The following is a 52,765-nucleotide window of genomic DNA, read 5'->3' as shown; positions in this document are numbered from 1 at the left end:
TGCGATGGCGGCGTGCCAGCCAACCTTTTCTGAGCTGACCCACCGCCTTCGCGAGCAAGCCCGCTCCCACAGGGTAGTGGTGTGAGCAAGTCGCCCGGCCGATGAAGATCAAAATGTGGGAGCTGGCTTGCCTGCGATGGCGGCGTGCCAGCCAACCTTTTCTGAGCTGACCCACCGCCTTCGCGAGCAAGCCCGCTCCCACAGGGTAGTGGTGTGAGCAAGTCGCCCAGACGATGAAAATCAAAATGTGGGAGCTGGCTTGCCTGCGAAGGCGGCGTGCCAGTCAACACATTCATCAACTGATACACCGCCATCGTGGGCAAGCCCGCTCCCACAGGGAAACGCCTGGAGCAAGTCGCCCGGCCGATGAAAATCAAATGTGGGAGCGGGCTTGCTCGCGAAAGCGGTGGGTCAGTCAACACATTCATCAACTGATACACCGCCTTCGCGAGCAAGCCCGCTCCCACAGGGTAGTGGTGTGAGCAAGTCGCCCGGCCGGTGAAGATCAAAATGTGGGAGCTGGCTTGCCTGCGATGGCGGCGTGTCAGTCAACACATTCATCAGCTGACCCACCGCCTTCGCGGGCAAGCCCGCTCCCACAGGTGTTGAGAGGGGTCAGCGAGAGGCCAGGGCGCCTTGGTACAGCACGGGGCCGGTGGGTTGTCCGGTGGGTGAGCCGCCTTGTGGCTCCAGGCTGACGGCCAGGGTCGCGGGTGCAGTCAACAGCGCTTGCTGTTCCTTGCTCAGCTGGATTCGGCCTTTACCCGAAGTCGGCACCAAGCCCAGGGAGACAGGTTTGCCACCGGCCGCAATGACCCATAGTTCCAGGGCCCGTGTCGGCTCTACCGCCGCCAACGTTAGCGGCTCGACTTGCAGATGATCGCCAAACGCCTGGATCTGCAGCGCCGGTTGCTGGTTCGCCGCGACCAGCGTGGCGTTGTACTCGGCGCCGATATCACGCTGATAAAGCACGCCGACCAACACGGCGACGACAACCGCGCAGGCGGCCATCAGTACGCGCAGGTTCATCCAGAACGGTTTCTTCGCCGGCACGTGCAGCACTTGCGGCTCGATCCGCGCCTTGATGCCCGCCCACACGTGGTCCGGCACCGGCCGCTCGGGCAAAGAACCGGTGAGGCTGGCGAGTGCATCCTGCCAATGGCCCAGTTCGACGCGCAGTGCAGCGTCTTCCAATAACAGGGCGTCGAAACGCCGACGGGCGGTGGCGGGCATCAGCCCGATGGCGTAGTCGGCAGCCAGGGCGCGGCGCAGCGCGGTCGTTTGGTAGTTCATGATTCAAGGCACCTGCGCAGGCGTTCCATGCCGCGGCGAATCCAGGATTTGACCGAGCCCAGGGGCGCGGCCAAGTGGTCGGCCAATTCCGAGCACGACAGGCCCTGGAAGTAAGCCACAGTGATCGATTGACGCTGCATGCCGTCCAGCGTGTCGAGGCAGCGATTCAGCGCACGGGCTTCGCGTTCGTTATCCAGTTGCTCGTGGGCGCTGGGGCCGTCGTCGAGCAGGGCGTCCTGCTGGCCGTCGGCCAAGGGTTGTTCGCGGTGTTTGCGTAGTTGGTCGATGGCCAGGTTACGCGTGATATTCACCATCCAGGTCATCGGCGCCGCCAGGTGCGCTTCGTAGCGTGAGGCGTTGTACCAGATGCGCACAAACGCCTCCTGCAACACCTCTTCGGCCAGGTCGGAGCGCCCCATGAACCGCAACGCCACACCGTGCAGCCGTGGCGAAACGCTGCGGTAGAGGGTTTCGAACGCCTGGCGGTTGCCCAGGGCGCATTGGGCCAGCAAAGGCCGCAACGGGTCAGCATCATTGATCGAAATAGGGCTTCTCCAGGCTCTCGGACGAGGGCGACGGGACTGCGCACGGTAGGCAGAGGGTAGTCCAGCTTGAGCATTCATTCCATCCGACTCCGGGCGGTGCATGGGGGATATACGCGCGCGGGGAACATTTGGATGCAGCTTTTTCTGAACTAATCTTTAGGTGGGAACATTCCTTCGGGACTGTCAGTCAAACGCGTGCTTTTAGCTCCTACATTCAGAGGTTGTCTTGATGAAGATTTCACGCGGTTTTGCCCTGTCATGCCTGTTGACCGTGGCCGCCAGCCCGGTGTTTGCCGCAGGTTTCAGCCTCGGTGACGTGGCCAATGCCGTCTCCGGTGCCCAGGGCAACAATAAGGCGGCTGCCGCAGCGCCGAGCTCCCAGACCGCTGGCCTGTTGCAGGCCCTGACTTCGCAATTGAACATTACCCCGGAACAAGCCGTCGGCGGCACCGGCGCCATGCTCGGCCTGGCCAAAAACAAGCTGAGCGGCACTGACTATTCGCAACTGGGCAAGAGCGTGCCGGGCCTGGATCAACTGTCCGGGAGCAACTCGCTGGGTAGCCTCGGCGCCTTGAGCGGGATGCTCGGTCAGAGCGGCGGCAGCAAAACCAGCGGCCTGGACGGCCTGCTGGGTAACGTGAAGGACACCAGCGACCTCAACACCGCGTTCAGCGCGCTGGGCATGGATAACAGCATGATCGGCAAGTTTGCGCCGGTGATCCTGCAGTACCTGGGTGGCCAGGGCGCCAACCAGTCAGTGCTGGGCAAATTGGCTTCGGCCTGGGGCACCGGCAGCTAAATACCGGTGAGTGTGTATGTCGCATACGGTGCGAGGCCTTCATTGATGCAAACAATCAAAAAGCACACGTAATGAGGCGTATAAAATCGTAGGGAACCGCTGAACAGGGCACGCCACAGAGGGAGACCTTTCAAGCTTCGCGCATAACGGGCTTGGAAGGTTTCATTCATTGGACTTTAAGTGGTGGCACGATGAAAACATTGCATTTGCCTGTCAGCGTCTCGTATTGGGTCAATCCTCCTGCCATCCCGTATGAGCCACAAGGGACCGGTTTGATCGGTCGCCCGCGGCACACTAATGCCCGGAACGAAGTGGCCGATGCCTCGAAGGCACAAGAACCCCAAGCGCCTTATGAGCCGGTACTCAACATTTGGGGAGAATGTGTTCCCCGTTAGTTCGCACTCAATGTGCTTCATTTGCGGTGTGTGAACAGGCTGTGCACACCGTTGGCAGGCCTATTTGAGTAGCGTCTCAATTCTCTGGTCTTTTTCCTGCCAGAGCTGGTTCACCCAGTTCTGGACGGTCTGGCGAAAGGCCGGATCGTTCTCGTAGTCCCCTTGCCACAACGCCGGGTCCAGCTCATGGGTGCGGATATCAATGATCACTTTCGGCACCGCGCCGCTGATCAAGTCCCAGAACCCTGGAATCGTGTGCTGCGGATAGACCACGGTCACGTCGAGTACCGCGTCCAGCTGTTCACCCATCGCCGCCAGCACAAACGCCACGCCGCCCGCCTTGGGCTTGAGCAGCCGCGAAAACGGCGAATCCTGTTGGGTGCGCTTGGCCTCGCTGAACCGCGTGCCTTCCAGGTAATTGACCACCGTCACCGGCTGGCGCTTGAACAGCTCGCAGGCCTGTTTGGTGATTTTCAGGTCCTGGCCCGCCAGTTCCGGGTGCTTGGCCAGGAACGCCTTGGTGTAGCGCTTCATGAACGGGTAATCCAGCGCCCACCAGGCCAGGCCAAGGAAGGGCACCCAGATCAGCTCTTTTTTCAGGAAGAATTTGAAGAACGGCGTACGGCGGTTAAGCGCCTGGATCAAGGCCGGAATGTCGACCCAGGACTGATGGTTGCTGATCACCAGGTAGGAGGTATCGCTTCGCAGGTCGTCGCCGCCGCGAATGTCCCATTGAGTGGGCGTGCACCGCGAGAATATAAGCTTGTCGATTTCCGCCCAGGTTTCGGCGATCCACATCACCGCCCAGGACGCATAGTCGCGAAAGCGCCCGGGGGCCACCAGCTTGATCAGGGCAAACACCATCAAGGGGCCGAACAGCACCAGGGTGTTGAGCAATAGCAGGAGTGTGACGAAACAGCCGGTGAGCAGGCGGCGCATAAGTAACTCTTGGAATCGACGTGGGCGAGCCATGATAAGCAAGCTGAGTCGAGAGGCCAAATCGCAAATCACCGCACGAATGTTTCACACTGCGCCCGGTATGGTTGAGAACTAACTTAGTCCGGCTTTTGCGGTCTAGAATCCGCCTACTTCTTTCGAGGAAATCACTTCGTGAAATTGCTCCTTGCTGCGTTCGCCCTGGTTCTTCCCGTTATGGCCGCTGTGCCTGTCATGGCCGCCGAACCGACCCTCTACGGTCGCTACGAATACATCCAGTTGCCCGAGATCGGGGAAACCTTCAAGGCCAAGATGGACACCGGCGCGCTGACTGCCTCGCTGTCGGCCCGTAACATCGAAACCTTCACCCGCGACGGTGACGACTGGGTGCGCTTCCGTCTCGGCGGCAAGGATGCGAGCGACAAGGTCTACGAACATAAAGTCTCGCGTATCAGCAAGATCAAGAGCCGCGCCGACGAAGACGAGGACAAGGACGAAGCCACGGTGGCCAAGCGTCCGGTGATTGACCTGGAAATGTGCCTGGGTAACGTCAAGCGCACCGTCGAGGTCAACCTCACCGACCGCAGCAGCTTCAACTACCCGCTGCTGATCGGCGCCAAGGCCTTGCGTGAATTCGGCGCGGCGGTAAACCCGGCCCGTCGGTATACCGCTGACAAACCGGACTGCTGATTGAACCCATGCCGCATATCCTGATTGTCGAAGACGAAGCGGCGATAGCCGACACGTTGGTTTTCGCCCTGCACGGCGAGGGCTTCACCACCACCTGGTTGAGCCTCGGCCAGGAGGCGTTGGCCCATCAGCGCCAGACGCCAGCCGACCTGATCATCCTCGACATTGGCTTGCCGGATATCACCGGCTTTGAAACCTGCAAGCAATTGCGCCGTTTCAGCGAAGTGCCGGTGATGTTCCTCAGTGCTCGCGATGCCGAGATTGACCGCGTGGTGGGCCTGGAGATCGGTGCCGACGATTATGTGGTCAAGCCGTTCAGCCCACGGGAAGTGGCGGCGCGCGTGCGGGCGATCCTCAAGCGCGTCGGCCCAGGTGTGGCGCCCGCCGTGTTCCAGGTGGACCTGGAACGCATGCAAATCAGTTATCGCGGGCAGCCATTGAGCCTGACCCGGCATGAATTCCGTTTGCTGCAAAGCCTGCTTGAGCAACCCGAACGCGTGTTCAGTCGCGAGCAATTACTCGACGCGGTGGGCGTGGCGGCGGATGCCGGCTACGAGCGCAATATCGACAGCCACATCAAGAGCCTGCGCAGCAAACTGCGGGCTATTGCGGCCGATGCCGAGCCGATCCAGACCCATCGTGGCCTGGGCTACAGTTACAGCCCGAGCCACAGCTGATGCGCCTGGGGCTGCGGATTTTCCTGGTGTATGCGCTGTTTATCGGCCTGACCGGTTACTTTGTGCTCAACACGGTGATGAAGGAAATCCGCCCGGGCGTGCGCCAGTCCACTGAAGAAACCCTGGTGGACACCGCCAATCTACTGGCCGAGATTCTGCGCGATGATGTGAAAAACCATACCCTCGGCCAAAGCCATTGGGCCGAACTGCTCAAGGCCTACGGCAATCGCCAGCCCGGCGCGACCATCTGGGGCCTGCCGAAAAACCAGGTTAACCACCGCATTTACGTGACCGACGCCAAGGGCATCGTGCTGCTCGACTCCAGGGGCGAAGCGGTGGGCCAGGACTATTCCAAATGGAACGACGTGTACCTGACCCTGCGCGGCGAGTACGGCGCGCGCTCCACGCGCAGCGCAGCGGATGATCCGGCCTCGTCGGTGATGCATGTCGGTGCGCCGATCCGCGATAACGGGCAAATCATCGGCGTGGTCACCGTGGCCAAGCCCAACAGTTCGTTGCAGCCTTATGTCGACCGCACCGAGCGCCGCCTGCTGTGGTACGGCGCGGGGCTGGTGGTGATGGGCCTGCTGCTGGGCGCGCTGTTGTCGTGGTGGTTGAGTGTTGCGCTGCACCGGCTGACGGCTTATGCACAGGCAGTCAGCGAAGGGCGGCGTGCCGAGCTGCCGCATTACCGTGGCGGCGAACTCAAGCAACTGTCCACCGCCGTGGAGCACATGCGCACGCAGTTGGAGGGCAAGGCCTACGTCGAGCATTACGTGCACACCCTGACCCACGAACTGAAGAGCCCGCTGGCCGCCATTCGCGGCGCGGCGGAACTGTTGCAGGGCGACATGACCCGCGAGCAGCAGCAGCGTTTTGTGAGCAATATCGACAGTGAAAGCGCGCGCCTGCAACAGTTGATCGAACGCCTGCTGAACCTGGCGCAAGTGGAGCAGCGTCAGGGCCTTGAAGCGCAAACCAGTGTGCCGCTGGCCGCCCTGGTTGATGAGGTACTCAAGGCCCAATGCGCACGAATCGAAGGCGCCGGTTTGCAGGTCGAGCAAGCCATTGCCGCAGACGTGAAGGTGTTCGGCGAGCCTTTCCTGTTGCGCCAGGCCTTGGGCAATCTGCTGGAAAACGCCCTGGACTTCACGCCACCTTGCGGCGCGTTGAAATTCAGCGCGCAAACCCAGCATAACGACGTGTACGTCAGCCTGTTCAACCAGGCGGCGCCGATTCCCGACTACGCACTGCCGCGCCTGAGCGAGCGCTTCTACTCGTTGCCACGCCCGGCCAGCGGGCGCAAAAGCACCGGCCTGGGCCTGAACTTCGTTGAAGAAGTGATGAAGCTGCATGGCGGCGCTTTGCAGATCGGCAATGTGCAAGGCGGTGTGCAAGTGGTGCTGCATCTCCACACAGTCTCCACATTGCCCACATAAATCGCCCATACGCGCGGCTCACGCTCTGCCTATCAAAACAGGGAGAGCCCCATGAACCGCAGCCTGCTTTTCAAACTTGGCGCCATTGCGCTGCTGATTCTGTTGTTACTGATTCCGTTGCTGATGATCAACGGCATCATCAGCGACCGCCAGCAACTGCGCGATGGCGTGTTGATGGACATCGCCCGCAGCTCCAGCTACAGCCAGCGCCTCACCGGGCCGGTGATGGTGGTGCCGTACCGCAAGACCGTGCGCGAGTGGAAACTCAATGAAAAGCTCAACAAACGCTACGAGCAAACCCGTGAAGAGCGCGGTCGTCTGTATTTCCTGCCGGACCGCTTTGAGCTCGACGGCAAGGTGCAAACCGAACTGCGCGCACGGGGCATCTACCAGGCGCGACTGTTCCATGCCGATAACCGTATCAGCGGGCATTTTGAGCTGCCTGCGCAGTTGGGCATCACCGAGGACTTTGCCGATTACCGCTTTGAACCGGCGTTTCTGGCGGTGGGTATCAGCGATATTCGCGGGATCGAAAACGCGCTGAAGCTGGAGCTGGGCAGCCAGCGTCTGGCGTTCTCGCCGGGCACTCAAGTGGATTGGCTGGGGGAGGGCGTGCACGTAATGCTGCCCGAGCAGGACAGCAAAAAACCGGCCGTGGTGGACTTCGCGTTCGACCTGCGCCTGCAGGGCACCGAACAGCTGCAAGTCGTCCCGGTGGGCAAGACCAGCCAGGTCACACTCGCCTCTAACTGGCCGCACCCGAGCTTTATCGGCAACTTCCTCCCGGCCCAACGAGACGTCACCGATAAAGGCTTCACCGCCAACTGGCAGACCTCGTTTTTTTCCACCAACCTCGAGCAAGCCCTGCAAACCTGCCTGGACCGGCAGGGCTGTGAAGACTTCACCAACCGCAGCTTCGGCGTAAACTTCATCGACCCGGTCGACCAATACCTCAAGAGCGACCGCGCGATCAAATACGCGCTGCTGTTTATCGCCCTGACGTTTGCCGGCTTCTTCCTCTTCGAAGTGCTCAAGAACCTGGCTGTGCACCCGATTCAATACGCATTGGTGGGTGTTGCCCTGGCGTTCTTCTACCTGCTGCTGTTGTCGTTGTCCGAGCACCTGGGGTTTGCGCTGGCGTATGTGATATCCGCCAGTGCCTGTGTGCTGTTGATTGGTTTCTACGTGTGCCATGTGCTGCGCAGCGTCACCCACGGCCTGGGGTTTTCGGCGGGGCTGGCGGCGTTGTATGGCTTGTTGTACGGGTTGCTGAGTGCCGAGGATTACGCGCTGCTGATGGGCTCGCTGTTGCTGTTCGGCCTGCTCGGCACGGTGATGGTGCTGACGCGCAAACTCGACTGGTATGGCGTGGGCAAGCGCAAAGCGAGCGAGCCTCTGCAGTTTGATCTGGAGGCCGTGCAATGATCGGGTTGCGTGAGGATCAGCGGGTGGGCGCGCAGCTGGCGGCAAGAATCGTCATATTCCTCAACGCCACCACCTTCCAATGTGGGAGCGGGTTTGCCTGCGAAAGCGCTGGGTCACCAACAGGTGCACTGAATGACACGCCGCAATCGCAGGCCAGCCTGCTCCTACAATGGAGGGGCATGAATGTCACACCGGTGGCTGGGTCTGCAGCATCGAAGGCCGCTGGCTGACCTCGGCGTACCAGGCGGCAAGCTTGGGGTTAGCGTCGCGCCATTGCAGGTCGGGGTGGCGGAAGTCGAGGTAACCCAGGGCGCACGCCACACTGATGGACGCGATGTCGAAGTGGCTGGCCAGCTCGGCAATTGCATCGGACTCAAGCTCGACGAGGGTGCGGCGGATCTTGTTGCGCTGTTCTTCCAGCCACTGGTCCCAGTGTTTTTCCGGCGGGCGCAAGGCCGTCTCGTAACGCACCAGCACGGCGGCATCCATCATGCCGTCGGCCATCGAGGCCAGGGTCAGGCGCCGCCAGCGTGCCGAACCGTCGCGGGGTATCAGCGGGTTGCCGACATGCTGATAGTCAAGGTAGTCGAGGATCACCCGGCTGTCGTGCAACACCGTGCCGTCGGCGAGGCGCAGGGCCGGGATTTTGCCCACGGGGTTGTCGTGCACCAATTGCGCATCCGGCTGGACCGGTGTCGGCATGCAACCTTGCAGGGCCACACGGTCCTGCTGACCGGTCTCGGCCAGCAGCACGCGGACTTTGCGAACGAACGGTGACGCGGGGTTGTGGAACAAGGTCATGCTGGGCACGGACATGGGCATTCCTCTGAATGGGCAGTGGCTAGCCTAGAGGGTTGCGCCGTGGCTGGCGAGGGGGTTTTGGGGTGTTTTTGAGGGCCTCATCGCCGGCAAGCCCGCTTCCACATTTTGAATTGTGAACGCAGCCCAAGGTGGGCGCTGGCTTGCCGGCGATGGCGCCCTCAGCCGCGCCGCTTACACAAGGCCCAAACACCCATGACAGCGGGAATCCCCAAGCCGACCCAACTGAGCGAATCCCACAGCCCATCGCCCAGCAACGCGGCAAACAACCCGGCTGCGCTGAGCACGCCAATCCCCAGCGGAATAGCAAACACCTTCCAGAAATTCGACTGACGCGGCTTCATGCCCTGGCCGCCTTGCGCCGCACGATCCACAGGTAAACGCCGCTGCCCAGCACGATGATGGTCAACACATCCAGCACCGCCCACAGGGTCTTCATCGGCAGGCCGCCATAGTCACCAAAGTGCAAGGGCTGGGACATGCCCATGGCGTCCATGTACCACGGCCGTTCGGCAATGGCGGTGACGGCCAGGGTGCTCGCGTCGATCAACACCGGCGTGAGCAAGTGCGAGGTCAGATGGGTGCTGCCTTTCATGAACACGGCGTAATGATGCTCACTGGAAAAGCGCGTACCGGGGAAGGCGATAAAGTCCGGCTGCATGCCGGGCGCGGCCTTGGCCGCAATGCTCAGCAGCTCGGTGGCCGGTGCGCGTTGTGTCAGCGGCGGCGCGTTTTTGTAGGGCTCGATCATCGCGCTGAGGCTGTCCTGGCGCCAGGCGGCGATGATCAGGTCGGCGCAGGCGCTGATCACGCCGGTCACGCCCACCACCAGCGCCCAGGTCAGCGTGACCACGCCAATCAGGTTATGCAGGTCGAGCCAGCGCAGGCGGGTGGATTTGTCCTGGCGAACGGTGGCGAACTTCAAGCGGCGCATAAACGGCAGGTACAGCACCGTGCCCGAGACAATCGCCAGCACAAACAGAATACCCATGAACGCCAGCAGCAACTTGCCCGGCAGGCCGGCAAACATATCCACATGCAGGCGCAGCAGGAACAGCGTCAGCCCGCCGTTGGCCGCCGGGGTTTCCACGGCGTCGCCAGTGCGCGCATCGAGCATGAAGGTGTGAGACGAGTTGGGTTCGGTGCCGGCCGTGGCGGCCATGATCGCAATCACGCCGTTCTGGTCGTCGGCGTCCCACGCCAGGTATTGCATGGCCTCACCCGGTCGATGAGCCTGGGCCTTGGCCACCAGTTGCTCAAGGTTCAGGTGTGGCGTGTCGGCGGGCATCTGCGCCAGTTCAGGCTCGTTGCCCAGCAGGTGGTCGATCTCGTGGTGAAACACCAGCGGCAGGCCGGTGAGGGCGAGCAGCAGCAGGAAGACGGTGCAGATCAGGCTCGTCCAGGTGTGGATGAAGGACCAGCGGCGGATGGTTTTGCTTTTCATTTTTTTGCCTTCAGACACACCCAAGCCGCCCCGGAGGACGGCCTGATTATTAACTCAGCTGATTACCACTGGTAGGTGGCGCTGGCGACTACGCTGCGCTGGTCGCCGAAGTAGCAGTAGTTGCCATCGCAGGTGGACAGGTAATCTTTGTTGAACAGGTTGGTGGCGTTCAATTTAACCGACGCGCCTTTGAGGCTGTTATCCAGACGGCCCAAGTCGTAGTGCACCGAACCATCGAACACGGTGTAGGCGTTGGCCTTACCCAACCAGGTGTTGGCCTGATCGCCATAGGTGTTGCCGGTGTAGCGGGCACCCAAGCCAATCCCGAAACCGTCAAGTACGCCGCTGTGCCAGGTGTAGTCAGTCCACAGCGAGGCTTGCTGGTTTGGCATCAATGTCAGGCGGTTACCTGTGTAAAGGCCTTTTTGTACTTCGGATTTTGCCAAGGTGTAGGCGGCGATGACCTTGAGGTTCTCGGTCACGTCAGACACTGCTTCCAGCTCCAGGCCCTTGACCTTCACTTCGCCGGTCTGGCTGTTGATTTGCTGGCCCCCTGCGCCGAGGGTGGTCACCTGCACATTTTTTTGGGTGAGGTCGTAAACCGCCGCACTCAGCAGCGTGTTGGAACCTGGCGGCTGATATTTGACCCCCATTTCCCATTGCTTGCCTTCGGTCGGTTTAAACGTCTTGAGCGCGGTTGTATCGGCGTTGCTCGCGGGTTGGAAGGACTCGGCGTAGGACAGGTACGGTACGAAGCCCGAGTCGAACACATAGCTCAGCGCCGCATTGCCACTGAAGTGTTTGATGCGGTCGGTGTTGGTCGCATCGTTGTCGTTGAAATAGGTGGTGCCCTGGTGCACCCAGTCTTCACGCCCACCCAAGGTCAGGCGCCACTTGTCCAGGGCCATCTGGTCCTGCACGTAGAGACCGGTTTGTACGGTTTTCTGGTTGTAGTCGTAGAACGGTCGGACATCCGTCGGGCGTACAGTCGGCTGAGTGTTGATCGGGTTGAAGATGTTGATACTCGATGCCGTGCCGTATAGGGCGCGGTACGAGGTGTCGGTACGCTGGTGATCGAGGCCGAGCAGTACTGTATGGCGGATGTCGCCGCTGGCGAAGTCGGCTTGGAAATGGTTGTCCACCGCGAACTGGCCAATGCTTTCGTCAACGTTGGTGGTAGACCGGCTGATATTGCCCGCCGCATCAGCCGGGGAAAACGCATAGGAGCCTACGGTCAGTTGCTGGAAGTCCAGCTCCGATTTGGTGTAACGCAGGTTCTGTTTGAACTGCCAGGTATCGTTGAAACGGTGTTCGAACGCATAGCCCAACGCGTAGTAAGTACGGTCGTAGAACTCGTAATCCGGATCGCCGAGGTTCTTGTGGTGGGAAACCTTGCCCAGTGGTGATTTGATCTTGGTGCCCTGAATGGGCATGAACTGGCTGGTAGTGCCGGTATCGTCACGGGTGAACTGCGAGAGCAGTGTCAGCTTGGTATCCGGGTCGATGTTCCAGGTCAGGCTGGGCGCGATGTTGTAGCGCTTGTTGTCGATATGGTCGACCTGAGTGCCGGCATCGCGTACCACGCCACTGATGCCATACAGGAACTGCCCTTCATCATCGACCTTGCCGGTACTGGCGAAGTTGATCTGGCGGTAGTTGTCACTGCCGTACTGCACTTGGATGGCGTTGCTCGATTCAGCGCTGGGACGGCGGCTGACCATGTCCAGCAGGCCGCCCGGTGGTGTCTGGCCGTAGATCGACGAGGCAGGGCCGCGCAGCAGGGCGAGGCGGTCCAGGTTCCAGGTTTCGGCTTTCGGGTTGGCGTACACACCGCGTGGCAGTGGCAGGCCGTCGAGGAATTGCGTGGGCTCGAAGCCGCGCACGCGCATCCAGTCGTAGCGGGTGTCGCTGCCGTAACTGGACGATACGATGCCGGGCATGTATTTGACGGCGTCATCGAGGTTCTGGACGTTGCGATCCTGCATCTGTTCGCGGGTGGCAATGGAGATCGAGCGCGGTGCTTCGACCAGTGCCGTGTCGGTCTTGGTGCCGGCAGCGGTGCGCGTTGCCAGATAGCCTGTCACCGGGCCCCAGGCACTTTCAGTGTCGCCTTGCCCAATGATGCTGGTCTCCGGCAACGCCACAACGCCTTCCGGAATTACCACCAGCGTAAACGTCCCGGCGCTGCTCTGTTCCAACTGCAGCCCTGTCCCACGCAAGGCCTCACGCAGCGCGCCTTGCGCATCGTACTGGCCCTTCACCGGTGCCGAGGTTTTGCCCGACGCCAGCGCCGGGTTAAGGGTCAGCGCCAGGCCCGCCTGGCTGGCGATCTGGTTCAGGGTGCTGGCCAGCGGCGCGGCGGGCAGGTTGTAGGCGTGCACGTTCGAGGCCTGTTCAGCGGCGATCAGCGAGGTGCTAGTCAGCGGCGTGCTGAGGGCAATGGCCACGGCTAACAGGCTGGGGCGCAACAGGGTGTCTAGCGTGCGGGACATGGGGCGGCTCCTGAATGGAAATATTTCTCAATTGCCTATGTGCCGAGCGAGATTCGAAAAGTGATAGGGCTGAGCGAAGATATTTTTTGAGTCGGGTATTTGAAGCGTTTTTCAGGGCCGCGCAAGCTACAGCCCATGCACCGCATAACCTAAGGCTTGGCGGTAACGGTCACCCACCACGGCGTGCGCTGCTCGATCTGCACCGGCAAGGTCGGCAGCAGGGCGTTCAGCGCCAGGGTGGTGTCATGCAGCGGGAAGCTGCCGGTGATGCGCAGGTCGGCCACGGTGTTATTCACGCCCAGGTAGCCGGTGCGATAGCGGCTGAGCTCCTCGACCACGTCGCCCAGGCGGGCGTTGTCGACCACCAGCATGCCGCGTGTCCAGGCGTCGGTGGCGGGCGTGACGGCCAGCACGGGGCCGAGACTGTCGCTGCGCATCAGCACTTGCTGGCCTTCGCTGAAAATCTGTTCGTGATGCAGTGCCTGTGGCTGAGCAGCCACCGCTGACTGCAGCACGCTCAGGCGCGTGGCGTCGTCTTCGCGCTTGACGATAAACCGCGTGCCCAGCGCCCGCAGGCTGCCATCGCGGGTTTGTACATAGAAGGGGCGCGCATCGTTGTGGCCGGTTTCGACCAGCATCTCGCCTTCCTGCAACACGATCAGCCGGCGTTTTTCATCGAAGCGCACGTCGATGGCGCTGTGGGTGTTGAGGTTGATCAGCGTGCCATCCGCGAGTTTCAGCGTGCGCTGCTCGCCGGTGGCCGTGCGCTGGTCGGCCAGCCAATAGTGGATCGGCACGTAGCGCTCACCGGCAAACACCACCAGGCCGCACACCAGCGCGATACTTGCCAGGCCGCGGCCAAGTTTGCGCACGCGCTGGCGCAGGCTCTCGCGAGACTGCACCAACGCCGCCCGCGCCGGGCCCGACGCCCTGCTGAAACGCTGGTCGAGCATGCCCAACTGGCGCCAGGCGCGCGCATGTTCTTCATCGCCGGCCAGCCATTTGGCGAACTCTTCCTGCGCCACCAGGCTGCCGTCGCCCGAGTCGAGGGACAGTTGCCAGGCAATTGCCGCGTCCAGCACGCGGGCCGAGACCGGTTTGGAGCTGATCACGGGCACGCCGGCTCGCCATACAGCGCGACGTAGCACTGGCGAATGCCCTGGGCCAGGTACTGACGCACGCGAGGCACCGACACACCGAGACGCCGGGCGATTTCGGCGTGGCCCAGGCCGTCGAGGCGGTTATAGAGGAAGGCGGCGCGGGCCTTGCTCGACAGTTTGGCGAGCAGGTGGTCGATGGCCTTGAGGTCTTCGAGGATCAATTGCTGTTCTTCGGGCGACGGCTGTTCGCTTTCCGGGAGCAGCATCAGCTCGCTGAGGTAAGCCTGTTCCAGGGCTGCGCGGCGAAAGTAGTCGAACAGCAGCCCTTTGGCGATCGACACCAGGAACGCCCGTGGCTCGCGCGGTTCGCGCAACTCTTCACGGCCCAGCAGGCGCATGAACGTGTCCTGGCTCAAGTCTTCGGCGCGGCTCGGGCAGGCCACGTTGCGGCGCAGCCACGCCAACAGCCAGCCACGATGGTCGCGGTATAACGCGCCAACAAGCTCACTGTGTGGGGTCTGGACCGACGACAAGGCATCACCGAATAAACAAGAGGTTTAAACTAACGAGAATTATTCGCGATTGTGTCAGAGGCAGGGAGTGGGCGCAATTGGCGTCTGTCGGGCGGTGCCACTAAAACGCTGGCGCTTGTTTGCGGCGTTTCCATTGGCTCAGGCGCTCTTGCAGCGCTTGAGGGCTGGCGATTGCTTGCTGCTGTGCGCGGTTAAACAGGATGAGCATCAGCTCAGCCGTGGCCAGTGCATCGGCGCTGGCGTGATGGCGTTCGCCCACTTGCAGCTTGAAGTGGTTGATCCAGTCGTCGAGGCCGGCTTCGCGGATATTCGCTTCGGGGCACAGCAGTGGGGCGATGTCTGCAACATCGAGAAACGGATGGCTCAGCCGATAGCCCAAGCTGTCCTTGAGTGCACGGCACAGCATGTGTTGATCGAACGGTGCATGAAACGCCAGCATCGGGCTGTCGCCGACAAACGCCATGAAATCCAGCAGGGCTTCGACCGGGTCGCTGCCGGCAGCGATGGCACTGGGGCCGAGGCCGTGGATCAATACACTGGGGCTGAGTTTTGTTTCGGCACGTTGCAGGGTGCGCTCGAACATTTGCGAGAAGTCCACCGCGCCGTCCTCGATGACCACGGCACCGATGGACAGTACCTGGTCTCGGTTGAGGTTCAGGCCGCTGGTTTCCAGGTCGACCACTACCCAGCGCTGGCTGCGCAGAGAGCCAGTCCCCAACCCCACAGGTTTGGGCAGTTGCGCCAGGCGCAGTTGCTGGGTTGCGTCCAGCCCGGGCTTTTTTGTCCGTAGCCAACTGAACAGGCTCACAGCTGGTACCGAAAGGTCAGGCTGCTTTGCAGGCGCTGGGCCTGACGCAGGGATTCACGCAAGATGCGCCGATCCAGGTGGTTGAGACTGTCAGGGTCGACACGGTTGGAATAGGCCTGGTTCTCGCGGCTTTGCAACTGGTGCTGCTGCATGCGGGTTTGCTGGATAAAGTGATAGGCCTCTTCGTATGCCGCGCCGTCGAGTGGCTCAATGACTTCCTTGTCCACCAACTGGCGCAGGCGCTCCAGGGTATTGATGGCGTGGACGCCGTTGGCCAGGGCGAGTAGGCGAGCACCGTCCACAAACGGCGTTAGGCCCTGCACCTTAAGATCGAGTGTGGCTTTTTCGCCACCTTTGCGCGTCAGCACAAAATCGCGGAAACGCCCTACCGGCGGGCGTTGGCGCAAGGCGTTCTCGGCCAGCATGCGTTGGAACAGCCGGTTATCCGCGACTTGATCCAGAATGCCCTGGCGCAATTGCTCACAGCCCTGTTCGTCGCCCCACACCACGCGCAAGTCAAAATAGATGCTTGAGCCCAGCAGGTTCTCCGGCGTCGCCTCGCGAATAAACGCACCGAAGCGCCGCGCCCACTCGGCCCGCGACAGGCACAGTTCGGGGTTACCGGCCATGATATTGCCCTTGCACAAACTGAAGCCGCACAGCGCCAGGCTCTGGTTGATCTGCTGCGCCAGGGGCAACAAGCGGCCGCGAATCGCTGCGGCTTCGGCGGCGTCCTTGGCATCGAACAGAATGCCGTTGTCCTGATCGGTAAACAGTGTCTGCTCGCGACGGCCTTCGCTGCCGAAACACAGCCAACTGAACGGCACGCCGGGGTCGCCTTTGTCGGCCAGCGTCAGCTCGATCACCCGGCACACGGTGTGGTCGTTGAGCAAGGTAATGATGTGCGTGATCTGGGTGGACGACGCGCCGTGGGCGAGCATGCGTTCCACCAGTTGGCCGATTTCACCGCGTATCGCCACCAGGTTTTCGACCCGGGGCGCATTGCGGATGGTGCGGGCCAAGTGCACCAGGTCAACCCGTTGCAGGGAAAACAGGTCGCGTTCGGACACCACGCCACACAGGCGCTGGTCTTTCACCAGGCACACATGGGCGATATGCCGCTCGGTCATGGCGATGGCGGCGTCGAAGGCGCTGTGGTCCGGGCTGAGGAAGAACGGCGCCTGGGTCATATGGCCGTCAATCGCCTGATTGAAATCACTGGTGCCGTCGGCAACCACCTGGCGCAGGTCGCGCAGGGTGAATATCCCCAAGGGCGCCTTGTGCTCGTCGACGATCACGATGCTGCCCACTTGTTGCTCGTGCATCAGCGTCACCGCCTCGCGCAGCGGCGTGTCCGGGCTGCAGGTGACCGGATGGCGCATGGCCAATTCGCCAAGACGAGTGTTCAGCGAGTACTGGGTGCCGAGGGTCTCTACGGCTTTTTGCTGCACCTGCTGGTTGACCTGGTCCAGCAAGCTGCTGACACCGCGCAGGGCGAAATCGCGAAACGCACTGGAGAGGGCGAACAGCTTGATAAACGCCGGCTTGTTCAGTTGCAGGCAAAACGTATCTTCGGCGGCCTTGTGCTCGGTGCGCGTCGCCCGTTCGCCCAGCAGTGCGGCAAGAGGGAAGCACTCACCGGTGGTGATTTCGAAGGTGGTTTCGGCCGCTTCCTGATTTAACTGCGGGCGTTCGCCGACGACGCGGCCTTGCTTGACGATATAAAAATGCTCCACCGGCCCGCCCGATGGCTTGAGGATGCTCTCGCCAGGGCCATAGAAACGCAGTTGGCACTGTTCCACCAGAAACGCCAAGTGGGCGTTTTCCATCTGGTTGAACGGGGGAAAGCGTTGCAGGAATTGCAGGGTGCCGTGGATGTTCTGCAACACGGCGGTTTTTCCCGCCTGGGTGAAAGCATCAGCTTTACTCATAAGAGTGACCGCAGTTTCTTGTCGTTATCGTCCTTTATGGTCAGCCCCCGTGCTCCGGGTGCCCATTGGACGTAAGTCTAGTTCGCGGGAAAACGATTCACGACTAGGGAAAAACCTTAGATGGCTAGTGTTAAAACCCGGTAGAACGCCCACTAGGCAAACTTTCCGACGAAGTGCACATTGTTCGCCCTTCCGCAGATGTCTGACGAGTGTGCTGGGAGATTGAATAGAACTGCTGAGAAACGTATGTCCGACCACGATATTTTGAGTGATGCCGAGCGCGAGGCGCTGAGCGCCGTGATGCTGGAGCCTGATTTACCGCCACAACGGGTGTTGATTGTCGATGACGACAAAGACGCGCGTGAATTGCTGGCGGAGATCTTGGGGCTGGACGGCATTCGCTGCATGACCGCTGACAATGGTGAGACGGCATGGGATTTGTTGGAGTCCAGCAGCTCCATCGGTTTACTGATCACCGACCTGCGCATGGCACCGAGCAATGGCCTGGAACTGATCCAGCAAGTGCGCAGCTCTGCCCGAGCAGCGCTGCCGATCATCATCATGTCGGGGGACGCAGACGCGCGCGACGTCATCGATGCCATGCACATGAGTGTGGTGGACTTCATGCTCAAGCCGATCGACAGCGTCAAGCTGGCGAAGATGGTGAAGCGTGAGTTGGGGATGGCTTCTTGAGTATCTGTTGACCGTGCAGGTGTCTTCGCGAGCAAGCCCGCTCCCACATTTGAGCGCATGCCTCCTGTAGAAATGCCGTCGAGTGTGGGAGCGGGTTTGCTCGCCAAAGCGTCACAACCACCACACTACCCAATGAAAAGGCCCTGATCTCGCGATCAGGGCCTTTTCATTTACAAGCCGTTCTTGGCCTTGAACTCCCGACGCCGACGGTGCAACACCGGCTCGGTATAACCATTGGGTTGCTGGGCCCCTTCAATCACCAATTCCACCGCTGCCTGGAACGCGATGTTGCTGTCGAAGTCCGGGGCCAGAGGGCGATACAGCGCGTCACCGGCATTCTGACGGTCGACCACCGGCGCCATGCGCTTGAGGCTTTCCATCACTTGGGCTTCGTTGACAACGCCGTGGCGCAGCCAGTTGGCGATGTGCTGGCTGGAGATCCGCAGCGTAGCGCGGTCTTCCATCAGGCCGACGTCGTTGATGTCCGGCACTTTCGAACAGCCCACGCCCTGATCGATCCAACGCACCACATAGCCAAGGATGCCCTGGGCGTTGTTGTCCAGCTCATTCCGGATTTCTTCGTCGGACCAATCGGAATTGCTGGCCAGAGGAATGGTCAGGATATCGTCCAGCGACGCACGCTCGCGCTTGGCCAGTTCGGCCTGGCGCGCGAACACGTCGACCTTGTGATAGTGCAGCGCGTGCAGTGCAGCCGCCGTTGGCGATGGCACCCAGGCGGTGTTGGCGCCGGCCATAGGGTGAGCGATTTTCTGTTCGAGCATCGCCGCCATCAAGTCGGGCATTGCCCACATACCTTTACCGATCTGCGCACGCCCTTGCAGGCCGGTGCTCAGGCCGATATCGACGTTCCAGTTCTCGTAGGCGCCGATCCATTTTTCCGCCTTCATGGCGGCCTTGCGCACCATCGCGCCGGCTTCCATGGAGGTATGGATCTCGTCGCCGGTGCGGTCGAGGAAGCCGGTGTTGATAAACACCACACGCTCGCTGGCCGCCTTGATGCAGGCCTTGAGGTTGACCGTGGTGCGGCGCTCCTCGTCCATGATCCCGACTTTGAGGGTGTTGCGCGGCAGGTTCAGCACGTCTTCGATGCGGCCGAACAGCTCGTTGGTGAACGCCGCTTCTTCGGGGCCATGCATCTTCGGTTTTACGATGTACACCGAACCGGTACGGCTGTTCTTGCGGCTGCTGTTGCCGTTGAGGCTGTGGATCGCTGCCAGGCTGGTGAGCAGGCCGTCGAGGATACCTTCCGGTACTTCGTTGCCGTCTTTGTCGAGGATCGCGTCGATGGTCATCAAGTGGCCAACGTTGCGCACGAACAGCAGCGAGCGGCCGTGCAGGGTCACGTCCTGGCCATCGACGCCGGTGTAGACACGGTCGGCGTTCATGGTGCGGGTGAAGGTCTTGCCGCCTTTGGCCACTTCTTCGGCAAGGTCGCCTTTCATCAGGCCGAGCCAGTTGCGGTAGATCACCACTTTGTCATCGGCATCGACAGCGGCGACCGAGTCTTCGCAGTCCATGATGGTGGTCAGCGCGGCTTCCATCAGCACGTCTTTGACGCCGGCGGCGTCGGTCTGGCCGACCGGGGTGCTGGCGTCGACCTGGATTTCGAAGTGCAGGCCGTTGTGCTTCAGCAGGATCGCAATCGGCTGGGCCGCCGGGCCCTGGAAACCGATCAACTGGGCATCGTCGCGCAGGCCGCTGTTGCTGCCGCCCTTGAGGCCGACGACCAGCTTGCCATCAACGATCTTGTAAGCGGTGGAGTCGACGTGGCTGCCGGCAGTCAGCGGCGCGGCTTCGTCGAGGAAGGCACGGGCGAAGGCAATCACCTTGTCGCCACGCACTTTGTTGTAACCCTTGCCCTTTTCGGCGCCGTCGGCTTCGCTGATGGCGTCGGTGCCATACAGCGCGTCATACAGCGAGCCCCAGCGCGCGTTTGAGGCGTTGAGGGCGAAACGGGCGTTCATCACCGGAACCACCAGCTGTGGGCCGGCCATGCGGGCGATTTCGTCATCGACGTTTTGGGTCGAGGCCTGGAAGTCTGCGGCTTCTGGCAGCAGGTATCCGATGTCTTGCAGGAAGGCTTTGTAGGCCACCGGGTCGTGGGCCTGGCCGGCATGGGTTTGGTGCCAGGTGTCGATCCGCGCTTGGAAATCGTCGCGTTTGGCGAGTAGGGCTTTGTTCTTCGGTGCCAGGTCGTGGATGACCTTGTCGGCGCCGGCCCAGAACTGGTCGGCAGTGATGCCGGTACCGGGAATGGCTTCGTTATTCACGAAGTCGAACAGGACTTTGGCGACCTGCAGGCCACCGACTTGAACGTGTTCAGTCATTGCTTGCCTCACTCTGCGGAGCTAATGCGCTTTTCAGCTTTTCAATTTACCAATGAAGCCTCTGGCCATTTAAACCACGAACCCATTCCCAGTACATGCCGTGCAGGCGGCTGGGCGAGAGGGTTGACGCAGTACTTGGGTGCCTTGGCAGACATCGACCTAACGTTATGTAGTGCGCGATTGGGCATACTACATGATGACTTGCGGTTGTGAAAATTAGACTAAATACGTCGTTTAGCGACCCATTTTGGTCATGCGGTCACAGCGGATAACGGGATGTTCTCAAAAAACTATTGGATTGTTCCAGATAAATATAAAAATGGTACACGATTTGTTTTCGAGGGCGCCTGCGTCCACCTTGTAGATTGAATTCAGAGGGCTTCGCCATGGACCATCTTGTACTCACTATTATCGCCGCCGACAAACCCGGCTTGGTTGAACGCATCGCACAGAACATCGCCGCTCACGGCGGCAACTGGCTGGAAAGCCGAATGGCCCACATGGCTGGGCAATTTGCCGGGATCCTGCGGGTCAGCGTTCCCACGCAGAGCCGTCAGGACCTGGTGAATGCGCTGGAGGATTTATCCACCCATGGCATTCGTGTGCTGGTGGGCGAGGGCAGTACCGGGCAGGCGTTGGACGCCAAGCCAATCTTGATGACGCTGGTGGGCAATGACCGTTCGGGGATTGTGCGCGAGATTACCGCGCTGTTGAGCAAGCAGGGCGTCAACCTGGAGCGCTTGAGCACTGATGTGCGTCCGGCCCCGATGAGCGGTGATCCGCTATTCAATGCCGAGGCGCTGTTGCGGGTGCCGTCAACCCTGTCCCTGGAGACGCTGCAGGAATCTTTGGAAACCTTGGCGGATGACTTGATGGTGGAACTGCGCAGCGAGGAATAACGGCCCACAGGGTTATGCATGGAAATCTTGCATGGGCCTGTGGATAACCTGTAGAGACCCGGCGCCAGGCCACGTGCGCCGTGGTTCTCCGTCGGCTGAGCAAAAAACGAGCAGTTTCAACGGCTTGTGCACAAATGGCGGGGATCAGGTTGTGGATAACCTTGGGGTGGATGTCTGCAAGCCATGCACGCTGTGGCTTGCAGAGGTTTGTACGTTATTTGATCAGCGTTTGCGCACGGTCAGCCAGGCATCCAGGCTGTAGACCACCAGGCCGGCCCAGATAAAAGCGAAGGCAATCAGCGTGCTCGGTGCCAGGTGCTCACCGAACAGCAGCACCGCTTCGAGCAGTACCAGCGTCGGCGCGACGTACTGCAAAAAGCCCAGCGCGGTGTAGGGCAAATGCCGCGCAGCGGCGTTGAAACACACCAGCGGGATCAGCGTCACCGGGCCTGCAGCCACCAGCCACCAGGCTTCGGAGGTGCTCCAGAATTCAAGCTGGGCACTGTGGGCCGACGGGTTGAACAGCAACCAGGCCACGGCAATCGGCACCAGCATCCAGGTTTCCACCACCAGCCCCGGCAACGCCTTGACCGGTGCCTGCTTGCGGATCAACCCATAAAAGCCAAAGGTCAGCGCCAGCACCAGCGACACCCACGGCAAACTGCCGACTTGCCACACCTGTTGCGCCACACCCACCGCCGCCAGCCCGACGGCTATCCACTGCAAGCGCCGCAAGCGTTCGCCGAGAATCAGCATGCCCAGCAGCACATTCACCAACGGGTTTATGTAATAACCCAGGCTCGCTTCCAGCATGCGTCCGCTGTTCACCGACCACACATAGGTCAGCCAGTTAGCCGCAATCAACGAGCCACTGAGTGCCAGAATAGCCAGGCGCTTGGGGTTGTCGCGCAGCTCACGGAACCAGCCCGGGTGTTTCCACACCATTAACAGCAAACCGCCGAACAGCGCCGACCACAACACGCGGTGCACGATGATTTCGGCGGCGGGAACACTGGCGATGGCTTTGAAGTAGAGCGGGAACAGGCCCCAGATGACATAGGCACTCAGGCCCAGGATGTAACCCTTGCGGGGGTTGGCGGCGTGCATTGCGGAATCCTTGCTTAGGCAGCTATCAAAGCGCGATTGTAAGGATTTTTGTCCGCAGGTGGGATTGGCTTTTCTGTGGGAACTGGCGTGCCTGTGATGACCTCACCTTGGTGCGACGGATGCACCGAGTTGTTTGCATCGCCGGCAAGCCGGCTCCCACAAGAAGCAGAGCCAGGGTCAGAACAGTTTCAGCGGTTCTTCGTTGAGGGCCGACAGTTGCTCACGCAACGCCAGCACCTGATCACCCCAATACCGCTCGCTGCCGAACCACGGGAAGCTGTGCGGGAACGCCGGGTCATCCCAGCGTCGTGCCAGCCAGGCGCTGTAGTGCATCAGGCGCAAGGCGCGCAGTGGTTCGATGAGTGCCAGTTCGCGGGGGTCGAAGTCGTGGAATTCCTGATAGCCGTCCATCAATTCCGACAGCTGGCCCAGGCATTCCTGACGGTCCCCGGCGAGCATCATCCACAGGTCCTGGACGGCCGGGCCCATGCGGCAGTCATCGAGGTCGACGATATGGAACATTTCATCGCGGCACATCATGTTGCCGGGGTGGCAATCGCCGTGCATGCGGATGTTCTTGTGCGGCGTGGCCTTGTACACCTCTTCCACACGCTTGAGCAGGTCGCGCGCCACGGACTCGTATGCCGGCAGCAGGCTCTTGGGAATGAAATTGCCTTCCAGCAAGGTGTTGAGGGAATCGTGACCGAAGTTCTTCACGCCCAGCGCTTCGCGGTGTTCGAACGGGCGGGTGGAGCCGACCGCATGCAAACGGCCGAGCAACTGCCCCAGGCGATACAGCTGATCGAGATTACCCGGCTCCGGCGCACGGCCACCCCGGCGTGGAAACAGGGTGAAGCGAAAACCGGCGTGTTCGAACAGGCTTTCTCCGTTATGGATCATGGGCGCGACCACCGGCACATCGCATTCGGCCAGTTCGAAGGTGAAGCGGTGTTCTTCGAGGATCGCTTCATTGGTCCAGCGCTGGGGCCGGTAAAACTTGGCGATCAGCGGTTCGGAGTCTTCGATGCCCACCTGATACACACGGTTTTCGTAGCTGTTGAGCGCCAGAACGCGAGCATCGCTGAGAAAACCGATACTTTCGACAGCGTCGAGTACCAGGTCGGGGGTGAGTGTTTCAAACGGATGGGCCATGCAAACTCCTGCGCGCAGCAGGGCGCCGCGTCCGGCTCGGTATGGTAACGCACCCGCGCATAGATAGGTGGTGGCTGTGCGGACGCCTGCACAGGCAAGCCCGTTCCCACAATTGCCCGAGTGCCACCTTTGGAATGCGGTCAATTGTGCGAGCTGGCTTGCTCGCGATGAGGCCCTGTCAGGCGCCGACGACCCCACCGTCATCCCGCCGAATCGCCATCACTGACGAGCGCGGTTTACCGTTGGGCAGATGCTCCGGCCAGGTCGAACCACCGGTTTCCCCCGGGTGCTGAATTCCCACGAACAGGGTCTTCTGATCCGGCGAAAAGCTGATCCCCGTGACCTCACACGCCACCGGCCCGACCATGAAACGACGAATTTCGCCGGTCGTCGGGTCGGCACACAGCATCTGGTTATTGCCCATGCCGGCGAAGTCGCCCGCGTTGCTGTAGTCGCCGTCGGTCAGGATCCACAAGCGCCCGGCCTTGTCGAAACCCAAGCCATCAGGGCTGTTGAACATGTTTTGCGGGTTGATGTTGGCAGAGCCGCCTTTGGGCGTACCGGCATGCACACCCGGGTTGCCGGCCACTACAAACAGGTCCCAGGTGAAGGTCGAGGCGCCGTGGTTATCCGCATCGGCCTTCCAGCGCAGGATCTGGCCGTAGACGTTTTTCGCGCGCGGGTTAGGCCCGCCAACGGGTTGGCCTTCCTCGCCGCGCTTGGCGTTGTTGGTGAGGGTGCAATAGACCTGGCCATCGGTGGGGCTGACCACGATCCATTCCGGGCGGTCCATGCGGGTGGCTTTCACCACGCTGGCGGCCAGGCGCGCATGGATCAGCACTTCGGCCTGGCTGGCGAAACCGCTGCTGGCGTCAATGCCGTTTTTGCCGTGGGTCAGCTCGACCCATTCGCCTTTGCCTTTGGGATGATCGGCATTGCCGTCGCCTGCGTCGAAAATGGCCACGTAGAGCGTGCCGTGGTCGAGCAGGTCCTTGTTGGCTTTCGGGTTGTGATGATTGATCGGGTCGCGGCTGACAAATTTGTAGATGAACTCACCGCGCTCGTCGTCGCCCATGTACACCACGGCACGCCCGTCGCGGGTTTCTGCCAGCGCGGCGTTTTCATGCTTGAAGCGGCCAAGGGCAGTGCGTTTGACCGGCGTGGACTTCGGGTCGAACGGGTCGATTTCCACCACCCAGCCATGTCGGTTGAGCTCATTGGGGTTCTTGGCCATGTCGAAGCGCGGGTCGTGCGGGTGCCAGTTGATCTCTTTGCTGGCGGCCACCACGCCGTAGCGCTTTTGCCCGGCGTCGAAGGCTTGTTGGGGGTTGCTGCTGCCGAAGCAGTCGGTGAAGTTCTCTTCGCACGTCAGATAAGTGCCCCACGGCGTCTTGCCGTTGGCGCAGTTCTGGAAGGTGCCGAGGACTTTTTTGCCGGTTTTGTCGGCGCTGGTTTTCAGCCATTCATGCCCTGCGGCCGGGCCGCTCAGGCGAATCGGCGAGTTGCCGTGGATGCGCCGGTTGTAGCGCGAGTCCTGGACGAACTGCCAAGTGTCGCCCTTGCGCCGCACTTCGATGACCGACACACCTTCGCTGGCCTGGGCCTTGCGCACGTCTTCGGCAGACTGCGGTGCGCCGCCGTGGGCGTAGAGGTAGCGGTAGTTGGTGTATTCGTTGTTGATCGCCATCAGTGCGCGGTTGTCGTCGCCGGGGAAGGCGAACAGGCTCATGCCGTCGTTGTTGTCACCGAATTGCTGCTCCTGGGCCTGGGCGCTGCCGTTGCCGGACGGGTCAAAGGCCGGGCCATGGGTGTGCAGCGGCTGGCCCCAACTGATCAATACCGAGGCGCTGTAGCCGGGCGGCAAGGTGATGGCGTCGCTAGTGGCAGCGGCGATGCTGGCAAAGCCCAGCAATGGGCTGGCGGTCGCGGCATTCACGGCCATTGCGCTGCGCGTCAGCAGGTTGCCGCCCAGGAACATCGCTGCGCCACACAGGGCGCCGGCGCCGATAAAACGCCGGCGGGTGAGGCCGACCATCTGTTCAAGGTCAGTGGCTTGGTTTTCTTCTAATAAGCTCATGTCAGGCTCCCTGCGGTTTTTGCAGACACCTTAAGGAGCAGTCATGACGAAATTGTTGCAGTTTGAAGGCCCGCGCTGTGCGCCTGCCCGCTACACCGGCGTGCCGAGCAACACGTTGCTGGGCGAGAACTGCACCTGGATCGGTTGGCCGTCGGCGGCGTTCAATCCCTTGAGCGCGGCCGGCTGCGCCAGGGCGCACAAAACCTGGCCATTGGGCAGGGCGATACGCACTTCGCTGGGGCCGTCATCGGCGTCGAAAACCGTGTCGATGACACCGCTCAGGCAATTGTGTCCAGGTGTTGCAGCTTGCTCGATGGCGAGTAACTCCAGCCAACCGGCCTTGATCAGGGCCACCACTTCTGTGCCGATCTCAAGTTCCAGCCGCTGCGTGCTGTCGTGGGTGATCTGCGCCTTCAGGCTCAGGCCACCGGACAGTTGCAGACGGATCAAGTCATTGCGGCCGTGGCTCTCAATGCTGCTGACCTGACCATGCAGCTGGTTGCGCGCGCTGGTGCGCAGCATCAAGCGGCCCAGCAGGTTGAAGTCGCTGGCATCTTCGGCCGAACCGAGTACCTGCGCCTGCAGCACTTGCAGGCGCTGATAGAGGCGCAACACGCGCTCACCTTCGGCCGTCAGCCTGGCGCCGCCGCCGCCCTTGCCGCCGACGCTGCGTTCAACCAGCGGCTTTTGCGCCAGGTTATTCAGTTCATCGATGGCGTCCCAGGCCGCCTTGTAACTCAAACCAGCGCTTTTGGCCGCGCGGGTGATCGACCCCTGCTCGGTGATATGCGCCAGCAGGGCGATGCGCTGGGGACGGCGGAGGATGTGTTGGCTGAGGGAGGTCGGCAGAGACATGTGCGCACGCTTGGATAAGGTCAGCCGACGTTGCAGGCGTGGCGCACGGGAGTCAAGTCATGTACCGGGTTTTGGCGTGCGTGCCAGGCAATAGACGTCGACCTGGCGCGCACCGGCTTCCAGCAACAGCCGGGCCACACTGTGGGCGGTGGCGCCGGTGGTGAGTACGTCGTCCACCAGCGCGAAGTGGCGGCCTTGCACGTGGGCGCCGGGCGCCAGTGAAAACGCCGTGAGCAGGTTGCGTTTGCGGGTCTTGGCGTCCAGGGCTTGTTGCGCGACGGTTTCATGGGGGCGTAACAACACCTGTTCATTGTGTGGGAGGTCGAGGTCTTCGCTGAGCCAGCGGGCCAGCATCAAGGCCTGATTGAAACCCCGTTGCCGCAGACGTTTGCGCGCCATGGGCACCGCCAGCAGGCAGTCGGGCCGGGTGAGTTCAGCATTGTCGAAGCGGTGTTGCAGGTGTTGTCCCAATAAACCCGCGAGCAGATGGCCGAGCGGCCAGCGCGACTGGTGTTTGAAGCGGCTGATAAGGGTGTCGACCGGGAAGCTGTAGGTCCAGGGCGCAATCACTCGTTTAAAGGCCGGTGGTTGCTTCTGACATTGGCCGCAGACCAATCCATCCATCGGCAGCGGCAGCGCACAGATGTCGCAGGCGTCCATTAGCCACGGCAGCTCGATTTCGCAGACGTTGCACACGCAATGGCTCGATTCCGTGGCTTCATCGCAGATTAAACACGCCTGGTTGTTTTTTAACCAGATGTAAACCTTGTGTTTGTATTCGGGTTGACAGTGCATGAATCTTCCTTAAATATGCCGAGCATCCGTGTCGTGCCTGTGGGTATTGCCCCTCCCACAGCGAAAGCCCAAGCATAATCAAGGAATCGCCCATGAGCGCCAGCACCACTGCCACCCTGCGTCACGATTGGTCCTTAGCCGAAGTCAAAGCGCTGTTTGTACAGCCCTTCAATGACCTATTGTTCCAGGCGCAGACCGTGCACCGCGCGCATTTCGACGCCAACCGGGTGCAGGTGTCGACCTTGCTGTCGATCAAAACCGGTGCCTGCCCGGAAGATTGCAAATATTGTCCGCAGTCGGGCCACTACAACACTGGCCTGGAAAAAGAAAAGCTGATGGAGGTGCAGAAGGTCCTCGAAGAGGCCGCTCGCGCCAAGGCCATCGGTTCGACCCGCTTCTGCATGGGCGCCGCCTGGAAACACCCATCGGCCAAAGACATGCCGTACGTGCTGGAAATGGTCAAAGGCGTGAAGGCCATGGGCCTGGAAACCTGCATGACCCTCGGGCGTCTCGACCAGGACCAGACGCAAGCCCTGGCGCAGGCCGGCCTCGACTACTACAACCACAACCTCGACACCTCGCCCGAGTTCTACGGCAGCATCATCACCACCCGCACCTACGGCGAGCGTTTGCAAACCCTGGCTTATGTGCGCGATTCCGGGATGAAGATCTGTTCGGGCGGCATCCTCGGCATGGGCGAGTCCCTCGACGACCGCGCCAACTTGCTGATCCAGTTGGCCAACCTGCCGGAGCATCCGGAGTCGGTGCCGATCAACATGCTGGTGAAGGTGGCCGGTACGCCGCTGGAAAACGCTGAAGACATCGACCCATTCGATTTCATCCGCATGTTGGCCGTGGCGCGCATCCTGATGCCGCAATCCCATGTGCGCCTGTCGGCCGGTCGTGAGGCGATGAACGAGCAAATGCAGGCCCTGGCGTTTTTTGCCGGTGCCAATTCGATCTTCTACGGCGACAAATTGCTGACCACCGCCAACCCTCAGGCAGACAAGGACATGCAACTGTTCGGGCGCCTGGGCATCCTGCCGGAAGCCCGCGAAGAGCATGCCGATGAAGTGCATCAGGCGGCGATTGAGCAGGCGCTGGTGGAGCAAAAGAGCAGCGAGCAGTTTTATAACGCTGTTGTTTGATTGAAATGCACTCCAAATGTGGGAGCGGGCTTGCTCGCGAAGGCGATCGGTCAGTTGATAGATACAGTGACTGATACACCGCCTTCGCGAGCAACCTCGCTCCCACATTTTTGACCGAGTTCCACCTGATCTGCCGAGGCCTGCATGTCTTTTGATCTCGCCGCGCGTCTCGCTGCCCGCCGTGCCGAACACCTTTACCGTCAACGCCCCTTGCTGGACAGCCCGCAAGGTCCGCAAGTGGTGGTGGACGGCCAACCGCTGTTGGCGTTCTGCAATAACGATTACCTGGGCCTGGCCAATCACCCGCAAGTGATCGAAGCCTGGCGCGTCGGTGCGTCCCGTTGGGGCGTGGGCGGTGGCGCTTCGCACTTGGTGGTCGGCCATGCCACGCCGCACCACGAACTGGAAGAAGCCCTGGCCGACCTGACGGGGCGCCCGCGTGCGCTGCTGTTTACCACCGGCTATATGGCCAACCTCGGCGCGGTCACCGCGCTGGTAGGGCAGGGCGATACGGTCCTGGAAGACCGGCTCAACCATGCGTCGCTGCTGGACGCAGGCTTATTGTCGGGGGCGCGATTCAACCGCTATCTGCATAACGACGCCGACAGTCTGGCCAAACGGCTGGAGAAGGCGACCGGTAATACCCTGGTGGTCACCGATGGGGTGTTCAGCATGGACGGCGACCTGGCCGACCTGCCCGCGCTGGCCCGCGAAACCCGCGCGAAAGGCGCCTGGTTAATGGTGGACGACGCCCATGGTTTTGGCCCGTTGGGCGCCAAGGGTGGCGGGATCGTCGAGCACTTCGGCCTGAGCCAGGAGGACGTGCCGGTGCTGGTCGGCACCCTGGGCAAAGCATTTGGCACCGCCGGGGCGTTTGTGGCGGGCAGCGATGAGCTGATCGAGAGCCTGATCCAGTTCGCCCGGCCGTATATCTATACCACCAGCCAGCCGCCGGCATTGGCCTGTGCAACCTTGAAGAGCCTCGAGCTGCTGCGCACCGAACAGTGGCGACGCGAGCACCTCAATAACCTGATCCGCCAGTTCCGTCGGGGGGCCGAGCAGATCGGCCTGGCATTGATGGACAGCTTTACGCCGATCCAGCCGATCATGATCGGCGACAGCGCCAAGGCCATGCGCCTGTCACAGATGCTGCGCGAGCGCGGCCTGATGGTGACCGCTATCCGCCCGCCTACCGTGCCCGCCGGCAGTGCCCGACTGCGCGTGACATTGACGGCGGCCCACAGCGAGGCACAGGTGCAACTATTGTTAAGCGGGTTGGAAGAGTGTTTCCGGTTGTTAAGCATCACGGAGCCCGACCATGCGTGATCGACTGATATTGCTGCCTGGCTGGGGCCTTGGCGTTTCCCCGCTGGAGCCTTTGGCCGCCGCGTTGCGCGGCCTCGACGAACACCTGCACGTGCACATTGAGCCCTTGCCGACGCTGGCCTCGAGTGATCTGGATGAATGGCTCGACGAACTCGACGCCACGCTGCCGGACAACGCCTGGCTGGGCGGCTGGTCACTGGGCGGCATGCTCGCCTCCGAGTTGGCGGCGCGACGTGGCGAGCGTTGCTGCGGCCTGCTGACGTTGGCGAGCAACCCGAGTTTTGTCGCACATGCGCGCTGGCCCAACGCGATGCCCGCCGAAACGTTCGATGCGTTTCTTGCCGGTTGCCACGCTGATTCCCAGGTCACCCTCAAACGCTTCGGCCTGCTGTGCGCCAAGGGCGCCGAAGACCCGCGCGGGCTTTCGCGCTTGTTGGTCAGCGGGGCACCGAATACGCCTTCCAATGCGCTGATGCCGGGCCTGGAACTGCTCGCGCAACTGGATACCCGCGCGGCCTTGCAAGCCTACCGCGGCCCGCAACTGCACCTGTTTGGCGGTTTGGACGGCCTGGTGCCCGCCGAAGCCGCGAGCGACCTGCTGGCCCTGCTGCCTGATGTTGAAATCGGCCTGATTGAACAGGCCGGCCACGCTTTTCTTCTGGAGGACCCTCAAGGTGTAGCGGGGGCCATCCAGGCTTTTTTGCATGAGTGCGTTGATGACTGATTTATCCCACCCCCCACTGCCGGGTGCCTTGCCGGACAAGCGCCAGGTGGCGGCGTCGTTTTCCCGTGCGGCGGCCAGTTATGACAGCGTGGCCGAGTTGCAGCGCGCAGTGGGGGCTGAACTGCTGGCTCGCTTGCCGCCGGGCAGCGCGCCGCAACGCTGGCTGGACCTGGGCTGCGGCACGGGGTTTTTCAGCCGCGTATTGGCCGAACGGTTACCGGCCAGCCAGGGCGTGGCATTGGATATTGCCGAGGGCATGCTCAACCACGCGCGGCCATTGGGCGGTGCCGAGCATTTCATCGCCGGGGATGCCGAGCGCCTGCCTTTGCAGGCCGACAGTTGCGGGTTGATCTTTTCCAGCCTGGCGGTGCAATGGTGTGCGAACTTCGACGCTGTGCTCAGCGAGGCCCATCGCGTGCTGCATCCCGGCGGCGTGCTGGCGTTCGCGAGCCTGTGCGTGGGCACCCTGGATGAATTGCGCGAAAGTTGGCGGGCGGCGGATGGGTGGGTGCACGTCAACCGTTTCCGCACCTTCGAGGCTTATCAACAGCTGTGCGCCGCCAGCGGCTTGCGGGTGGTGAGCCTGGAGCGCCGGCCCCATGTGCTGCACTACCCGGATGTGCGCAGCCTCACCCACGAACTCAAAGCGTTGGGCGCACATAACCTCAACCCGGGTCGCCCGGGAGGGTTGACGGGACGCGCGCGGATTGTTGCACTGGTGGACGCTTACGAGCAGTTCCGTCAGGCCCGGGGCCTGCCCGCCACGTATCAAGTGGTGTATGCCGTACTGGAGAAACCTCTATGAGCGCCGCTTACTTCATCACGGGCACCGACACTGATGTCGGCAAGACCACCATCGCCGCCGGCCTGCTGCATGCCGCTCGGCTCGCGGGCAAAAGTACCGCGGCCGGAAAGCCGGTGGCCTCCGGCTGTCAGGTGACGCCCAAAGGTCTGCGCAATGCCGACGCGTTGGCGCTGCTGGCTGAATGTTCGTTGCCGCTGAGTTATGCCGAAGTCAACCCGGTGGCATTAGAGCCGGCCATCGCGCCTCACCTGGCGGCGCGCGAAGCGGGCGTTGCACTGACGGTGCAATCGCTCTTGAAGCCGATGCAGCAAATACTCGCCCGGCAGGCAGATTTCACCCTGATTGAAGGCGCGGGCGGCTGGCGTGTGCCGCTGGCCGATCAGGACAACCTGTCGGACCTGGCCATGGCGCTCAAGCTACCGGTGATCCTGGTGGTGGGCGTGCGCCTTGGCTGTATCAGTCATGCCCTGCTCACCGCTGAAGCCATCGCGCGCGACGGTTTGCCGTTGGCTGGCTGGGTGGCGAATATCATCGACCCGAAGACCTCTCGTCTGGAAGAGAACCTCGCCACCCTGGCGGAACGCTTGCCTGCGCCATGCCTGGGGCGAGTGCCGAAACTCAAGCACGCCAGCGCCGAAGCCGTGGCTGAGTACCTGGAATTGGACCTGCTTGACTGATTTTGGCTATCGCTAAGGCATTATGCCATTAGTGTTTTTGACGAGCGTTTTGCCAGGATCTCTGCTTCAATTCAGGTTCACGATTCTCTAAAGGCAGGCTTACGCCATGGAAATCTCTGGAAGCAGCGCGTTTTATTCGGGGCTGAGCACTATTCAGGCCGGGCAGAACCGCGTCGATCAGGCCGCCGGCAACATTGCCAGCGCCGCGACGACCCAGCCCTCCGACGCCCAAAGCGACCGTTTGCAAGCCAACGATCGCGCTCAGCCGTCCAACTCGGCGAGCAATATGGTCGAAATGGCCCAGGGCAAGTTTCAAGTGGAGCTGGGCGCCAAAGTCGCCAAGGCTTCGAATGAAATGCTCGGCACCTTGATCGACACCTACGCTTAAACGCCTCATAACCCGGCTCTCGCTGTCTGCGGGAGCTGGCGTGTGTGGGCGCTGGCTCCCACATTGTCCTGCGACATCTCGCTGAACTTCTAAACTCCTTTTAAACGTGGCACTGCGCCGCAGGCCTTGCCGTGCGTGGCATTGATGCGCGTCATGACAAACGGCTTCGGTGCGATGCTTGACAACCCTAGGTCGTAAACGTATGTTTCAAACACCTGTTTGACCGCCATAACAAATCCACGCGGTTGTTCATCCCAGATACATCAGCAGAGGTTTATCGCTATGCCTGACTACAAGGCCCCCTTGCGTGATATTCGCTTCGTTCGTGACGAACTGCTCGGCTATGAAGCGCACTATCAGAGCCTGCCGGCTTGCCAGGACGCTACCCCGGACATGGTTGACGCCATTCTCGAGGAAGGCGCCAAGTTCTGTGAGCAAGTGCTGGCACCGTTGAACCGCGTGGGTGACATCGAAGGGTGCACCTGGAGCGAGTCAGGCGTTAAGACCCCTGCTGGTTTTAAAGAAGCCTACAAGCAGTTCGTCGAAGGCGGCTGGCCAAGCCTGGCTCACGACGTTGAGCACGGTGGCCAAGGCCTGCCGGAATCCCTGGGCCTGGCTGTCAGCGAAATGGTCGGTGAAGCCAACTGGTCGTGGGGCATGTACCCGGGCCTGTCCCACGGTGCGATGAACACCATCTCCGAGCACGGCACCCCGGAACAGCAGAACGCTTACCTGACCAAACTGGTCTCGGGTGAGTGGACCGGCACCATGTGCCTGACCGAACCTCACTGCGGCACCGACCTGGGCATGCTGCGCACCAAGGCCGAGCCTCAGGCGGACGGCTCCTACAAAGTCTCCGGCACCAAGATCTTCATCTCGGCCGGTGAACACGACATGGCCGACAACATCGTCCACATCGTGCTGGCTCGCCTGCCGGACGCACCGGCCGGCACCAAAGGTATCTCGCTGTTCATCGTGCCCAAGTTCCTGCCGAACGCAGATGGCTCGATCGGTGCGCGCAACGCGGTGACCTGTGGCTCCCTGGAGCACAAAATGGGCATCCACGGTAACGCCACCTGCGTGATGAACTTTGACGCGGCCACCGGTTTCCTGATCGGCCCGGCGAACAAAGGCCTGAACTGCATGTTCACCTTTATGAACACCGCTCGCCTGGGCACCGCACTGCAAGGCCTGGCCCACGCTGAAATCGGCTTCCAGGGCGGCCTGAAATACGCTCGCGATCGTCTGCAAATGCGCTCCCTGACTGGCCCGAAAGCGCCGGACAAAGCGGCTGATCCGATCATCGTGCACCCTGACGTGCGCCGCATGCTGCTGACCATGAAAGCCTTCGCCGAAGGCAACCGTGCGATGGTGTACTTCACCGCCAAGCAAGTGGACATCGTCAAGTACGGCACCGACGACGAAGCCAAAAAACAGGCCGACGGCCTGCTGGCATTCATGACGCCGATCGCCAAGGCATTCATGACCGAAGTTGGTTTTGAGTCCGCTAACCACGGCGTGCAGATCTACGGCGGCCACGGCTTTATCGCCGAGTGGGGCATGGAGCAGAACGTTCGCGACAGCCGCATTTCGATGCTGTACGAAGGCACCACCGGCATTCAGGCGCTGGACCTGCTCGGCCGTAAAGTGCTGATGACTCAAGGCGAAGCGCTCAAGGGCTTCACCAAGATCGTGCACAAGTTCTGCCAGGCCAACGAAGGTGTTGAAGCGGTCAAAGAGTTTGTGACACCGCTGGCTGCACTGAACAAGGAATGGGGCGAGTTGACCATGAAGGTCGGCATGGCCGCGATGAAAGACCGTGAAGAAGTCGGCGCCGCTTCGGTGGATTACCTGATGTACTCCGGCTACGCGTGCCTGGCTTACTTCTGGGCCGACATGGCGCGCCTGGCTGCCGAGAAACTGGCTGCCGGCACCACTGAAGAAGCGTTCTACACCGCCAAACTGCAGACTGCGCGCTTCTACTTCCAGCGCATTCTGCCGCGTACCCGCACCCACGTTGCAACCATGCTGTCGGGCGCCAGCAACCTGATGGACATGAAAGAAGAAGACTTCGGCCTGGCTTACTAAGCCTTACCGGGTCTTTCGAGAGCCGCCGCTTCCCTTGGGAGCGGCGGTTTTTTGTTGGCTGATAAAAAACACAGCCCCGCACTCAGGGATTGCTATTGGCTGCCGTTACAGTGATGGCAATGTGATACAGGTCACACTGAGTGTGCTTAACTGTGCGCAGTCAGGGCACTGTGCCATCTTTTTTGAGCGGGTCGGAGCTTTACCCTTGTTGCGCGTGTCGGCTGTACGTTTCAGTCATTTTCTTCCTTCATTACTGCTGTTACTGGCCGGGCTCTCGGCTGCGTACGTCAAAGATCTCAACGTCTTCTTCACCTCACTGTTCAACGTGTTGCCTACCCTTGTGCTGTTGCTCGGCGGTTCGTACTGCGCGGTGTATCGTCGCCAACGTGAGCTGTTCCTGATGATCACGGTGTATGTGGTTTACTTCCTGTTGGACGCCCAGACCGATTACTACCGCGACAACGGCCGTGTCCGCGAAGACGCGGCGGTGGTCTTTCATCTGTGTTGCCTGTTGCTGCCGCTGCTGTTCAGCATCTATGCGCTGTGGCAGGAGAAAACCCACCTGTTCCGCGACTTCGTGGCCCGTTGCGCGGTGCTGCTTGCCATCAGCAGTGTGGCGCTGGCGCTGGAGCAAAGTTTCCCACAGGCCTTGCTGAACTGGCTGGCGGAGATTCGTTGGCCGGCGTTGCACGGCAGTTGGATGAGCCTGATCCAATTGTCGTACCCCATGTTCCTGATAGGTTTTGTCACCCTGGCAGCGCAGTACTGGTACCAGCCGCGGCCTCTGCACGCTGCGCAGTTGGTCGGTTTGCTGGGGCTGTTCTGGATGTTGCCGCAAACCTTCATCCTGCCGTTCACCCTGAACATCATGTGCAGCCAGGTCATGCTGATGATCGCGGCCGGTGTGGCGCATGAGGCCTATCAAATGGCCTTTCGTGATGAACTCACCGGCTTGCCGGGCCGCCGCGCACTTAACGAGCGGATGCAGCGCCTGGGGCGCAATTATGTGTTGGCGATGAGTGATGTCGATCACTTCAAACGGTTTAACGACACCCACGGGCATGACGTCGGCGACCAGGTATTGCGCCTGGTGGCCAGCAAGCTGTCCAAGGTCAATGGTGGCGGGCGGGCCTATCGATACGGCGGGGAAGAGTTTGCCGTGGTCTTTGCAGGCAAGACCCTCGATGAATGCATGCCGCACCTGGAGGAGATCCGCGAGATCATCGCCAGCTACGACATCAAGCTGCGCAACCCAGACCGTCCCCATGACGACCAACAGGGCCGTCAACGCCGCGCAGGCAGCGGCGCGTCGAGTGTGTCGGTGACGGTCAGCATCGGTGTGGCCGAGCGCCAGGCTGAACAGCGCAGCCCTGAGGAAGTGCTCAAGTCCGCCGACCAGGCGCTGTACGCCGCCAAGGGTGCCGGGCGTAACTGCGTGGTCGCGGCCGGGCAAACCCGGCGCGGCGCGGTACGCATGGAAAGCGCTGCCGGTTGAGTGATGGTGGTGTATTCAGCGGTTCTACAGTGATTGTTTGCGGTCGTGGCCGGCAGTAGGTTGAAACCATCTGCTGCCGGAGACATCGCCATGCCTGAGTACAAAGCTCCCCTGCGCGACATGCGCTTTCTGATCGACAACGTGTTTGATTTCCACGGCCATTACGCTGCCTTGGGCGCTACCGACGCCAGCCCGGACATGGTCAGTGCGATCCTCGAGGAAGGCGCCAAATTCTGCGAGAACGTGCTCGCGCCGCTCAATCGCAGTGGTGATGAAGAGGGCTGCCATTTCGATAATGGCGTGGTCACCACGCCCAAGGGCTTCAAGCAAGCCTTCGCCCAGTACGTGGCAGGCGGCTGGCACGGCGTGGCGGCGGACCCGGCCTACGGCGGTCAGGGTTTGCCGCATTCATTGGGCCTGGTGCTGAGCGAAATGATCGGTTCCAGCAACACCTCGTGGGGCATGTACCCGGGGCTCACGCACGGCGCGATGTCGGCGATCCATGCCCACGGCACCGCAGAACAGAAAGCCACCTTCCTGAACAAACTCACCGCCGGTGAATGGACCGGCACCATGTGCCTGACCGAAGCCCACTGCGGCACCGACCTGGGGCTGATCAAGACCCGCGCCGTGCCTCAGGCGGATGGCAGTTACGCGGTCACCGGCAGCAAGATCTTCATCTCGGCCGGCGAGCATGACCTGAGCGCCAATATCATCCATCTGGTCCTGGCCAAGTTGCCGGATGCGCCGGCAGGCACCAAAGGCATCTCCTTGTTTATCGTGCCCAAGTTCCACGCGGATTCGGGCGAGCGCAACGCGGTGCACTGCGGCTCAATCGAGCACAAGATGGGCATCAAGGCTTCGGCGACGTGCGTGCTGAACTTCGACGGTGCCAAAGGCTTCCTGATCGGCGAGGCGAACAAAGGCCTCAACTGCATGTTCACGATGATGAACCACGCCCGCTTGGGCACTGGCATGCAGGGCCTGTGCAATGGCGAGACGAGTTTTCAGGGCGCGGTCAAGTACGCTAACGACCGCCTGCAAATGCGTTCGCTGACCGGCGCCAAAGCCCCGGACAAAGCCGCCGACCCGATCATCGTGCACGCCGATGTGCGCCGTATGTTGCTGACCATGAAAGCCTTCAATGAGGGCAACCGGGCGCTGACCTATTTCACTGCACAATTACTTGATACGGCGCACCTGAGCAGTGACGCCACGCAACGTCAGGAAGCTGAAGACCTGCTGGCGTTCCTCACGCCGATCTGCAAAGCCTTTATGACCGAAACCGGGCTGGAAGTGACCAACCACGGCATGCAGGTATTTGGCGGCCATGGCTACATTCGCGAATGGGGCATGGAGCAGTTGGTGCGCGATTGCCGGATTGCGCCGATCTATGAAGGCACCAACGGCATCCAGGCCCTCGACCTGCTGGGGCGCAAGGTGCTGGGTAGCCAGGGCAAGCTGCTGCGCGGGTTTACCAAGCTTGTGCATAAGTTCTGTGCGGCGAATGCCGGGCATCCGCAGCTCAAGGCCCATGTGGAGCAGCTTAATCAGCTGAATCAGCAGTGGGGCGAGTTGACCGTCAAGGTGGGGATGGCGGCGATGAAAAACCCGGATGAAGTGGGCGCAGCGGCGGTGGATTACTTGATGTACAGCGGCTACATCATCCTTGGTTACCTGTGGTTGCGTATGGCGATCACCGCCCAGGCACTCGACGACACCGAGTTTGCCAACGCCAAGCTGGCGACATGCGACTTCTACTTCAAGCGTTTGCTGCCGCGCACAACGATGCACCAAGCGGCAGTGGAAGCGGGCAGTGACTGCCTGATGAGCTTGCCGGCTGAAGCATTTGGCTTGTAGTGACTAAAAAATACCAATCAGTCACAAGTGGACCCTATGTGTCTGAAAAGTTGTTCGGGTACACTCGGAGTCTGTAAAACCGATCCTATCGAATCACTTTTCATGTTCTCACGAGGTTTGCCATGGCTGATTACAAAGCGCCGCTGCGTGATATGCGCTTCGTCCTCAACGAAGTGTTTGAGGTCGCTGATACTTGGGCCCAATTGCCGGCATTGGCAGACACCGTGGATGCCGAAACCGTTGAGGCGATCCTTGAGGAAGCGGGCAAGGTTACCGCTAAATCCATCGCGCCCCTGAGCCGCAACGGCGATGAGCAAGGCTGCCGCTGGGCCGACAGCGTGGTCAGCACGCCGGAGGGTTTCCCTGCAGCGTACAAAACCTACGCCGAAGGCGGTTGGGTGGGTGTCGGCGGCGATCCGGTGTTCGGCGGTATGGGCATGCCCAAAGCTGTCTCGGCCCAGGTTGAAGAGATGATCAACTCGTCGAGCCTGGCGTTTGGCCTGTACCCGATGCTGACGTCCGGCGCTTGCGTGTCGATCAACACCCATGCCAGCGAAGCGCTCAAGGCGACCTACCTGCCGAAGATGTACTCGGGTGAGTGGTCCGGTTCCATGTGCCTGACGGAAGCCCATGCCGGGACTGACCTGGGCATGATCCGCACCAAAGCTGAGCCTCAGGCGGACGGTTCCTACACGATCAGCGGCACCAAGATCTTTATCACCGGTGGCGAACACGACCTGACCGAAAACATTATCCACCTGGTGCTGGCCAAGCTGCCGGATGCGCCGGCGGGCCCCAAGGGCATCTCGCTGTTTCTGGTGCCGAAGTTCATGGTCAATGCCGACGGCAGCCTGGGCGCGCGTAACCCGGTCACCTGCGGCTCGATCGAACACAAAATGGGTATCCAGGCGTCTGCCACCTGCGTAATGAACTTCGACGCAGCGGTGGGTTACCTGGTGGGTGAGCCCAACCGTGGGTTGGCGGCGATGTTCACCATGATGAACTACGAGCGTTTGGGGGTGGGTATCCAAGGCTTGGCATCCGGCGAACGTTCCTACCAGAACGCGATTGAATATGCGCGTGACCGCCTGCAAAGCCGTTCGCCGACCGGCGCCAAGGCCAAGGATAAAGTGGCTGACCCGATCATCGTGCACCCCGACGTGCGCCGCATGCTGCTGACCATGAAGGCTTCGAACGAAGGCGGCCGTGCGTTCTCCACCTATGTGGCCACACAGTTGGACATCGCCAAGTTCAGCGAAGATGCCGCCGCCCGTCAGCGCGCCGACAACCTGGTGGCGTTGCTGACGCCAGTCGCCAAGGCCTTCCTCACCGACCTCGGGCTGGAAACCACTGTGCTCGGCCAGCAGGTGTTTGGCGGCCACGGCTACATTCGTGAGTGGGGCCAGGAGCAACTGGTGCGTGACGTGCGCATCACCCAGATCTACGAAGGCACCAACGGCATTCAGGCGCTGGACTTGATGGGGCGCAAGATCGTCGGCAGCGGCGGTGCGTTTTATAACGTGTTCGCCGACGAAATCCGCCAGTTCATCGCCTCGGCAGACGCCGAGCTGAGCGAATTCACCCGACCGCTCAGCGCGGCGGTGGATAACCTGGATGAGCTGACGGCCTGGGTGTTGGACCGCGCCAAGACCAACCCGAATGAAATCGGCGCGGCTTCGGTGGAGTACCTGCATGCCTTCGGCTATATGGCTTACGCCTACATGTGGGCGCGCATGGCCAAGGCGGCGTGGGGCAAGGAGTCTGAAGAAGACTTCTACGCCAGCAAGCTGGGCACCGCACGCTTCTACTTTGCCCGTCTGCTGCCACGTATTCATTCGCTGAGTGCGTCGGTCAAAGCGGGCAGTGAATCACTGTTTTTGCTGGATGAGGCACTGTTTTAAGGGCTTGGAGGGCGTGTAAGCATTCTCTTACATGACGTGCTGCTATTCGTCCTCTATCGCCAAATTGGATCCACGGATAATCTACTTCACATGGACGTCGCGCAGGAAGCGCAAAGCAACAACACGGACACGTAGGATTCTGCCAGGACGGCGGAGTGAAATGGATGTCAGGGAAACAGTCTGCAAAGCCCCGCTTCGGCGGGGTTTTCTTTTGCCCGCGAAAAAGTCAGGCCGGCGCCTGAGGGGCATTCATCACGTCCTCCAGCAGCGTGCGCAACAGCGCTACGGTCGCTTGCTGGCGCTGTACGTCGCGGCACACCAACCCCACTTTCAGCGGCACCCTCGGTTCACTCAAGGGTTTCCACAACAATGCTTTGCTGTTGTGTTCATCCTGGGAGCGCCCCGGCAATACGGTGGCAAGTTTGGTATGGGGCAGGCTGTCGAGAATCCCCACCATGGTATTCAATTCCGCTTGCACCTGCGGTCGTCGCCCAAGGTTGGATAGCTGGCCTTGCCAGATCTGCCGCACCTGGAACTCCTCCCCCAGCAACAACATCGGCAACTCGGCCGCCTGTTTCAGCGAGACTTTTTTGAACGCCCGTAGCGGATGGTCTTCGGGGATGACCACCTTCAACTCATCTTCATACAACAGCACGCCATGCAGCCCTGGCTGGCGCGGCGGCAAGTAGCTGATGCCGATGTCCAGCGAGCCGTTAAGCAACCGGCGTTCGATTTCCAGCCCGGTCAATTCGTAAATCTGCACCACCAAATGCGGCTGGGCCTTGCGCACGCGCTCCAGCATTTGCGGGACCAGGCTGGTGTGCACGGTTTGCAGTACGCCAATGGCCAAGGTGCGCATCGCCTGGCCCTTGAAGTTGCGCAGGGCTTCGACGGCGTGCTGCATGCCATCAATCAAAGGCAACGCATGGTTGTACAAGGTATGCGCCGCCAGCGTGGGTAAGAGGCGCTTGCTGCTGCGCTCGAACAGGCTCACATCCAGGTTCTGCTCCAGTTGGCGAATCTGTTGCGACAGCGCCGGTTGCGAGATCGAAAGTCGCTCCGCGGCACGGCCGACGTGGCCTTCCTCATACACCGCGACGAAATAACGCAGTTGCTTGAAATCCATAAGACTTACTTATCGAAAAAGCTGGAAAATCGAAATGGCCGCTGGCCCTTGAGACGCCTAGTCTAGCGCCTATTCGCAGGGCTTACAGGGCCGGATCGGGCAATGAACAACGTTTATCTTGATAGCGTTTACATAGGCAAGGCAAAAAACCTTCAGGCAGTGTTTGCACGGAACGCCGACCAACGTCGGGTTGCCATGGGGGGTGAGCTGTGAATCTGTTTCGTCGCCCTGCGCCGAGCCTGGATGATTTGATCCTGGACGCGCCGCATGAATTGCCCAGTGAATCCTTGATGCCGACGGTGGCCAGGCCTGCGCAGGTTTTCGTGCGTGGCCAGGGCTCCTGGCTCTGGGACAGCGACGACCGAGCCTACCTGGATTTCAGCCAGGGCAGCGCCGCCAACAGCCTCGGCCACAGCCCACGGGTATTGATCAACGCCCTGGCCGATCAGGCTCAGGCGCTGATCAACCCGGGCAGCGGCCTGCACAACCGCGCCCAACTGAACCTCGTCGACCGGCTGTGCCAGCACACCGGCAGCGATCAGGGTTACCTGCTCAACAGTGGCGCGGAAGCCTGTGAAGCTGCGATCAAGCTGGCACGCAAATGGGGGCAACTGCATCGTGGCGGCGCGTATCGCATCATCAGTGCGAGCACCGGTTGCCATGGCGGTAGTTTTGCGGCGATGGCGGCTTCGGCCAGCGCGGGTACAAGCCGATTTGAACCGCTGTTGCCGGGCTTCAGCCATGTGCCCTTTAACGATTTGCCCGCCCTGCATGCGGCGGTGGACGCGCAGACCGTCGCCATCATGCTGGAGCCGATCCAGGGCGAAGCCGGCGTAATCCCCGCCTCGGAACTTTACCTCAAGGGTGTTGAGCGCCTGTGCCGCGAGTTGGGCATCCTGCTGATCCTCGACGAAGTGCACACCGGTATCGGGCGTTGCGGCACCTTGCTTGCCGAACAGCAGTACGGCGTGCGCGCCGACATCGTCACCCTGGGCAAAGGCCTCGGCGGCGGCGTGCCGTTGGCAGCACTGCTGGCGCGTGGCAAGGCGTGTTGCTTCGAAGCGGGCGAGATGGCCGGCACCCATCACGGCAATGCGTTGATGGCCTCGGCCGGGGTGGCGGTACTCGAATCGGTGCTGGCGGACGGTTTTCTGCAACACGTCCGTGAATCCGGCCTGTACCTCGGCGAAGGCCTCGCCCGGTTGGCCTATCGATACGACCACGGCCAATTACGCGGCCATGGCCTGATGTGGGGCCTGACGTTATCGGACGATTGCGCTGATGCCGTGGTAAAAGCCGCTTTGCACGAAGGCCTGATCCTTAATGCCCCGCAACCTGACTGCCTGCGCTTTACTCCGGCGCTCACGGTCAGCAAAAACCACATCGACGAAATGCTCCTGCGCCTGGCCCGTACCTTCGCGCGCGTGCGCACCGCGCAACTGCAATGCCGCAAGGGCATCGCCGTTTAACCCTCCTTCCAGAACCGTCTCGCGGCATACGCGGCGCCTCCAGCCTGATTCTTTTGGCTGGGGGCGTTTTTTTGTCTGCTCACTGTGGGATGGCCCAATGCCAGATTCCACTGAACCCTCACGAACGGCCAAGGTCGATTAGCTACACGGCTCACACGAGCCGACTTTTTGGAGCTGACCCATGGACATCATTCGCATCATCATCGCCATTCTGCTGCCGCCACTGGGTGTGTTCCTGCAAGTGGGTTTCGCCGGCGCGTTCTGGTTGAACATCCTGCTGACCCTGTGCGGTTATTTCCCGGGCATCATTCACGCGGTGTACATCATCGCCAAACGCTGAAGCCGTCAGCCTTTTGCGATGAGCCGTGAGTTGCGCTCATTGCGAAAGGCCAGTTGCTCAATGGTCTGGGTGGCGTGTTCGGCCTCTTCCCGCGCTTGCAGGATGATGCCGTGCTGCTCGGACTTGCTGCACACCGGGTCGGCATTGCTCGCGTCGCCCGTGAGCATGAAGGCCTGGCAACGGCAGCCGCCAAAGTCCTTTTCTTTTTCATCGCATGAGCGGCAAGGCTCGGGCATCCAGTCGTAGCCGCGAAAGCGGTTGAAGCCAAACGAGTCGTACCAGATGTGCTGCATGCTGTGGTCACGCACATTGGGAAATTGCACCGGCATCTGTCGGGCACCGTGGCAGGGCAGGGCAGTGCCGTCCGGCGTTACCGTCAGAAAAATACTCCCCCAGCCATTCATGCAGGCTTTTGGGCGTTCCTCGTAATAATCTGGTGTGACGAAAATCAGCTTGCATGGATGGCCTTCGGCTTCCAGCTTGGCGCGGTACTCGTTGGTGATGCGTTCGGCGCGCACCAGCTGTTCTTTGGTCGGCAGCAACCCCACACGATTGAGCTGCGCCCAGCCATAGAACTGGCAGGTGGCGAGTTCGACGAAGTCTGCTTCCAGTGCGATGCACAGCTCGATGATGCGGTCGATTTTATCGATATTGTGCCGATGGGTGACGAAGTTCAGCACCATCGGATAGCCATGCGCTTTCACCGCACGGGCCATTTCGAGTTTTTGCGCGAAAGCTTTTTTCGAGCCTGCGAGCAAGTTGTTCACCTGTTCATCACTGGCTTGGAAGCTGATCTGGATATGGTCCAGGCCGGCTTTCTTGAAGTCACTGATCTTCTGTTCAGTGAGGCCAATCCCGGAGGTGATGAGGTTGGTGTAGAAGCCCAGCTTGCGCGCCTCGGCGATCAGCTCGGCAAGGTCCTGGCGCACCAACGGTTCACCGCCGGAAAAGCCCAATTGCGCAGCACCCATCTCCCGGGCTTCGCGAAATACCTTGATCCACTGCTCAGTGCTCAGCTCCTTGCCTTGCTCGGCAAAATCCAGTGGATTGGAGCAATACGGGCACTGTAGCGGGCAGCGGTAGGTCAGCTCGGCGAGCAGCCACAGCGGCAGGCCAATGGGCGGTTTTTCAGGCAAGGGTAATCCAGTGCTCAGCACGGGCGACCTCCATGAAATCCTCGATGTCTTTACCGAGCTCAGGCACGCCAGGGAATTGTTTATCCAGTTCGGCGATGATGGCCGCTACGTCGCGCTCGCCGTCGATCAAGCCACCGATCAACGCGGCGCTGTCGTTGAGCTTGATCATGCCTTCGGGGTAGAGCAACACGTGGCCTTTTTGCGCTGGCTCGTACTGGTAGCGGTAGCCCTGGCGCCACGTCGGTGTTTTGCTGCGATCAAAGCTCATAGGGTGATCCCTTTATGCCAGACCCGCTGCTCGGTCACGCTGTGATAGGGCGGGCGGTTCAGTTCATAGGCCATGCTCATGGCATCCAGCATGCTCCACAGTATGTCCAGTTTGAACTGGAGAATTTCCAGCATGCGCTCCTGGCCTTCGCGGGTGGTGTAGTGCTGCAAGGTGATCGCCAAACCGTGCTCCACGTCGCGACGGGCCTGGCCCAGGCGGGTGCGGAAATACTCATAACCGGCAGGGTCGATCCAGGGGTAGTGCTGCGGCCAGCTGTCGAGGCGCGACTGGTGGATCTGCGGCGCGAACAGTTCGGTCAGCGAGCTGCTGGCGGCTTCTTGCCAGCTGGCGCGGCGGGCGAAGTTGACGTAAGCGTCCACGGCAAACCGCACGCCGGGCAGCACCAGCTCCTGGGAGCGCAGCTGGTCCGGGTCGAGGCCGACCGCCTGACCCAAACGCAGCCAGGCTTCGATGCCGCCATCCTCACCGGGGGCACCGTCGTGGTCGAGCAGGCGCTGGATCCACTCGCGGCGGATTTCGCGGTCCGGGCAATTGGCCAGGATGGCGGCATCCTTCAAGGGGATGTTCACCTGATAGTAAAAACGGTTGGCAACCCAGCCCTGGATCTGCTCGCGGGTGGCGCGGCCTTCATACATCGCCACGTGGTATGGGTGATGGATATGGTAGAAGGCGCCTTTGGCCCGTAAGGCGTGCTCGAACTCGGCGGGCGTCAGTGGTGTGTCAGTCATTTCGGTTGCTCCTACAATTCGAGGCTCATGCCGTCGTAAGCCACTTCAACGTTACGTCGCACCAGCTCGGCCCTTTCGGGGGAGTCTTCATCGAGGATCGGGTTGGTGTTGTTGATGTGAATCAGCACTTTGCGTTGCTTGGGCAACTGCTCCAGCACTTCCAGCATGCCGCCGGGGCCGTTTTGCGCCAGGTGGCCCATCTCGCGACCGGTGCGCGTGCCGACGCCACGGCGCTGCATTTCGTCGTCGTCCCACATCGTGCCGTCCACCAGCAGGCAATCGCTGCCGGCCATGATCTCCAGCAATGGCGCGTCGACTTTGCCCAGGCCCGGGGCGTAGAACAGTTTGCCGCCGGTGCGCAGGTCTTCAACGATCAGGCCGATGTTATCGCCAGGGTGCGGGTCGAAGCGGTGCGGCGAGTAGGGCGGTGCGGCGCTGCGCAGTGGCAGCGGGGTGAAACGCAGGTTAGGGCACGCCGGGATGGTGAAGCTGGCGTCCAGTTCGATGCGGTTCCAGGCCAGGCCGCCGTTCCAGTGCGTGAGCATGGTGAACAGCGGGAAACCGGTGCTCAGGTCTTCATGGACCATGTCGGTGCACCACACCTGGTGCGGGCAGCCTTCGCGCAGGCTCAACAGGCCGGTGGTGTGGTCGATCTGGCTGTCCATCAAGATGATTGCGCTGATGCCGGTATCGCGCAGGGCGCGGCCGGGTTGCATCGGTGCAAAGCCCTGCAGTTGCGCGCGGATATCCGGCGAAGCATTGCACAGCACCCAGTTAACCCCATCGTCAGAGATCGCGATGGACGACTGAGTACGCGCCTGCGCCCGCAGGCTGCCAGCGCGAAAGCCTGCGCAGTTCACGCAGTTGCAGTTCCACTGCGGGAAGCCACCGCCGGCGGCGGAACCTAGAATCTGGACAAACATGGTCGCTCCATCAAGCAAAACTCAAAACAAAAACGCCCCGGGCGAGCCGAGGCGTTGTCTTACCCAGCCAATCAGCGGCTGGCGAAGTACATGGTGACTTCAAAACCGATACGCAGATCAGTGTAAGCAGGTTTGGACCAAGTCATATTCATACTCCTACCAAAGGATGGGACGTTCACTACTGAGTCATACATATAGTCCACCTCCAATCGGAGATGTTCAGATATTGCCTATTAATGTTACGCAATTCTTTTCAAGTTAGCGCTGTCTTGGTGGAAAAAGCCTGTTGCAGGGTTGGCAATGATCAACCTGCCGGTTGCCAGGCGTCCGTGATGCGCGGGCCGTTGGCCACACAGCGCCAGCCACCTGTCGCGTCGTTGAGTTGCTGGGCGGCGTGCTGCAAATCCTCGCGCGTCAGGGTTTGGATCAGGTGCTGAAGGTGCCCCAGATAATCCGACGTGTGGCCCGCCAGGTGGGCATGCCAAAGCAGCTCGGCGGCTTGGGCGACAGGTAGCTCCGCGGCAGAGAATTGCTGCGCCAGCCGCTGGTTGTCGAAGTCGGCGCTGCGCTCGACCAATGCCGGCAACTGTTCCAGGAAGGTGTTCAGGTGATCAACGATCCCGCTCAGCGACACGCTGGGGGATTGCACGCCAAACAGCAGCCCGGTTTGCCCGTTGACCTGTCGGATGCCGCTGAGTACCGCGTAGCCGATTTGCAGTTCGACGCGCAGGTGCTGGTAAAACGGACCCTGCAGCAGGTGCCCAAGCAGTCGCCATGCCGCTTCGTCTGCCAGCGCGCGCGTCGGCGTTGGGCAAAACAGCAACAACGCGGCCTCGTTGGAGTCGGTGCTTACCGCGTGCCATAGCTTCTGGCCGCTGAGCGTGGGTGAGGTGGACTCAAGGTTCGCCGGCTGCCCAGGCAGCCGCGCTGCCGCGACTTTGATCGCAGCTTCACAGGCGGCGGGTAAACCGATACCCAACCCTTGCCACCGGGCGGTCGTCCATGTGCCTGGCGCCTCGCACGTGCCGGAATGCTCACCGCTGCAGCAAGCAGGCAACGCCTTGAGCAATGCACGAATAGCGATCAGCGGCGTTGGGGCGGGTGACGCCAGGTGTTCATCCAGTGAGCCAAGGCGACGTGCCAGTTCTTCAAGCACTGCCGGCATGGGCTCGTGAAGGCCGATCATTTTCACCTGCCAGTCATTGCCAGTGGTTTCGAAAGACAACTCGATTCCGGCCTGATGGGCATTCTCACGTAAAGACTGCAATGCGCTTTCCAGCCCGGCGGGTACGGCTGCGTCAAACCGCCAGTGCAGGTAGAGCGCGCCTTCATCGGTGTCATCTGCCACTGCCTGGCTGAATACCAGCGCCGAGACCTCGCGGCGGCCTCGGGAGCGGTCCTGGGCAAAGGTGCGCAAACCACGGTGGGCACTGGTCTGGCCGCGAATCAGGCCGGCGCGTTCTGCTTTGACGGGCGGGCGTAGAAACGGGTTGTGGGGTGGCAATTGCCAGGGGTATTCAGACGGCGGCAAGTGCAGAGCATCCAGCATGGTCTTCAGGGCTGCGCAATCTTGTTGCGACAGGCCTTTGCTGTCGTGGCGAGCCAATGCCAGGGCGCCTTGGACCTGTTGTTGGCGAGCCGCAAGCAGGGCGAATTCTTCGCGCAACGAAGACCAGTCGCTGTGTACGAAAAAGCTCAGCCAGTCGTGCAGCAGCGCTTCGATTCGAGTCGCCGAACTGTCTTGGTTGCCAAGGGTAAAGTCGATATCCAGCACGGCCTGGTCAGCGAAGTGATAAAGCACCGACGCCTGCACTGCGCTGGCCAGTTTTCGTGCTTTCAGTTCGGCCAGCAGCCCGCCCGGCGCCGAGGCGTTGAGCCACGTGCAGAGAAAATCCAGTGCTTCACGGGGGGCGTCACAGGTAATGACGTGGTGCAGGTGGTGGTGGGCGGTGTGTTGATAAACCCGTGCCTTGCCCTGCATCAGCGCTGGCGGCGCAGCCTGTGGGTGCGCTGGCCCTGAAGCCAATGCTTGGCTGAACTGTTGGGCCAACGCGTGCAGCGCCTCCAGCGGCTGCGGGCCGGCGAGGCTCAAGGTCATCTGCCCGGTCCGATAGAACCCGGCGTGGAATTCCCGCAAGGCCTGTTGAAATGCCTCACGCTCCAGCGGCAGGCTGTCGCGATTGCCGGCATGAAAGCCTCGCAGGGGATGGTCGGCTGCCAAACCTTCCAGCAGTGCGACTTGCTGTTGCGCGTTGGCGTCTTCAGACCAGGCAACAAACTCCGCTTGCAGCACTTCGCGCTCACGCCGTTGGTCTTCAAGCGCCAGGCGCGGATGGGCAAGCATATCGGCCAGCCGTTCCAAGCCCCCCGCAAAGGGCGCTACCGGCAACTCAAAGAAGAAGTCCGTGGTGCGTTCGCGGGTGCTGGCGTTGACCTGCCCGCCATGGCGCTGCACGTAGGCCATCAACCCTTCGTTTGTCGGAAACCGTTGGGTGCCGAGAAACAACAAATGCTCAAGAAAATGCGCCAACCCTGGCCAGGCCAATGGCACGTCATGGCTGCCGGCGGCCACGCGTAACACCGCGGCGCAACGCTTCAAACGCGGCGCATGGTGCAAGGAAACTCGCAAGCCGTTGGCCAGCGTCAGGTGCAGGTGATGAGGGTGGGCCGGCGCAGGCATGGGCACTTCCAAAACGTAGAATGTGCCTATGCTAACAAACCGGCCGGGTCAGGGCTTGTGCAGTGCGCCGTATAGCTCGGGGCGTCGATCCTGAAGGTAGTGATTGGCAGTGCGTGCGTCCGTGATGGCTTGGCGGTCCAACTGCCCGACGATCAAGGCTTCATCCAGGCCGGCCTGGGCGATTCGCTGACCATTCGGCGCGGCAATGCTGCTTTGTCCGCAGTATTGAATCGTGTCTTCGTGCCCGCAGTAGTTGGCATAGGCCACATAACACTGGTTTTCAAAGGCCCGCGCTCGCACGGTCACGTCGGCGACGAAGTCGAACGGCACCATGTTGGCGGTGGGCACCAGGATCAGTTCGGCCCCGGCCAGGGCCAGGCGACGGGTGTTTTCCGGGAATTCCAGGTCATAGCAGATCAGAAAACCGAGCGTCCAACCGTTCAGTTCCACCAGCGGGAAATCATCCTCCCCGGCACTGAACATCGAGTGATCCAGGTCGCCAAACAGGTGGGTCTTGCGATAGTTGCACAAGCGCCGGCCGTGGGCGTCGATCAACTGCACGGCGTTGTAGATCTGCCCGTCCTCGGCACGCTCCGGGTAGCCATAGAGGATAGCCAGCCCGGCGCTTTTCGCCAGGTCGGCAATCGTCTGTGCTGACGGCCCATCCTGAGCTTCGGCCAACGCGCCAACCGCTTCGGCACCGATGTTGTAGCCGCTGAGGAACATCTCCGGCAGCACCAGCACATCGGCACCCGACGCTTCATGCGCGAGTGAATGCAGGCGCGTGAGGTTGCTGGCGACATCCAACGGCAGCGGTGGGCATTGGTACAGGGCGACGCGCATGTTCAACTCCTTAATCGGCCAGGGCGATCGGTCCGATTTCATCAAATACGTCACCCGGCCCCGGGTTCTCCGGGTGAGTGCTGCCACCGAAGTGAGTCATGATGCCCCACACCGCGTTCAGCGAAGTCTGCACCGCGCCTTCCACCCAGGCGGGGGTCCAGGACACGTCGTCACCGGCGATAAAAATCCCACGTTGTTCGGCGGGCATGTCCTTCTGCATGAAGTGCGCATACATCCGCTGGTTGTAACGATAGTGGCCGGGCAATGCGCCTTTGAAAGCCCCGAGGAAATGCGGGTCGGCTTCCCACGATACGGTAATCGGGTCGCCGATGATGCGCGCCTTGATGTCGACTTTCGGGTAAATCTTCTTCAGCGCGTCGAGGGCCAGCTTGACGCGTTTGTCGATGGGCTGCGGGAGCATTTTCAGCGCGTCGCTCATCCACGAGTACGACAGGCAGATAACCCCAGGCTTGTCGTCGCCGTTGTCGAACAGGTATGTGCCACGGGTCAGGCGATCGGTGAGGGTCATGCTCATCAGGTCGCGGCCGGTTTCCGGGTCTTTGTCTTTCCAGAACGGGCGGTCGACCATCACGAAGGTTTTCGACGACTGCATGTAGCGCGTGCGGTCCAGGGCCATCCACATTTTTTGCGAAAACAGGCTTTCGTCGCATTCGATCTGGGTGGTCAGCAGCCAGCTTTGGCAGGTGGTCAGCACGGCGGCGTATTCGCGGGTGTCGCCGTAGTTGTCGGTGACTGCGAAACGGCCATCGGCGGCGTGGGCAATGCGTTTCACCCCCGCCCGTGGCGCGCCGCGATGCAGCGAGCTGAGGCTGGTGCCCGCCGGCCAGTGGGCGCAACGCTCAGGCACATGGCGCCAAATGCCCATGGGCACCTGCGCCACACCGCCGACCACCAGGTGTTGATGGTCGTCGCAGTTGGTCATCACCACGCGGAAGATCTCGAGCATCGAGTTGGGGAAGTCCGAGTCCCAGCCGCCGGTGCCGAAACCGACCTGGCCGAACACTTCGCGATGATGGAACGACAGCTTGGCGAAGGCCTTCGAGGTGGCGACGAAGTCATAGAAGGTGCGGTCGTCCCACAGTGGCACCAGCTTATTCCACAGCGCTTTGAGGCGCGGCACGTCGCGGTCGCGGATGGCCTGCTGGATATCACCGAATTGTGAACCGGCTTCCAGCGCATCCGCCCAGGCATCGGCAACTTCCTGGAACAGTACCGGCAAGTCGGAGATTTTTTGCGCGTAGTGAGTCTGGCCTTCGAGGTCGATCACCGTGCTGCCGGAGGCCGGCGTCAGCGGGTTGGGGAAGGGTTTGGTTTCCAGGCCGAGCTTGTCTACATAGTGGTAGAACGCGGTGGACGACACCGGAAAACGCATGCCACCCAACTCGGCGATGATGCCTTCGGCCCCTTCAAACGCCTGGGAGCGCAGGCGACCACCCATTTTCGAGGCTTCATACACCACGGGCTTGAGGCCCAGCTTCATCAGCTCGTAGGCAGCCACCAGACCGGCGATCCCGGCACCGACAATCGCCACTTCGGCGCCATGGTTGGCCGCCGGGATGCTACCCAGACCGGCCGGGTGCTCGATCCAGTCATCAAAGGCAAACGGAAAGTCCGGGCCAAAGATGGTGATGGGTTTTTTACCGTCGGCGGGGTGGCGATTGGTCTTACTGATGGTGCTGGACGGAATGCTCATGGCTGACCTTACTGGCGACTCGGCGGGATTCGGCCCGTTGAGTATAGGAAAAGATGGCAGCCAGTTTAGGCAGCGTTGCGTTCGTTAATAAGACGCAAAGTGTCGTCGGATTGGATTGTTTTTAGTCAAAGTGACGAAGTTGTCAGTCAAATTGGTTGGCCGCGATCCAATTTGTTACTGAGGATGATCGAGGTAGTGGTTTTCTCCACACCGTCGACGCTGCCGATCTGGTCCAGCAACTGATCGAGCTGTTCCGGCGAATCGGTGCGCAGCCAGGCCACGTAATCGAATTCACCACTCACCGCACACAGTTGCTGCACCTGCGCCATGGCGCTCAGCCGGCGCAACACTTCCTTGCCCGAACGCGCTTGAACGGTGATCCCGACATACGCCTGCAAACCACCATCGATCACACGTTGCCCGAGGCGCACGCCATACCCGGTAATCACCTGGGTTTTCTCCAGGCGTGCCAGGCGCGACGTCACCGTGGTGCGCGCAATACCCAACTGCCGGGCAAGCATGGCCACGCTTTCGCGGGCGTTGATCTGCAAGGCGGCGATCAATTGGCGATCGATTTCATCCAGGGTGGGCAAGGGCAGGGCTCCAGTGCGGGCGGCAATGGGTGGCCATGTTACAGGTTTGCGTGGGTGTCGAGGGGGTAGGCGAACAGCCGACAAACCATCTGCGCCAGACACACAAAAGCCGCGCAATGCGCGGCTTTGAGTATGGTGGGCCCAGTAGGACTCGAACCTACGACCAAGGGATTATGAGTCCCCTGCTCTAACCAACTGAGCTATAGGCCCTCAGTAGGTCGCGGATTATAACGACGGTTTCCCCGCTGTGCCATCCGAAAAGTCTGAAACCCGCATATGAAGAAAGGCCTCGGCAAAAAGCTCGGGCGGCAGCGGTAGGCTGACGATGTAGCCTTGCATCTGTTCACAGCCTTCGGCGGCGAGGAAGGCCTGTTGCGCGGCGTTTTCCACGCCTTCGGCGATGATGGTGAATTGCATGCTGTGGCCCAGGGCGATGATGGCGCGCACGATGGCGGCGTCGTGGGGGTCGTCGGGCAGGCCGCGTACGAAAGACTGGTCGATCTTGAGGAAGTCCAGCGGCAGGCGCTTGAGGTAGCTGAGCGATGAATAGCCAGTGCCGAAATCATCAATCGCCAATTGCACGCCCAGGTGTTTGAGCTGGTGCAACACCTCCAGCGCTTCTTCGGCCTGGCTCATGATGAAGTTCTCGGTGATTTCCAGTTGCAGGCAGCCGGGCTCCAGGCGGTAGTCCCGCAACAGTTGTTCGATGCGCGCCAACAGGCCGGGATGACGCAGTTGCGCGCCGGCGAGGTTCACCGACAGTGGGCCGAAATCCTCGAACGTGTCTTTCCACAGGTGCATCTGGCTGCACGCTTGTTCCAGTACCCAGTCGCCAATCTGCAGGATCATGCCGTTCTCTTCGGCCAGGGCGATGAAGTGCTCGGGCGGTACGTCGCCGAAGGTCGGGTGGTGCCAGCGGATCAACGCTTCGGCGCCGATCAGTGCCTGCGTGTCCAGGCTCAGTTTCGGTTGGTAATACAAAAACAGCTCTTCACGCTCGATGGCGCGGCGCAGTTCGTGCTCCAGTGCCACGCGCTCGTTGGCTTGAGCGGTGAGGTCGCGGGTATAGCTTTCGACGCGGTTGCGGCCCTTGGCCTTGGAGCGGTACATGGCGGCGTCGGCGTTTTTGACCAGAGTGGCAACGTCGGTGCCGTCCTGCGGGTACAGGCTGGTGCCGATACTGGCGCTGATAAAAAACTCATGCTCGCCGGCCTGGAACGGTGGGGTAAAGCAGGCGAGCAGCTTGTTAGCCAGGTGCTC

The 52,765-nt window shown here is 61.2% G+C and carries 47 protein-coding genes and 1 tRNA gene (1 of these 48 cut by a window edge); 19 read left to right on the top strand and 29 right to left on the bottom strand.

Features of this window, described 5'->3' with window-relative positions:
• Nucleotides 1–615 precede the first annotated feature (615 nt).
• A complete protein-coding gene (locus tag A7D21_RS14540; RefSeq protein ID WP_053258370.1) occupies nucleotides 616–1,293 on the bottom strand; it encodes an anti-sigma factor domain-containing protein in 678 nt (225 codons plus the stop codon).
• Nucleotides 1,290–1,916 carry a sigma-70 family RNA polymerase sigma factor gene (locus A7D21_RS14535; protein ID WP_053258369.1) on the bottom strand — a complete coding sequence of 209 codons (627 nt, stop codon included), beginning with the start codon at nucleotides 1,914–1,916 and terminating at the stop codon, nucleotides 1,290–1,292. Before A7D21_RS14535 ends, A7D21_RS14540 begins: the two co-directional genes overlap by 4 nt.
• A gap of 151 nt (nucleotides 1,917–2,067) precedes the next feature.
• On the opposite strand from A7D21_RS14535, the gene A7D21_RS14530 reads away from it, so the two are divergent.
• Nucleotides 2,068–2,637 (top strand): DUF2780 domain-containing protein, encoded by a 570-nt coding sequence (locus A7D21_RS14530; protein WP_053258368.1) that lies wholly within the window; start codon nucleotides 2,068–2,070, stop codon nucleotides 2,635–2,637.
• A 455-nt stretch (nucleotides 2,638–3,092) separates the two neighbouring features.
• Here the strand turns inward: A7D21_RS14530 and A7D21_RS14525 are convergent, their stop codons facing one another.
• Nucleotides 3,093–3,971: an acyltransferase gene (locus tag A7D21_RS14525; RefSeq protein WP_053258367.1), complete on the bottom strand. Its 879-nt coding sequence runs from the start codon at nucleotides 3,969–3,971 to the stop codon at nucleotides 3,093–3,095.
• Nucleotides 3,972–4,142: 171 nt separating this feature from the next.
• Between A7D21_RS14525 and A7D21_RS14520 the strand changes: the two genes are divergently transcribed.
• The 4 genes from A7D21_RS14520 to creD are packed head-to-tail and all read left to right on the top strand — an operon-like array spanning nucleotide 4,143 to nucleotide 8,199.
• A complete protein-coding gene (locus A7D21_RS14520; protein WP_053258366.1) occupies nucleotides 4,143–4,658 on the top strand; it encodes an ATP-dependent zinc protease in 516 nt (171 codons plus the stop codon).
• Between the two features lie 8 nt (nucleotides 4,659–4,666).
• Nucleotides 4,667–5,335: a two-component system response regulator CreB gene (creB, locus tag A7D21_RS14515; protein WP_053258365.1), complete on the top strand. Its 669-nt coding sequence runs from the start codon at nucleotides 4,667–4,669 to the stop codon at nucleotides 5,333–5,335.
• Nucleotides 5,335–6,774, top strand: coding sequence for a two-component system sensor histidine kinase CreC (gene creC / locus A7D21_RS14510; protein WP_069551991.1), 1,440 nt, complete (start codon nucleotides 5,335–5,337; stop codon nucleotides 6,772–6,774). Before creB ends, creC begins: the two co-directional genes overlap by 1 nt.
• 51 nt (nucleotides 6,775–6,825) lie before the next feature.
• Complete coding sequence (creD, locus tag A7D21_RS14505; protein WP_053258363.1) at nucleotides 6,826–8,199, top strand: cell envelope integrity protein CreD; 1,374 nt, start codon at nucleotides 6,826–6,828, stop codon at nucleotides 8,197–8,199.
• A gap of 186 nt (nucleotides 8,200–8,385) precedes the next feature.
• On the opposite strand, the gene A7D21_RS14500 is transcribed toward creD, so the two are convergent.
• From A7D21_RS14500 to A7D21_RS14465, 8 genes are all read right to left on the bottom strand, one after another.
• The gene (locus A7D21_RS14500; protein WP_069551990.1) at nucleotides 8,386–9,015 is read right to left on the bottom strand and encodes a glutathione S-transferase; all 630 of its coding nucleotides are present in this window, start codon (nucleotides 9,013–9,015) and stop codon (nucleotides 8,386–8,388) included.
• A 164-nt stretch (nucleotides 9,016–9,179) separates the two neighbouring features.
• On the bottom strand, nucleotides 9,180–9,362 hold the full coding sequence (locus A7D21_RS14495; RefSeq protein ID WP_053258361.1) for a hypothetical protein: 183 nt from the start codon (nucleotides 9,360–9,362) through the stop codon (nucleotides 9,180–9,182).
• Nucleotides 9,359–10,462, bottom strand: coding sequence for a PepSY domain-containing protein (locus A7D21_RS14490; protein WP_069551989.1), 1,104 nt, complete (start codon nucleotides 10,460–10,462; stop codon nucleotides 9,359–9,361). The genes A7D21_RS14495 and A7D21_RS14490 overlap by 4 nt, the downstream gene beginning before the upstream one ends.
• Before the next feature lie 62 nt (nucleotides 10,463–10,524).
• Nucleotides 10,525–12,954 carry a TonB-dependent siderophore receptor gene (locus tag A7D21_RS14485; RefSeq protein ID WP_069551988.1) on the bottom strand — a complete coding sequence of 810 codons (2,430 nt, stop codon included), beginning with the start codon at nucleotides 12,952–12,954 and terminating at the stop codon, nucleotides 10,525–10,527.
• A gap of 149 nt (nucleotides 12,955–13,103) precedes the next feature.
• A complete protein-coding gene (locus A7D21_RS14480) occupies nucleotides 13,104–14,072 on the bottom strand; it encodes a FecR domain-containing protein (protein WP_069551987.1) in 969 nt (322 codons plus the stop codon).
• Complete coding sequence (locus A7D21_RS14475; protein ID WP_069551986.1) at nucleotides 14,063–14,587, bottom strand: RNA polymerase sigma factor; 525 nt, start codon at nucleotides 14,585–14,587, stop codon at nucleotides 14,063–14,065. Before A7D21_RS14475 ends, A7D21_RS14480 begins: the two co-directional genes overlap by 10 nt.
• A 100-nt stretch (nucleotides 14,588–14,687) precedes the next feature.
• Nucleotides 14,688–15,395: a PolC-type DNA polymerase III gene (locus A7D21_RS14470; protein ID WP_053258356.1), complete on the bottom strand. Its 708-nt coding sequence runs from the start codon at nucleotides 15,393–15,395 to the stop codon at nucleotides 14,688–14,690.
• Nucleotides 15,392–17,326, bottom strand: coding sequence for a putative nucleotidyltransferase substrate binding domain-containing protein (locus A7D21_RS14465; protein WP_053258355.1), 1,935 nt, complete (start codon nucleotides 17,324–17,326; stop codon nucleotides 15,392–15,394). Before A7D21_RS14465 ends, A7D21_RS14470 begins: the two co-directional genes overlap by 4 nt.
• A 246-nt stretch (nucleotides 17,327–17,572) precedes the next feature.
• Between A7D21_RS14465 and A7D21_RS14460 the strand changes: the two genes are divergently transcribed.
• Entirely contained in the window at nucleotides 17,573–18,019 is a 447-nt protein-coding gene (locus A7D21_RS14460) for a response regulator (protein WP_053258354.1), read from the top strand.
• A gap of 170 nt (nucleotides 18,020–18,189) precedes the next feature.
• Here the strand turns inward: A7D21_RS14460 and A7D21_RS14455 are convergent, their stop codons facing one another.
• A complete protein-coding gene (locus A7D21_RS14455; protein ID WP_069551985.1) occupies nucleotides 18,190–20,367 on the bottom strand; it encodes a malate synthase G in 2,178 nt (725 codons plus the stop codon).
• A 386-nt stretch (nucleotides 20,368–20,753) separates the two neighbouring features.
• Here A7D21_RS14455 and A7D21_RS14450 point away from each other — a divergent pair, with 386 nt between their 5' ends.
• Nucleotides 20,754–21,266 (top strand): glycine cleavage system protein R, encoded by a 513-nt coding sequence (locus tag A7D21_RS14450; protein WP_053258352.1) that lies wholly within the window; start codon nucleotides 20,754–20,756, stop codon nucleotides 21,264–21,266.
• Between the two features lie 222 nt (nucleotides 21,267–21,488).
• On the opposite strand, the gene rarD is transcribed toward A7D21_RS14450, so the two are convergent.
• From rarD to A7D21_RS14425, 5 genes are all read right to left on the bottom strand, one after another.
• Nucleotides 21,489–22,373, bottom strand: a complete 885-nt coding sequence (gene rarD / locus A7D21_RS14445) for an EamA family transporter RarD (RefSeq protein ID WP_053258351.1) — start codon at nucleotides 22,371–22,373, stop codon at nucleotides 21,489–21,491.
• 177 nt (nucleotides 22,374–22,550) lie between these two features.
• Nucleotides 22,551–23,525: a serine/threonine protein kinase gene (locus A7D21_RS14440; protein ID WP_015886213.1), complete on the bottom strand. Its 975-nt coding sequence runs from the start codon at nucleotides 23,523–23,525 to the stop codon at nucleotides 22,551–22,553.
• Between the two features lie 178 nt (nucleotides 23,526–23,703).
• A complete protein-coding gene (locus A7D21_RS14435; RefSeq protein ID WP_069551984.1) occupies nucleotides 23,704–25,602 on the bottom strand; it encodes a PhoX family phosphatase in 1,899 nt (632 codons plus the stop codon).
• Nucleotides 25,603–25,692: 90 nt separating this feature from the next.
• Complete coding sequence (locus tag A7D21_RS14430; RefSeq protein ID WP_069551983.1) at nucleotides 25,693–26,457, bottom strand: TOBE domain-containing protein; 765 nt, start codon at nucleotides 26,455–26,457, stop codon at nucleotides 25,693–25,695.
• A 57-nt stretch (nucleotides 26,458–26,514) separates the two neighbouring features.
• Nucleotides 26,515–27,252, bottom strand: a complete 738-nt coding sequence (locus A7D21_RS14425) for a ComF family protein (RefSeq protein WP_069551982.1) — start codon at nucleotides 27,250–27,252, stop codon at nucleotides 26,515–26,517.
• A gap of 92 nt (nucleotides 27,253–27,344) precedes the next feature.
• Here A7D21_RS14425 and bioB point away from each other — a divergent pair, with 92 nt between their 5' ends.
• The 10 genes from bioB to A7D21_RS14375 all read left to right on the top strand — a co-directional run bounded on the left by bioB (nucleotide 27,345) and on the right by A7D21_RS14375 (nucleotide 39,664).
• Entirely contained in the window at nucleotides 27,345–28,400 is a 1,056-nt protein-coding gene (gene bioB / locus A7D21_RS14420; RefSeq protein WP_053258347.1) for a biotin synthase BioB, read from the top strand.
• Nucleotides 28,401–28,544: 144 nt separating this feature from the next.
• On the top strand, nucleotides 28,545–29,726 hold the full coding sequence (bioF, locus tag A7D21_RS14415) for an 8-amino-7-oxononanoate synthase (RefSeq protein WP_053258346.1): 1,182 nt from the start codon (nucleotides 28,545–28,547) through the stop codon (nucleotides 29,724–29,726).
• Nucleotides 29,719–30,450: an alpha/beta fold hydrolase gene (locus tag A7D21_RS14410; RefSeq protein ID WP_069551981.1), complete on the top strand. Its 732-nt coding sequence runs from the start codon at nucleotides 29,719–29,721 to the stop codon at nucleotides 30,448–30,450. Before bioF ends, A7D21_RS14410 begins: the two co-directional genes overlap by 8 nt.
• Nucleotides 30,443–31,255, top strand: coding sequence for a malonyl-ACP O-methyltransferase BioC (gene bioC / locus A7D21_RS14405; RefSeq protein ID WP_053258344.1), 813 nt, complete (start codon nucleotides 30,443–30,445; stop codon nucleotides 31,253–31,255). Before A7D21_RS14410 ends, bioC begins: the two co-directional genes overlap by 8 nt.
• The gene (gene bioD, locus A7D21_RS14400; protein ID WP_069551980.1) at nucleotides 31,252–31,932 is read left to right on the top strand and encodes a dethiobiotin synthase; all 681 of its coding nucleotides are present in this window, start codon (nucleotides 31,252–31,254) and stop codon (nucleotides 31,930–31,932) included. Before bioC ends, bioD begins: the two co-directional genes overlap by 4 nt.
• Before the next feature lie 106 nt (nucleotides 31,933–32,038).
• Nucleotides 32,039–32,320, top strand: a complete 282-nt coding sequence (locus A7D21_RS14395; protein WP_053258342.1) for a hypothetical protein — start codon at nucleotides 32,039–32,041, stop codon at nucleotides 32,318–32,320.
• A 282-nt stretch (nucleotides 32,321–32,602) separates the two neighbouring features.
• A complete protein-coding gene (locus tag A7D21_RS14390) occupies nucleotides 32,603–34,408 on the top strand; it encodes a phenylacyl-CoA dehydrogenase (RefSeq protein ID WP_053258341.1) in 1,806 nt (601 codons plus the stop codon).
• Between the two features lie 205 nt (nucleotides 34,409–34,613).
• Entirely contained in the window at nucleotides 34,614–35,903 is a 1,290-nt protein-coding gene (locus tag A7D21_RS14385; RefSeq protein ID WP_053258340.1) for a diguanylate cyclase, read from the top strand.
• Between the two features lie 90 nt (nucleotides 35,904–35,993).
• A complete protein-coding gene (locus tag A7D21_RS14380) occupies nucleotides 35,994–37,763 on the top strand; it encodes an acyl-CoA dehydrogenase C-terminal domain-containing protein (protein ID WP_069551979.1) in 1,770 nt (589 codons plus the stop codon).
• A gap of 122 nt (nucleotides 37,764–37,885) precedes the next feature.
• Nucleotides 37,886–39,664 carry an acyl-CoA dehydrogenase C-terminal domain-containing protein gene (locus tag A7D21_RS14375; protein WP_069551978.1) on the top strand — a complete coding sequence of 593 codons (1,779 nt, stop codon included), beginning with the start codon at nucleotides 37,886–37,888 and terminating at the stop codon, nucleotides 39,662–39,664.
• Between the two features lie 226 nt (nucleotides 39,665–39,890).
• On the opposite strand, the gene A7D21_RS14370 is transcribed toward A7D21_RS14375, so the two are convergent.
• Entirely contained in the window at nucleotides 39,891–40,790 is a 900-nt protein-coding gene (locus tag A7D21_RS14370; protein ID WP_053258337.1) for a LysR family transcriptional regulator, read from the bottom strand.
• Between the two features lie 209 nt (nucleotides 40,791–40,999).
• On the opposite strand from A7D21_RS14370, the gene A7D21_RS14365 reads away from it, so the two are divergent.
• Together A7D21_RS14365 and A7D21_RS14360 are read left to right on the top strand one after the other, a co-directional pair.
• Nucleotides 41,000–42,259 (top strand): aspartate aminotransferase family protein, encoded by a 1,260-nt coding sequence (locus A7D21_RS14365; protein WP_069551977.1) that lies wholly within the window; start codon nucleotides 41,000–41,002, stop codon nucleotides 42,257–42,259.
• Nucleotides 42,260–42,440: 181 nt separating this feature from the next.
• Nucleotides 42,441–42,599, top strand: coding sequence for a YqaE/Pmp3 family membrane protein (locus tag A7D21_RS14360; RefSeq protein ID WP_010207008.1), 159 nt, complete (start codon nucleotides 42,441–42,443; stop codon nucleotides 42,597–42,599).
• Nucleotides 42,600–42,604: 5 nt separating this feature from the next.
• On the opposite strand, the gene pqqE is transcribed toward A7D21_RS14360, so the two are convergent.
• From pqqE to A7D21_RS14310, 11 genes are all read right to left on the bottom strand, one after another.
• Nucleotides 42,605–43,735, bottom strand: a complete 1,131-nt coding sequence (gene pqqE / locus A7D21_RS14355; protein ID WP_064454410.1) for a pyrroloquinoline quinone biosynthesis protein PqqE — start codon at nucleotides 43,733–43,735, stop codon at nucleotides 42,605–42,607.
• The gene (gene pqqD, locus A7D21_RS14350; RefSeq protein WP_038843051.1) at nucleotides 43,728–44,003 is read right to left on the bottom strand and encodes a pyrroloquinoline quinone biosynthesis peptide chaperone PqqD; all 276 of its coding nucleotides are present in this window, start codon (nucleotides 44,001–44,003) and stop codon (nucleotides 43,728–43,730) included. The genes pqqE and pqqD overlap by 8 nt, the downstream gene beginning before the upstream one ends.
• Nucleotides 44,000–44,752 (bottom strand): pyrroloquinoline-quinone synthase PqqC, encoded by a 753-nt coding sequence (gene pqqC, locus A7D21_RS14345; protein ID WP_053258334.1) that lies wholly within the window; start codon nucleotides 44,750–44,752, stop codon nucleotides 44,000–44,002. The genes pqqD and pqqC overlap by 4 nt, the downstream gene beginning before the upstream one ends.
• Before the next feature lie 11 nt (nucleotides 44,753–44,763).
• Nucleotides 44,764–45,675 (bottom strand): pyrroloquinoline quinone biosynthesis protein PqqB, encoded by a 912-nt coding sequence (pqqB, locus tag A7D21_RS14340; protein ID WP_053258333.1) that lies wholly within the window; start codon nucleotides 45,673–45,675, stop codon nucleotides 44,764–44,766.
• A 71-nt stretch (nucleotides 45,676–45,746) separates the two neighbouring features.
• On the bottom strand, nucleotides 45,747–45,821 hold the full coding sequence (gene pqqA / locus A7D21_RS34350) for a pyrroloquinoline quinone precursor peptide PqqA (protein WP_003194766.1): 75 nt from the start codon (nucleotides 45,819–45,821) through the stop codon (nucleotides 45,747–45,749).
• Between the two features lie 158 nt (nucleotides 45,822–45,979).
• Nucleotides 45,980–48,355 (bottom strand): pyrroloquinoline quinone biosynthesis protein PqqF, encoded by a 2,376-nt coding sequence (gene pqqF / locus A7D21_RS14335; RefSeq protein ID WP_069551976.1) that lies wholly within the window; start codon nucleotides 48,353–48,355, stop codon nucleotides 45,980–45,982.
• A 48-nt stretch (nucleotides 48,356–48,403) separates the two neighbouring features.
• Nucleotides 48,404–49,198 carry a carbon-nitrogen hydrolase family protein gene (locus A7D21_RS14330; RefSeq protein ID WP_069551975.1) on the bottom strand — a complete coding sequence of 265 codons (795 nt, stop codon included), beginning with the start codon at nucleotides 49,196–49,198 and terminating at the stop codon, nucleotides 48,404–48,406.
• Between the two features lie 10 nt (nucleotides 49,199–49,208).
• On the bottom strand, nucleotides 49,209–50,891 hold the full coding sequence (locus tag A7D21_RS14325; RefSeq protein WP_053258806.1) for an NAD(P)/FAD-dependent oxidoreductase: 1,683 nt from the start codon (nucleotides 50,889–50,891) through the stop codon (nucleotides 49,209–49,211).
• A 167-nt stretch (nucleotides 50,892–51,058) separates the two neighbouring features.
• Complete coding sequence (locus A7D21_RS14320) at nucleotides 51,059–51,505, bottom strand: Lrp/AsnC family transcriptional regulator (protein ID WP_053258330.1); 447 nt, start codon at nucleotides 51,503–51,505, stop codon at nucleotides 51,059–51,061.
• A 133-nt stretch (nucleotides 51,506–51,638) separates the two neighbouring features.
• Nucleotides 51,639–51,715 (bottom strand) — tRNA-Ile (locus A7D21_RS14315).
• Nucleotides 51,716–51,730: 15 nt separating this feature from the next.
• On the bottom strand, nucleotides 51,731–52,765 hold the 3' end of the coding sequence (locus A7D21_RS14310) for an EAL domain-containing protein (RefSeq protein ID WP_053258329.1). The gene runs 2,709 nt beyond the window's last position; the window shows 1,035 of its 3,744 coding nt (coding positions 2,710–3,744); its start codon lies beyond the right edge, outside the window; it ends in the stop codon at nucleotides 51,731–51,733.

It is taken from the genome of Pseudomonas sp. AP19 (assembly GCF_001728855.1).
Classification (GTDB): domain Bacteria; phylum Pseudomonadota; class Gammaproteobacteria; order Pseudomonadales; family Pseudomonadaceae; genus Aquipseudomonas; species Aquipseudomonas fluorescens.
The sequence above is the reverse complement of the archived record's forward strand: the minus strand, read 5'-3'. Positions and strand labels throughout refer to the sequence as shown.

Coding starts and splice junctions, on each gene's coding strand:
- rarD (WP_053258351.1), bottom strand. CDS start 22,373: ATGCACGCCGCCAACCCCCGCAAGGGTTACATCCTGGGCCTGAGTGCC.
- A7D21_RS14465 (WP_053258355.1), bottom strand. CDS start 17,326: ATGAGTAAAGCTGATGCTTTCACCCAGGCGGGAAAAACCGCCGTGTTG.
- A7D21_RS14540 (WP_053258370.1), bottom strand. CDS start 1,293: ATGAACTACCAAACGACCGCGCTGCGCCGCGCCCTGGCTGCCGACTAC.
- A7D21_RS14410 (WP_069551981.1), top strand. CDS start 29,719: ATGCGTGATCGACTGATATTGCTGCCTGGCTGGGGCCTTGGCGTTTCC.
- pqqD (WP_038843051.1), bottom strand. CDS start 44,003: ATGAGCTTTGATCGCAGCAAAACACCGACGTGGCGCCAGGGCTACCGC.
- creC (WP_069551991.1), top strand. CDS start 5,335: ATGCGCCTGGGGCTGCGGATTTTCCTGGTGTATGCGCTGTTTATCGGC.
- A7D21_RS14380 (WP_069551979.1), top strand. CDS start 35,994: ATGCCTGAGTACAAAGCTCCCCTGCGCGACATGCGCTTTCTGATCGAC.
- creD (WP_053258363.1), top strand. CDS start 6,826: ATGAACCGCAGCCTGCTTTTCAAACTTGGCGCCATTGCGCTGCTGATT.
- A7D21_RS14460 (WP_053258354.1), top strand. CDS start 17,573: ATGTCCGACCACGATATTTTGAGTGATGCCGAGCGCGAGGCGCTGAGC.
- A7D21_RS14330 (WP_069551975.1), bottom strand. CDS start 49,198: ATGCGCGTCGCCCTGTACCAATGCCCACCGCTGCCGTTGGATGTCGCC.
- A7D21_RS14430 (WP_069551983.1), bottom strand. CDS start 26,457: ATGTCTCTGCCGACCTCCCTCAGCCAACACATCCTCCGCCGTCCCCAG.
- pqqB (WP_053258333.1), bottom strand. CDS start 45,675: ATGTTTGTCCAGATTCTAGGTTCCGCCGCCGGCGGTGGCTTCCCGCAG.
- A7D21_RS14535 (WP_053258369.1), bottom strand. CDS start 1,916: ATGAATGCTCAAGCTGGACTACCCTCTGCCTACCGTGCGCAGTCCCGT.
- A7D21_RS14435 (WP_069551984.1), bottom strand. CDS start 25,602: ATGAGCTTATTAGAAGAAAACCAAGCCACTGACCTTGAACAGATGGTC.
- A7D21_RS14500 (WP_069551990.1), bottom strand. CDS start 9,015: ATGTCCGTGCCCAGCATGACCTTGTTCCACAACCCCGCGTCACCGTTC.
- A7D21_RS14395 (WP_053258342.1), top strand. CDS start 32,039: ATGGAAATCTCTGGAAGCAGCGCGTTTTATTCGGGGCTGAGCACTATT.
- A7D21_RS14360 (WP_010207008.1), top strand. CDS start 42,441: ATGGACATCATTCGCATCATCATCGCCATTCTGCTGCCGCCACTGGGT.
- A7D21_RS14370 (WP_053258337.1), bottom strand. CDS start 40,790: ATGGATTTCAAGCAACTGCGTTATTTCGTCGCGGTGTATGAGGAAGGC.
- bioC (WP_053258344.1), top strand. CDS start 30,443: ATGACTGATTTATCCCACCCCCCACTGCCGGGTGCCTTGCCGGACAAG.
- A7D21_RS14425 (WP_069551982.1), bottom strand. CDS start 27,252: ATGCACTGTCAACCCGAATACAAACACAAGGTTTACATCTGGTTAAAA.
- A7D21_RS14390 (WP_053258341.1), top strand. CDS start 32,603: ATGCCTGACTACAAGGCCCCCTTGCGTGATATTCGCTTCGTTCGTGAC.
- A7D21_RS14485 (WP_069551988.1), bottom strand. CDS start 12,954: ATGTCCCGCACGCTAGACACCCTGTTGCGCCCCAGCCTGTTAGCCGTG.
- A7D21_RS14375 (WP_069551978.1), top strand. CDS start 37,886: ATGGCTGATTACAAAGCGCCGCTGCGTGATATGCGCTTCGTCCTCAAC.
- A7D21_RS14455 (WP_069551985.1), bottom strand. CDS start 20,367: ATGACTGAACACGTTCAAGTCGGTGGCCTGCAGGTCGCCAAAGTCCTG.
- A7D21_RS14450 (WP_053258352.1), top strand. CDS start 20,754: ATGGACCATCTTGTACTCACTATTATCGCCGCCGACAAACCCGGCTTG.
- A7D21_RS14440 (WP_015886213.1), bottom strand. CDS start 23,525: ATGGCCCATCCGTTTGAAACACTCACCCCCGACCTGGTACTCGACGCT.
- pqqF (WP_069551976.1), bottom strand. CDS start 48,355: ATGCCTGCGCCGGCCCACCCTCATCACCTGCACCTGACGCTGGCCAAC.
- A7D21_RS14530 (WP_053258368.1), top strand. CDS start 2,068: ATGAAGATTTCACGCGGTTTTGCCCTGTCATGCCTGTTGACCGTGGCC.
- A7D21_RS14490 (WP_069551989.1), bottom strand. CDS start 10,462: ATGAAAAGCAAAACCATCCGCCGCTGGTCCTTCATCCACACCTGGACG.
- pqqC (WP_053258334.1), bottom strand. CDS start 44,752: ATGACTGACACACCACTGACGCCCGCCGAGTTCGAGCACGCCTTACGG.
- bioF (WP_053258346.1), top strand. CDS start 28,545: ATGTCTTTTGATCTCGCCGCGCGTCTCGCTGCCCGCCGTGCCGAACAC.
- A7D21_RS14525 (WP_053258367.1), bottom strand. CDS start 3,971: ATGCGCCGCCTGCTCACCGGCTGTTTCGTCACACTCCTGCTATTGCTC.
- creB (WP_053258365.1), top strand. CDS start 4,667: ATGCCGCATATCCTGATTGTCGAAGACGAAGCGGCGATAGCCGACACG.
- bioD (WP_069551980.1), top strand. CDS start 31,252: ATGAGCGCCGCTTACTTCATCACGGGCACCGACACTGATGTCGGCAAG.
- bioB (WP_053258347.1), top strand. CDS start 27,345: ATGAGCGCCAGCACCACTGCCACCCTGCGTCACGATTGGTCCTTAGCC.
- A7D21_RS14495 (WP_053258361.1), bottom strand. CDS start 9,362: ATGAAGCCGCGTCAGTCGAATTTCTGGAAGGTGTTTGCTATTCCGCTG.